Here is a 43,259-nt window from a genome sequence, read left to right as displayed (position 1 = left end):
GACACCGGCGCCGACAACGTCGGCCTCGTCGACCAGGAACTGCTCGCCATGGCCGACGACTCCGCCGAGATCGCCACCGAAGGATCATGGACCGCGACCGCAGACCTCTTCCTCCGCACCCCCGCCACCACCGCACCCGGCGACTACACCGCCCGCATGACCCTCTCCCTCTTCGAGTAGGACCTTCGAATAGGGAGACGCACCAGAACGACCGAACGGGCGTGTACGGAGATCCAGCCGTGCACGCCCGTTCGTGGTGAACGGCAGCCCGCCAGCGCCGCGCAGCGGGGGCGCCGCGGCATCCGCTCGACTCAGCCCTTGTGCACTCCGAGGCGAGGAAGCCTCGGCACCTCGACGGCCGCCCCGGCGTCGGCCGGCACGATCTCGACCTGTGCTGCGGCGACCTCGGTGCCGTGGCTCAGCACGATGAGCGGCAGATCGGCGGGCACGGCGCGCTTCACGACCGCGAGCGCAACCGGGCCGAGTTCGTGATGCATCACCGCCGTGGTGATGCGGCCGACGACCTTGCGCTCGGGCGCCTCACCCGCTGCCGGTTCGGGGCGCACCTTCTCGCCGACGACCTCGTCGCCCGGCGCGGGCAGCACGGTGTCGCTGCCGTCGAGGTGCAGCAGCACGAGCCTGCGCGGCGGCCGACCGAGGTTCAGCACCTTGGCGACCGTCTCCTGCCCCTTGTAGCAGCCCTTGCCGAGGTCGACGGCGCTGCGCAGCCAGTCGAGCTCGTGCGGGATGGTGCGGTCGTCGACCTCGGTCGCGAGCCGCGGGCGCCACGCGGCGACCCGCAGCGCCTCGGCGGCAAGGGAGCCTGCCGCGTCGATGGAGCCGGCACGCACGGCTGCGGCGGCTTCGGCGAGCGCTCTGCGCGGCACGATGCGTTCGATCCAGCGCCATTCGGATGCCGGGTGGCCGGCGTCATGGGCGTACTGGTGGCCGCCGGGGCGCGGGTGCGCCCACGGGTCGACCCAGTCGAGCGCCACGCCGGCCGGGGCGAAGGCGGGGGTCGCGGCGTCGAGCGCCGCCGTCGACATGGCGCCGAGCACCGCGACGTCGCCGCTCGCGTCGACGACCTCGACGCGGAGCATGAAGCGCATGCGGTCGAGGAACGCAGCGATGCTCGCTGCCTCGTCGCCCTCGACGATGAGCCAGGTCGTCTCGCCGTCGTCGATCACGTGTGCGGCGTGCTCGACCCTGCCCGAGGCGTCGAGCAGCAGTGCTTCGGTTCCCTCTCCGGGCTGGAGGCGCGCGAGCGCCTGGCTGGCCATCGAGTGCAGCCACGACAGCCGGTCGGGGCCGGTGATGGTCACGACGCCCCGGTTCGAGAGATCGACGATCGCGTCGCCGCGCTCGAGGTGACGCTGCTCGACGATCGGGTTGCCGTAGTGGCCGGCGACGCCGGTGTCGACGCCCTCGGCCGCAGCCGCGACGGCTCCGGGGAGTGCGAGGAACGGGGATTCCGTCATCAGTCGACCTTCGCGAGTCTGGCCGACGCGTGGGTGCGCAGCTCTTGGCCGAGGGCGGCGATGTCCCACGCCCAGAGCAGGTGTCCGTCGACGAGGCCGTACAGGCGGGTCGCCGCCGAGTAGTCCTTCGCGCCGCTGCCGCGCATGACGGCGTCGGTCGCGAGGTCGATGCGCGGCCCCTTGACCTGGCCGAGGTAGAGCTCGCTGACGCCGCCCGGGTGCACGAGCGACACCTCCACGTCGAAGCCGCCGTCGGCGTTGCGCAGCGTCTCGACCGACTCGGCGTCGGTGAACCGGGGTTCGCCGATCGCCGGCAGCATGCCGGGGCCCTGGTCGCCGTCGCCGAGCTCGCGAGCGAGACGCCAATAGCCCGTCTCGGTGACGAGCGGGGTGGGATCGCCGCCTTCTTCGGCAGGGAACAGCCAGGTGTACGACGTGTAGTTCAGGTGCGGCAGTCCGTCGTGGCTGAAGCTGACGCGCTGGCCGAACTCGTGAGTGACCGAGTCCTCGCCGGCCTTGTAGTCGATGACGCCCGACCCCTCCCAGACGCCGAGGAGCCAGGAGAGCGGCACGAGTTCTGCCGGAAGGTCGACGGGCAGCTCGATCATGAGGTCAGCGCTGGCCCTTGAAGAGCTTGTAGACGACCACTCCGCTGATCCACGCGATCGCGAGGCTCGCGAGACCGAGCAGGCCGATGAAAAGGAGTTCGAGGGCGAGCAGCTCAGACATGCTTCGAGTGTATCCCGCTCACGCGGTCGCGATGGGCGCGAGCACGAGAGCGGCGATCGCGACGATCGCCGCGGCTCCGGTGATGCTCCAGCTCACGCGCAGCACGAACCCCGCGGGGCGTCGCGTCGCGAGCTGCACGATGAGCGCTGCGATGACGGATGCCGCGAGCACGATGCCGAGCGCACCGTAGACGCCGAGGCGCGAGGCGTCACCGAACCAGGCCTCGGTTCCGGAGTAGGCGAGCGTCACGATCACGATCGACCCGATGAGCGCGATCGCCCAGACGATGGCGATCCCGAGCCATCCGCTGCTCGTGTCGGTCTGGTCCAAATCGTCTTCCCCATTCGTGTCGCGGCGCGTGTCTTCGCGTCCCGTAGTATTGACCGCACCTTACTACTGGAGGGTATGCGTGGCGCAGCTGCTGATCTTGTCGCCGGCAGCAAACGATGACGTTCTTCCGGCTCTGTCACTCCTGACTCACCGAACCCGGGTCATTCCCGCTTCGCCTGAGCAGCTGGTCAGAGCGCCGGAATCAGATCTCGTCTTCCTCGATGCTCGCACCAATCTCGCCGGAGCGAAGGCGCTCTCGCAGATCCTCCGCACCACCGGGCTCTCGGTGCCCCTCGTGCTGATCGTCACCGAGGGCGGCCTCACCGCGGTCACGCCCGACTGGGGCATCGACGACGTCGTGCTCGAGCACGCGGGGCCGGCCGAGCTCGACGCTCGCATCCGGCTCGCGATCGGGCGATCGCAGTCGTCGCAGCCGAGCGAACGCATCCAGACCTCGGGCGTCGTGATCGACGAGGCGAGCTACTCGGCGAAGGTGCACGGGCGCACGCTCGACCTCACCTACAAGGAGTTCGAGCTGCTCAGGTTCCTCGCCGCCCACCCGTCGCGCGTCTTCACCCGCGAGCAACTGCTCAGCGAGGTCTGGGGCTACGACTACTTCGGCGGCACCCGCACCGTCGACGTGCACGTGCGGCGACTCCGGGCGAAGCTCGGCGACCTCGACAGCCTCATCGGCACGGTGCGCAACGTCGGCTACCGCTTCAATGTGCACGAAGACGACGAAGACGCCACCGTCACCGCCCGTTGACCCTCACCTCATCTGCCGGTCACGCGCCAGTGGCATGATGTGGTGATGACCGCCGACAGCATCCTCGACGACCGCACGTCGAGCGACTTCGACGACGACTTCGAGCCGTTCGACCTCGAAGGCGCGCCCGAACTCGAATCCGAGCGCTATCTCGACCGCGAACTCAGCTGGCTCGCGTTCAACCAGCGCGTGCTCGAGCTGGCCGAAGACCCGCGGGTGCCCGTGCTCGAACGGGCGAACTTCCTCGCGATCTTCGCATCGAACCTCGACGAGTTCTTCATGGTGCGGGTCGCCGGGCTGAAGCGGCGCATCGTCACGGGCCTCGCCGTACCCACGAACGTCGGCCGCTCGCCGCACGACGTGCTGAGCGACATCTCGGCGAAGGCGCACGAGCTGCAGGAGCGGCACGCCGCCGCCTACCAGCAGCTCGTCAAGCCCACGCTCGCCGAGTCCGGCATCCGCATCATCACCTGGGCCGAACTCGGCGACGTCGAGCGCGATCACCTGCGCGACTACTTCTCGAAGCAGATCTTCCCCGTGCTGATGCCGCTCGCCGTCGACCCCGCCCATCCGTTCCCCTACATCTCGGGCCTGTCGCTCAATCTCTCGGTGCGCGTGCGCAACAGCCGCACCGGCCGGCAGGAGTTCGCCCGCGTCAAGGTGCCGCAGATGCTGCCGCGGTTCGTGCGGGTCGACCCCGGGGAGTCCATCGAAGACGCCAGGTACATCACGCTCGAAGACCTCATCGCCAATCACCTCGGCGACCTCTTCCCCGGCATGGAGATCGTGGAGCACCACGTGTTCCGCGTCACGCGCAACGAAGACGTCGAGATCGAGGAGGACGAGACCGAGAACCTGATCAAGGCTCTCGAGAAGGAACTGCTGCGCCGCAGGTTCGGCCCGCCGATCCGCCTCGAGATCACCGATGACATGGACGAGGTGACCCTCGGACTGCTCGTGCGCGAGCTCGACGTCACGGAGCAGGAGGTCTTCCGGCTCCCCGCCCCGCTCGACCTCGGCGGTCTCTTCGACCTCTCGCGGCTCGACCGGCCCGAACTGCACTACCCGACGCATGTGCCGACCACCGCGCTGCAACTGCAGCCGAGTGACGCGAACCTTCGTGCCGACGTGTTCACGGCGATCTCGCGACAAGACGTACTGCTGCACCACCCCTACGAGTCCTTCGCCACGAGCGTGCAGGCCTTCCTCGAGCAGGCCGCAGCCGACCCCGACGTGCTCGCGATCAAGCAGACCCTCTACCGCACGTCGGGCGACAGCCCGATCGTCGAGGCGCTCATCGACGCGGCCGAGTCGGGCAAGCAGGTGCTCGCCCTCGTCGAGATCAAGGCCCGTTTCGACGAGCAGGCCAACATCTCGTGGGCGCGCAAGCTCGAGAAGGCCGGTGTGCATGTCGTCTACGGCCTCGTCGGACTGAAGACGCACTGCAAGCTCGCGCTCGTGATCCGTCAGGAGAAAGGCGGCCTCCGCCACTACAGCCACATCGGCACGGGCAACTACAACCCGAAGACCAGCCGCATCTACGAGGACCTCGGCCTGCTCACCGCCGACGACCAGGTCGGCAAAGACCTGACGCGCCTCTTCAACGAGCTCTCGGGCTACGCCATCGAGAAGAAGTTCAAACGGCTGCTCGTCGCCCCGTTGCACCTGCGCAAGGGCCTCCTGAAGCTCATCGCGGGCGAGATCGCCAACGCCGAGGCGGGCCGGCCCGCAGGCATCCGCATCAAGATGAACTCGATCGTCGACGAGGCGATCATCGACGCCCTGTACCGCGCGTCGAACGCCGGCGTGCCGGTCGAGGTGTGGGTGCGCGGCATCTGCAGCCTCCGCCCCGGCATCCCCGGTCTCAGTGAGCACATCACGGTGCGATCGATCCTCGGGCGCTACCTCGAGCACTCGCGCATCTTCTCGTTCCTCAACGACGGCGACCCGCAGGTCTACATCGGATCGGCCGACATGATGCACCGCAATCTCGACCGCCGTGTCGAGGCGCTCGTGCGGCTGGCCGATCCGGCTCACCTGGCCGAGATCGACGGGCTCTTCGACCTCGCGATGGCCGAGACCACGAGCTCGTGGTGGCTCGACGGCTCGGGCGAATGGACCCGCCACGCGACCGACGAGGCGGGGCATCCGCTCGACGACATGCAGAATAGGCTCATGCAGCAGATCGGCCAGCGCACCCGCTCAGGGCAGCGCCCGCGATCGGGATCCCGGCGGTGACGACGGCGATCTACGCCGCGGGAGCCGTCTGCTGGCGCCTCATCGACGGCAAGGTGCATGTGCTGGTGATCCACCGCACCGTCTACGGCGACGTCACGATTCCCAAGGGGAAGGTCGACCCGGGCGAATCCCTGCCGCAGACCGCCGTGCGCGAGATCGAGGAGGAGACCGGGCTCGCGGTCGCGCTCGGCGTGCCGCTCGGCGTCTCCCGGTATCCGCTGCCGAGCGGTCGCGAGAAGATCGTGCACTACTGGGCCGCCGAGGTGAGCGATCGGGCCGTGCAGCGCTCGACCTTCAAGCCCAACGCCGAGGTGGCCGCGCTCGAGTGGGTCACCATCAAGCGCGCGCGCACCTACCTGAGCTACGAGCCCGACGTCGAGATACTCGACGCCTTCGCGACACTCCTCGACCAGGGCGTCACCTCGACCTTCGCGCTCGCCGTCGTGCGCCACGGCAAAGCCGTCGGGCGCTCGTCGTGGCCCGGTGACGACGCGGCGCGGCCGCTCACCGAGCGCGGCGTCGAACAGGCCGCAGGCCTCGTCGCGACGCTCGGCGCGTGGGCGCCGAAGCGCATCGTGTCGAGTCCGGCGGTGCGCTGCGTGACGACCGTCACCCCGCTCGCCGCGGCTGCGGGCCTCGAGATCAAGCGCGACGCCGGCATCAGCCAAGACGCCTGGGAGGCCGGCGAAGACGAGGTGCGGAGAGTCGTCGGCAAGCGGGTCCGCGCCGGCAAGAGCGCGATCATCTGCAGCCACGGACCGGTGCTGCCCGAGATCATGCGCGAGGTGGCCCTCGCCACCGGCACACCGCTCGGGTCCTACGTGACGGATGCCGCGGGCCTCGAGACCGGTGCGTTCAGTGTCGTGCACCTCTCGGCCACGAGCCCGGGGTCCGGCATCATCGCGATCGAGACGCACGCGCCTCGCGCCTGAGTCGTCTCCGAGGTTCTCCGCAGCATTCCCAGCAGACCCCCAGTCGAGGGCGCGCAGCCCCGCCGCGACTCGCGGTCCGGCGTAGCCGGCGGCCTGCGAGGCCAGTGCGACAGCGGTCGTTCACCTGCTGTTTACCGTCGTAACGGATGCTCGTAAGGCGCGCTCATTAGCGTCGCAGGCGGGTCGGCACCGGCCCACACCCTGCAATCGAACCCCGGAAGGGAATTCACGTGAACCTCAAGCGTCTCGGCGTGCCCGCCGTCATCGCCGTCACTGCGGCGATCGCGCTCAGCTCCTGTGCCTCGAACGAAGGCGGCGCAGCTCCGTCGGAGTCGGCATCGACGCTCTCGGGCAACCTCGTCGGCGCGGGCGCGTCCTCGCAGGATGCGGCCCAGCAGTCGTGGATCGCCGGTTTCCAGACCGCGAACCCCGATGTCACCGTCGACTACGACCCCTCCGGTTCGGGCGCAGGTCGCGAGACCTTCCTCGAGGGCGCCAGCAACTTCGCCGGCTCCGACCGTGCGTTCAAGGACGAGGAGCTCGCCGCCGGCGGCTTCAAGAAGTGCGCCGCCGACTCCACCATCGTCGAGCTGCCGCTCTACATCTCGCCGATCGCCGTGATCTTCAACGTCGAGGGCGTCGACTCGCTCGACCTCGACGCAGCGACCGTCGCCGGCATCTTCGCCGGAACGATCACCAACTGGAACGACCCGGCGATCGCCGCGACGAACCCCGACGCGACGCTGCCCGACCTCGCCATCACGCCCGTGCACCGCTCGGACGACTCGGGCACCACCGAGAACTTCACCGAGTACCTCGGCGCAGCAGCTGCTGACGTGTGGACCTGGGAAGCCGACGGCGTGTGGCCGCTCGAAGGCGGCGAGGCCGCACAGGGCACCTCCGGACTCGTCGACGCCGTGAGCAACGGCAACGGCACCATCGGCTACGCCGACGCCTCGCGCGCCGGTGACCTCGGCACCGTCTCGATCAAGGTCGGCGACGAGTTCGTGCCGTACTCCCCCGAGGCCGCTGCCGCGATCGTCGACCACTCGCCGTTCGCCGAAGGCCGCGCCGAGGGCGACCTCGCCATCGACATCGATCGCACCTCGGAAGAGGCCGGCGTCTACCCGATCGTGCTCGTGAGCTACCTCATCGCGTGCGGCCAGTACGAGGACCCGGCGAACGTCGACCTCGTCAAGGGCTACCTCTCGTACATCGCGAGCCCCGAGGGCCAGGACACCGCAGCGGCCGACGCCGGTTCGGCTCCGATCTCGGACTCGCTCCGCGAGAAGATCACTGCTGCGATCGACTCGATCAAGTAGTAGGTTCGTGCCCGACCCCGATCGTCCGCGACGGGGTCGGGCACGATCGCGTCTCAAGAACCCGACTCAAGAACTCCGAGGATCGCACCAGATGACGTCCGCACCGGCCCCGATCAAGGCGAAGCTCCGCATCGGCGACCTCGTCTTCTCCCGCTCGGCGGTGTTCGCGGGATCCATGATCCTCGTCACCCTGGCAGCGGTGGCCGTCTTCCTCATCGTCCAGAGCATCCCCGCGGTGGTCGCCACGACCGAAGACGCCTCCATCCTGAAGACGAACTTCTGGGACTACGTCGGTCCGCTCGTCTTCGGCACGGTGTGGGCGGCCGCGCTCGCGCTCCTCGTCGCCCTGCCGATCTCCATCGGCATCGCGCTCTTCATCTCGCACTACGCACCGCGCCGCCTCGCATCGGTGCTCGGCTACGTCGTCGACCTCCTCGCCGCGGTGCCGTCGGTCGTCTTCGGCCTGTGGGGCATCGGCGTCTTCGCCCCGGCGCTCGTCGACGCCTACGCCTGGCTGAACGAGTACCTCGGCTGGATCCCCCTCTTCAGCGGCACCCCCTCGGCCACGGGCCGCACGATCCTGACGGCGGCCCTCGTGCTCGCCGTCATGGTGCTGCCGATCATGACCGCGATCTGCCGCGAGGTGTTCCTGCAGACGCCGGTGCTGCACGAGGAGGCGGCCCTCGCCCTCGGCGCCACCCGCTGGGAGATGATCCGCACCGCGGTGCTGCCCTTCGGCCGCTCGGGCATCATCTCCGCATCGGTGCTCGGCCTCGGCCGTGCGCTCGGCGAGACGATGGCCGTCGCCATGGTGCTCTCCGCCTCGCCGGTGATCACCTTCCAGCTGCTGACCTCCGTCAACCCGAACACGATCGCGGCGAACATCGCCCTCAGCTTCCCCGAGGCGTACGGACTGAACGTCAACGTCCTGATCGCCACCGGCCTCATCCTCTTCGTCGTGACCTTCGCGGTCAACGCCTTCGCGCGCTGGATCGTCAGCCGCCGCAAGGAATTCTCGGGAGCCAACTGATGACCATCCAGACCACTCAGGCTCCCGAGACCGGCGTCGCCATCGCCAACTCGCTGACCGCCGGACGACTCCCGAAGTCGGCGCCGTGGACGATCCTCGTCGCCGCCATCGCTGTGTCCGCCGCGGTGTTCGCCGTCGTCTCGTTCGGTTCCGGCTCGGGCTACAACTGGGGCGGGGCGCTCTTCGTCGGCGCACTCCTCTACATCCCGGCCATCTGGCTGTTCTCGACCCTCGTCGAGGGCCGCCGCCGAGCGATGGACCGCCTCGTGACGGCGCTCGTGACGGGCGCCTTCCTGCTCGCGATGATCCCGCTCGTCTCGCTCGGCATCACGGTCGTGACCCTCGGCGCCGCGCGCTTCGACGCCGACTTCTTCTCGATGTCGATGCGCAACGTCACCGGTGAGGGCGGCGGCATCGTGCACGCGATCGTCGGCACCCTGCTCATGACGGGCGCCGCGGCGGTCATCTCGATCCCGATCGGCCTGATGACCTCGATCTACCTCGTCGAGTACGGGCGCGGCAGGCTCGCCCGCGGCGTCACCTTCCTCGTCGACGTCATGACCGGCATCCCGTCGATCGTCGCCGGCCTCTTCGCCTACTCGCTGTTCGCGATCTTCCTGGGTCCCGGCACCCGCACCGGCATCGCGGGCGCAGTGGCGCTCTCGCTCCTGATGATCCCCGTGGTCGTGCGCTCGAGTGAGGAGATGCTCCGCCTCGTGCCGAACGAACTCCGCGAAGCCGCCTTCGCGCTCGGCGTGCCGAAGTGGCTGACGATCGTCAAGGTCGTGCTGCCCACCTCGATCGCCGGCATCACGACGGGTGTCATGCTCTCGATCGCCCGCGTCATCGGCGAGACGGCGCCGCTCCTCATCGCTGCCGGGTTCACCGCCAGCGTGAACTACAACCTCTTCGACGGTCGCATGCAGTCGCTGCCGGTGTTCGTGTACACGCAGTACGCGAACCAGGGCAACCCGCCGCAGGCCTACCTCGACCGCGCCTGGGCCGCCGCCCTCACCCTCATCCTCATCGTCATGGCGCTGAACCTCATCGCGAGGCTCGTCGCCCGATTCTTCGCGCCGAAGTTCGGCCGCTGACCTCCGCAAGCAAAGGAAACCCGTGTCCAAGCGCATCGAGGTCCGTGACCTCAACGTCTACTACTCGAAGTTCCTCGCCGTCGAGGGCGTCAACCTCGCGATCGAGCCCCGCAGCGTCACCGCCTTCATCGGCCCGTCGGGCTGCGGCAAGTCGACCTTCCTCCGCACGCTGAACCGCATGCACGAGGTCATCCCCGGCGCCCGCGTCGAGGGCGAGGTGCTGATCGACGGCAACAACCTCTACGACCCCGACGTCGACCCGGTGCTCGTGCGCCGTCAGGTGGGCATGGTCTTCCAGCGACCGAACCCGTTCCCGACGATGTCGATCAAGGAGAACGTGCTCGCCGGCGTGAAGCTCAACAACAAGCGCATCTCGAAGTCCGACGCCGAGGAGCTGGTCGAGAAGTCGCTGCGCGGCGCCAACCTGTGGAACGAGGTCAAGGACCGCCTCGACCGCCCCGGGTCCGGCCTCTCAGGCGGCCAGCAGCAGCGTCTCTGCATCGCCCGCGCGATCGCCGTCTCCCCCGAGGTCATCCTCATGGACGAGCCGTGCTCGGCCCTCGACCCCATCTCGACCCTCGCGATCGAGGACCTCATCGAGGACCTGAAGCAGCAGTACACGATCGTGATCGTGACGCACAACATGCAGCAGGCCTCGCGCGTCAGCGACAAGACCGCGTTCTTCAACATCGCGGGCACGGGCAAGCCCGGCAACCTCATCGAGTACGACGACACCACGACGATCTTCTCGAACCCGTCGGTGCAGGCGACCGAGGACTACGTCTCCGGTCGCTTCGGCTAGTCGCGCGGCGAGAGCAGGTAGTCGTTGAACGCGCGCGTCTCGGCGGCGTCGTAGGCGACGGATGCCCCGTCGAGCCGGGTCACTCCCGCGGCGAGGCGCACGCTCGAGACCAGCCAGATCGCATCGGCCGTCGCGAGCTCTGCGGTCGGGATCTCGCGGTACTTCGTGGTGCGCCCCGTCGACTCGAGGTGCTCGAAGAGACTCTGCTGCGTGGTGCCGTGCAGGATCGCCCCTGACGGCGCAGGCGTGGAGTACACCTCGCCGTGACGGAGGATCACGCTCGACGTCGGCCCCTCCATGACGTACCCGTCGGACGAGACGAAGATCGTGTCGTCGGCGCCGCGACGGTGCGCCTCCCGCAGTGCCGCCATGTTCGTGGCGTAGCTCAGCGTCTTCGCCCCGAGCAGCAGCCACGGCGCGCGTTCCGCGGCGTCGTGCGCGTACCCGCGGTCGAGGGTGACGGCGGTGATGCCGCGCTCGCGCACGCCGCTGAAGTCGGCCGCGGGCACGGCATGCAGCCACGCGGTGGGGGCGGGCCCGTGCTCGACGCCTCGGCTCAGCACGAGCTTCAGCGCGAACTCGCCGCGCTGCGGAAGTCGCGCGACCGCCGTGTCGATGGCGGCCTGCCACTGGCCGAGGTTCGGCTCCGGCAGCTCGCAGATGAGCGCGGAGTTGCGGAGGCGGGCGAGGTGCGGCCCGGTCTCCTGTGCGTGGCCGTCGACGACGCCGATGGTCTCGAAGATGCCGTCGCCGCGCTGCGTCGACAGCTCCCCCACGCGCAGTGCCGGGGCCGCAGCATCCACATCGCGCAGGGTGGAGGCGACGTCGATGTCGCGTGCGTCGGCGGGAGCGGGTTCGATGAGGAGCGTGACGGTCTCGGTCATGCTCCGATGCTACGCGGATGCCGCGGGCCGACGCCGCGCCGAGGCATCCGCTCGACGACGCTCGGGCCGGGGCCCGGCGATGCTCCCGGGCATGCAAGAGGCCGGCCGCAGAACGCCTCTCGGCGCGAGGCCGCTCGGAGCGGCGAATATTGGAGCCCGGGGTTACTGCGACCGGCCACGTCAATTCTAAACGACGTCGGGAGGGTGTTCATTCCCTCTCGATGCCGGTCGACCCTCAATCGAGTGCGTCGCGCCGCCAGAGGCGAGCGCAGGAGGTCAGCTCATCGGCGAGCTCCGTGAGGCGGTAGGCCCGCGTCGTGAGCTTCGCGGGGCGGTCGGGATGCACGGCGTCGGTCTCATCGGCGTCGTCGGCGAGGCTCGCCGACCCCACCGCCGCGACGCGTGCGAACGCCGCGGCGCGCTCGAGGGCGACGGCGAAGTCGCCCGTGAACAGCCCGTGCAGGATTCGGTCGGCGAGCTCGACGACCTCGTCGGGTCCGGCCGGGATGGCGGCGCCCGCGACGACCTGGTCGATCGTGTGCGAGACCTCCGCCCCGCGCTGGAAGGCGAGGCTCATGCTGCGCGGGTCCTGACGGATGAGGGCGCGCAGCAGGTACACGCGCCAGAGCGCCCCGGGCAGGCTCTTCGCCGAGGCGCGCGACCAGAGCTCGGCGATCGCGTCGATGCCGTGCTCGTCGGTGTAGGCGACGAGTCTCGCGACGACCTCTGGATCGGGGTCGGCCTGCACCCGCGAGAGCAGCGCAGCGGCCGTGTCGTGGGCGACCCGGCTCAGGTGCGCCGGGTCCTCCGCACCCTGGAAGGCCTCGAACATGCCGGGCGGGAACTTGGTGGGGCGAGAGAATTCGGATGCCATCGCCGCACACATTACCCGCCTTCGCCGAGCGCCGACCTCGTGGCGCTCACGAACGTGTGCCGGCGATCCCGTGCTCGAACGCCCAGATGACGACGTGCACGCGGTCGGCGAGGTCGAGCTTGGCGAGGATCGACCGGACATGGGTCTTCACGGTGTTGCCGGTCAGGTAGAGGCGAGCGGCGACCTGCTCGTTCGAGGCGCCGGTGACGAGCTGCATGAGCACCTCTCGCTCACGCGGCGTCAGGGCGGCGAGCAGCTCGGCGGGATCGGCGGGAGTCGCGGCCTGCGCGACGAACTCGACGAGACTCGCGGTCGCCCGGGGAGCGAGCACGGCGTCGCCTCCGTGGACGGCCCGGATCGCCGCGGCGATCTCGTCGCTCGAGGCATCCTTCGTGAGGAAGCCGCTCGCGCCCGCGCGGATCGCCGCGAAGACGTACTCGTCGAGGTCGTACGTCGTGAGGATGAGCGCCCGCGTCGCCGGGTGCTCCGCGACGAGGCGGCGGGTGGCCTCGATTCCGTCGAGGCGGGGCATCCGGATGTCCATCAGCACCACGTCGAGGCGGTGGGCCCGGGCCAGTGCGAGGAGCTCGCCGCCGTCGGACGCCGTGCCGACGAGTTCGAGGTCGGCGTGCGCCTCCACCATGACGGCGACCGCGGAACGGATGAGCTCCTGATCGTCGGCGATGGCGACGCGGATGCGAGCGGATGCCGCGTGGTCGAGGCCGGTCATCGCGGCATCTCCGAGGGAGGTAGCGGCAACGTCAGTCGAGTGCGCCATCCGCCGCCATCGATCGGGCCGTTCTCGAGGTCGCCGCCGAGCTGCCGCGTCCGTTCCCGCATGCCGCGGATGCCGCGACCCTCGGTCGGGGCGATCGTGGTGGCCTCCGCACGGCCGTCGTCGACGACGGTCACCTCGAGCACGTCGACGCCCCATTGGAGTCGCACGACGCTCCTCGTCGGCGGCTCCGTGTGCTTCAGCGTGTTCGTGAGGGACTCCTGCACGACGCGGTACACCGTGAGGCCGAGGCCCGGGCTGACCGTGCGAGCCGTCCCGGCCTGTTCGAACGTCGCGGCTCGGCCGGGCGCTGCCGCCCGATCGACGAGATCCGGCAGGTCCGCCAGACCCGGACTCGGCTCCATCGGGGCGGCATCGTGCTCGCCGTCGTCCGGTGGCACGGCCAGCACCGAGACGAGGCCGCGCATGTCCGCCATCGCGCTGCGACCGGTCGCCACGACGTGTTCGATCGCCGCACGGGCGCGCACGTCGTCGCGCCCGAGCAGCACGCGCGACGCCTCGGCCTGGGCGACCATGACGGCGAGCGAATGCGACACCACGTCGTGCAGGTCGCGGCCGAGGCGGCGGCGCTCCTCGGCGGCGGCCTCGCGCTCGCGCTGCACGCGGAGCTCGGCGGCCTGCTCGCGGGTGACCTCCCGCGCGGCGCGAGCGCGGCGGAGCTCGAGCCGGGAGCGACCGAGCGCCCATGCGGCTCCGATCGATGCCACGAGGAACCCCGCGAGCGTGACGAGCGCTCCCGGATCGGCGACGATCGCATCGGCTGCGTCGTGGGCGATCGCCACTGCCGTCATCAGCGCGGCTCCCGCGAGCCCCAGGGCGAGCGCCGCGGCGTCGGCCAGGCGTTCACCGCTCGCCGCCGCGGTGAAGACGAAGACGAGGTAGACGAGGCTGCTCGGCAGGAGCACCGCGATGGTGGGGCTGCCCGGCAGGCTCGCCGCGGTCAGCGCCAGCATGATCACCGAGGCGAACACCAGGCCGCCGACCGGCGAGCGACGACGCAGGGCCACGGCCGCGTGCAGCAGCACGAACGAGCCGATGACGAGGGCCCTCCAGCCCGCGTCCACCGGCATCGCTCGGAGCACTTCGACGATCGTGAGCGGCAGCAGTGCCGCGGCTGCGGCGAGCGCCGCCACCAGATCCGCGAGCGTCGGGTTCCGCGCCGATCGGGCCGGGTCGTCTGAAGGGTCCATGTCGACGATCACGCTACCCGCGCCTTCCGACGCACGCCTCACCCGTCGGGGTGAGGCGCACGATCCACCACGCTGGCACGCTGACCGTGGTCGCACCGAGCGGCCGAACACCGATCCAGAGGAGCTGCATCGTGACCACCACCGACCCGGTCGCCCGCGCCAATCCGAGTCGACCGGACGCACCCCGTCGCCGCGCTGCGGAACACGTCCGGCCCCTCGCCCTCACGGCGCTCGTCGCCTCCGCGATCGTCGCCGGACTCTCGATCGTCTGGCTCGTGGAGCCGGCGATCAGCCCGTTCACCCGCCCCGCCGCGCCGAGCCTCGCGACTCTGCTGCTCGACCCGACGGCAGCGGCGATCCTCTCTCTCGCCATCGGCGCAGCGGGCATCGCGCTCGGCACGGTGCTCGCCGCCCGTCGTCGCGGGTCACGACAGCCGTCGATCGCCGCGGGCGCCGGCGCAGCGGCCCTCGCCGTCGCGTTCGCCTTCACGTTCGGCAGCATGTCGGGCATCGCCATCACGGGATACCTCTTCGGCGCCGTCGCGGTGGTCGCCGGCCTCGTCACGATCGCGGTCGCCCTCGTGCGGGCACCGCGGCTCGGCGCGGCACTGCTGGCCGGCCTGCTCCTGCTGGTCGCGGCATCCGTCTGGTGGGCCGGCCTGACGTTCGGCGGACTCGCGGGCTTCGCCGTCGGAGTCGGGGGCGCACTCGCCGCCGGGCTCCCGGGCTTCGCGGTCGTGGGGCTCGGGCTGATCTCCGCACTCGTCTGGGCTGCGACGGCGATCATGGCGCTCCGTTCGGCGGGCACGGGTCGCGTGGCAGCGTGGCTCGTGCGGCACCGCCGGGCCCTCACCGTGCTCGCCGCGATCGGGCCGCTGCCCTACGCCATTGCACGGGCGAGCTGGCTGACGCCATGGCCGCTCTTCGGGCCGAGCGGCGAGCACCTCGAACCGGCGACACTCGCCACCGGTCTCGTGATCGGCGCCGGCGGAGCCGCCGCCAGCCTGCTCACGCTGGGCTTGATCCTGCCGTGGGGCCGGGTCTTCCCGAACTGGATGCCGCGCGTCGGCGGACGGCCCGTGCCGGTCGGCCTGGCCGCCGTGCCCGGCTTCGTCGCAGCCGGCATCCTCTGCATCGCCGCCGTGCCGATGCTGCTGACGACCGTCGGCCCGGTCGACGCGCCGGCCGACGCCCTGCTGGTGAACCTCGTGCTGCCGTTCTGGTTCTGGGGACCGATGCTCGGGCTCGCCGTGGCGGCGTACGTGGAGTGGCGCGCTGTCGACCAGGAGCCGTAGAAGCGGAGGGGTGCCCCCTGTTCTGGGTGGAGTCGCAACCTCGACGCCCACAGAACCGAGGAATACTCTGACACCGGTTGCCGGAGACGGCGCCACCGGGGGAACGCCGTCCGGCATACCCTCGGACCGCTCCATCCCGAGGAGATCGTTCATGCACACCCGTATTCCACTCATCGGCGTCGCCATGGCGGCCGCCGTCACGCTCGCCATCGCGACACCGGCGATCGCCGCGCAACCCAGCGGCACTCCCTCCACACGAGCAGAGGGGCTCGTGAGCCCGCTCGGCCTCGCAATCGACGCGTCCGGCCGGGCCTACGTCTCGCAGAACTTCATCGGCGTGCTCTCGCTCGTCGACAAGAAGGGCCAGTCGACGCCGCTCGTGGCCACTCAGGGCGACGAGGTCAGCGCACCAGCCGTCGACGGCAGCACCGTGTACTACGTGACGACGAACGGCGATCACACGAGTGCGTGGCTGAAGTCGATGTCCAACGGCGTCGAGACCCAGGTCGCCGACCTCGCCGCGTACGAGTCGACCGAGAACCCGGATGCGGTCAACACCTACGGATTCAGCGACCTCAGCGCCGAATGCGAGGCCGAGTTCGTACCGTTCCCGCCGTTCCCGCCGCTCGGCATGCCGAATTATGCGGGCATCGTCGACACGCACGCGTACGGTGCGACCGCGGTCGGCGGTGACGTGTACATCGCCGACGCCGGCGCGAACGCCGTGCTGAAGGTCGACGCAGAGGGCGTCATCTCGACGGTCGCGGTGCTGCCTCCAGCGGCGCCGGTGACCATCACGGCGGAGAACATCGGCGAGGCCCCGTGGCCGGCCTGCGTCTTTGGTCACGGCTACCGCGCCGAACCCGTGCCGACCGACGTCGAGATGGGACCTGACGGACTGCTGTACGTGACGAGCCTGCCCGGCGGCTCGGAGGACCCGGCGCTCGGCCCGCGCGGCGTCGTGTACTCGATCGACCCCGGCACCGGTGAGACGAACCTCGTCGCGACCGGCTTCGGCGGCGCGACCGGCATCGCCGTCGCTCCGAACGGGACGCTCTACGTCGCCGAGCTCTTCGGCGGCCCGATGGGCGCCGGACAGGTCGCAGTCGTGGCCCCGGGAGCGAGCGCGGCGACCTCCGTCATCGAGGTCTCGATGCCGTCGGCGGTCTCGGTTCGTGCCGAGACGCTCTACGTGACGACGGACTCGCTGGGTGATGCCAAGCTGACCGTCGTTCCGCTGAAGGGCGGGGCGCACGCCAAGAAATGATCAGCTGAACGAAGGATGGGTCGCGCTCGAGCGCGGCCCATTCTTCGGTTTCGGCGGAGGCTCGGAAGCCGATCGATCGTCGCCGGCCGCACGCCGCATGAGGGCGGTCCGCCAGTTCTCGCCCATGCGTTCGTAGGTCACCTTCGCATGGCAGTTGCGACACCGCACGTCGCATCTCGCGATCTCCGCCATGACGCGGGCGACGGAATAGCCGTTCTGTACCAACCGCATCACTTCGGCCTGCTTGCCGCTCCCGACGCGATGGTCGAAGTCCAGCACGCGCACGTCTGCCGTTCCGCAATCGACGCACGGGTGCTCAAGGAGATACGCGCCGACCGCCTCGATCGCCACTCTCCGTTGCTCTGCCCTGCGCACCATGACGACGCGAACGTGTGCATCGCGATTCCGCGCATAATATGCACGCGCCTGTGCCCGGTTGCAGTCGCGGCAGACGTTCTGAACACCGTCGGGCGACGCGGACCTGACGTTGAACTCGGACCGCGGCAGGTTTCGCCGGCACATGCAGCATTCCTTCACGTCGGCACGGTAGCCGCACCTCCCGACACGCCACCGAAGCCGCCGTCGGAATCGGCCTGTTAGGCTGTCTCCGCCCCCATAGCTCAGTTGGTTAGAGCAACGGACTTCAACAAAAAATAGGAGCGCCAGCGTCGAAATACGCTGGATGACCGCCGCTATATGCTGGAACACCCTGAGAGCCCGAGGTACTCGCCCGCAAGGGCAGTGACAATCCGAGGGATTGGGCAATCAGCAGGTAACCGCAAGGGAACCTCAGAGACTACACGCGGCGCACCTGACCGGCTCGGCCGAAGGTGAAGATATAGTCCAGACTGCAAGCCGGTGACGGTGGCTAGGGAAACCTAGTGCAGCAGGTTAATCCGTGGGTCCAGGGTTCGAGTCCCTGTGGGGGCACCGATCGGTGCGGCGGCATCGTCACGCGACGATGCCTCGTTCCCAACGACCGGAATGCGAAGCGGCGTCCGGCGCGCCGCATCGAGCCCGTTCCCGGGCACCGCCTCGGCGGGCGCTCGATCTACTCGGTCTGGTCGACGATGGGTGCGTCGGGGGCGTTGGAGCGCACCGACTCGATGCCGTTCTTCGCGGCCGCCTTCGTCGTGTAGGCCTCGGATGCCGCGATCGTCTGACCGTTGCCGGTCTTCAGTCGGAACCTGAACTGCCCGCTCGCATCCTCGTAGAGCTCGAACGTTCCCGCCATGGCGGCTCCTCCCCAGGTGTCCCTTGCGTCCGCATCCTCGCGGGCACGATCTCACGGTAGCCCCGTACCCGGCACCTGCACCAGAGGCAGGCGCGACTTCACCGGGATTGTTTCCCGAGGCGGCATCCGCCCGCCGTTCCATCGGTGAGCGGATGCCGCGGCGCGTGTCAGCCGACGATCGCGCGCAGCCCTGCCATGAGCGCGATGCGCTCGGCCGACGTGCGGGCGAGCGGCGTCACGGCGAGGGTCGTGACACCCGCCTGGGCGAACGCGGCGACCCGCTCGGCGACGTGGCCGGCGGGGCCGATGAGCGAGATCGCGCTCACGAGCTCGTCGGGCACCGCGGCGATCGCCTCGTCCTTTCGGCCCTCGAGGTAGAGGTCCTGGATGCGGGCGGCCTCGGCCTCGAATCCGTAGTTCGAGATGAGCTCGTTGTAGAAGTTCTTGCCGCGGGCGCCCATGCCACCGATGTAGAGCGCGAGCTGCGGCTTCACGAGCGGCAGCACCTGCTCGGGGTGGTCGGTGATCGCGAAGGCGGGGCTCGCGAAGATGTCGAGCGGCGCGAGCTCGGGCGCACGCTTCGCGGTGCCGGCGGCGAGCGCGTCGCCCCAGACGCCGGCGGCGCGCCCGGGGTGGAAGAACATCGGCAGCCAGCCGTCGGCGATCTCGGCGGTCTGCTCGACGGACTTCAGGCCGAGTGAGGCGATCGTGATCGGGATGCGCTCGCGCACGGGGTGGTTGATGAGCTTCAGCGGCTTGCCGAGCCCGGTGCCCTCGCCGGCGGGCAGCGGGATCTTGTAACGGCGCCCGTCGTGCACGACGGGCTCGCGGCGCCAGACCATGCGGCAGATGTCGACGAGTTCGCGCGTGCGGCCGAGCGGCGCGTCGTACGGCACGCCGTGGAATCCCTCGATGACCTGCGGGCCGGATGCCCCGATGCCGAGCTCGAACCGGCCGTCGGAGACGAAGTCGAGGCCGGCCGCGGTCATCGCCGTGAGCGTGGGCGTGCGCGTGTAGAGCTGCAGGATGCCGGAGGCCAGCGTGATGGTCGAGGTGCGCGCCGCGAGGAAGCCGAGCTGGCTCACCGCGTCGAACGAGTAGGCCTCGGGCACCGCGATGAGGTCGACGCCCGCGCGCTCGAGTTCGACGACCTCGTCGGCGACCTCTCGGAAGCCTCCCGCGTAATTCAGGAACATGCCGACGCGCATCCGTCACTCCTCATCGTGTGGTGGGCCCGGCCGTTCGGCCGCGGGCACTCAGACCCTAACCGAGAGGCCACGGCGCAGCGGCATCCGTTGTGGCAGGTCGACTACGTCGGGATGACGACGATCGGTTCGGTCGTGGGTTGCGGTGAACCGCCCGCGGGTTCGACGGTGACGCCGACGGCGACACCCGGGGCGAAGTCGCCCTCGAGCACGCGCCAGGTCTCGCCCTCGGCCACGTCGAACGTGCCGGCCGACTGGGCGCCCGCATCGTCGATGTACCAGAGCTCGTACGTCGATGACTCGCCCACGTCGGGCAGCCCCTCGACGACGACGCCCGAGCGGCCCTGCTCGGCCGACCAGTAGAGCGTGACCGCTCCCCCGCTCTCGATCTCGTGCGTCGACGACTCCACGTCGGGCGCCTCGGCGATCGCCGCCATCTCGCGCTGCGCACCCCAGCCATTGGGCCCGGTCCATGCGACGCCGATGATCGCTCCGCCGATGAGCACGACGGATGCCGCCGCTGCCGCGATGATCACTCCCGGACGCTGGAACCACCGGCGCCGCGCGGCGTGCTCGGCCGGGCCGGGTTCGCCCGGCGCCCGCGGTGCGGCAGGCTCGGGCGCCAGATCGGGGCGAGGCGGCTCGAGTGGCGATTCCACCTGGGCAGGTGACACCGCCGGCGTGGCGGGCGCCGAGGCATCCGGAAGCTGCTGCGGCAGCCCGTCGAGCTGCGCCATGAGCCGGGACTTGAGCGCGGGTGGCGGCTCGACGGGCTCGGGCGCACCGGCGAGCAGCGCCGCCGTCTCGGCGAAGCCGTCGGCCTCATCGCGCAACTCGGCGTCGTCCGCGAGGGCGCGCTCGACGGCCGCGCGCTCGTCGGCCTCGACCGCGTCGAGGGCGTACGCCGCAACGGCATCTCGGAGGGCCTCGAGTGAGTCCGCCTCCGGCTCGTCGGAGCCGGCCCGGTCGCGCTCGTCGCGCGGCCCGTTCGTCTCGCTCATGTCGTCACCCCCAATGCGGTTCGCAGTCTGATCATGCCGTCTCGCAGCCGGGTCTTCACCGTGCCGAGCGGCACGCCGAGGCGATCTGCGATCTCGCTCTGCGTGAGCCCGCCGTAGTACGCCAGCGAAACGCACTCGCGTTGCCGTTCGCTGAGCCCTCCGAGCGCGTCGACCACCCGCTCGTGCTCGACCCGGATCTCGACCGCTTCGGCCACCGTGTCGACGGGGACTTCGAGGTCGCGCACCCCGATGCGAAGGTCGCGGTCGCGCGAGGCCTGGGAGGCCCGGATGCGATCGACCGAGCGGCGATGGGCGAGCGTGAACATCCATGCGAGGGCGCTGCCGCGAGCAGCGTCGAACCGCGGGGCCGCCTGCCAGATCTCGAGATACACGTCCTGCGTCACCTCCTCGGCCTGCGCCGGATCGACGACGAGCCTGCGGACGAGTCCGAAGACCCGCGCCGAGGTCTGGTCGTAGAGCTCGCCGAACGCGTCCCGGTCGCCCGTTCCGACCCTGGTGAGCAGTTCCTCAGCGGTCGGGCCGGGCTCCGGCGCAGTGAGGTCACTGTCGCGGTCGGCCACGCGCCCCAGCATGCCAGATGAGGTGCCGGTCGTCGTGCGGCCCACGACGACCGCTCGGTGCGGTGCGATGACACGGTTCATCCGAACGTGAACGAGTAGGCGTCGACACCGGGGCTCACGGTGACGGTGACGGTGCCGGATGCCGCGGCATCCGTCTTCACGAGTTCGTACGACCTGGGCACGCCGCCGACCGCGATCTCGCGGCGCCCACGGCCGTCGTCGACGACGACCGTGCCGTCGCCGCCGAGCACCATCCGCACCTCGCTCGCGGTGAAGTCGAGCCGCACCCGGGCGCTGCCGCCCCCAGGAGTGATCGACTGCGTGTCGAGCGCCCAGCCGCCGTCGAGCGCGAAGGCGTCGGCGGGAAGGTCTTCGGGGAAGGCGAAGTCGGTCGTCGACCGGCGGTACGGTTCGCCGCCGCCGAAGTTCACCTGCTTCGTCGTGCCGAGGAAGGTCTCGGGCGTCGTGGAACCCGCTTCGGGGGTGTCGTCCGCCTGCTCGGTGACCGGCGGCAGGTCGACCGCGGGGTCGGCGTCCTGCAGCAGTTCCCGGATGAGCCCCTCGGTCGCGGCGTAGTTGCCCTCGCCGAAGGAGATGTGGCGTACGACGCCCTCGGCGTCGATCAGGTAGTGCGCCGGCCAGTAGCGGTTCCGGTAGTTCGTCCACGTCGCGAGCGAGTTGTCGAGGCCGACCGGGTAGTCGATGCCGAAGGCGGAGATGCCCGCCTCGACGTTGCGCGGCTCCTTCTCGAAGGCGTACTCGGGCGAGTGGATGCCGACGACGGCGAGCCCGGCGTCGCGGTACGCCTCGTCCCAGGCCACGACGTGCGGGATCGACCGCTGGCAGTTGATGCACGAGTAGGCCCAGAAATCGATGAGCACGACCTGTCCGCGGAAGTCGGCGAGATCGACGGGTGCTCCGCCATCGGTGTTGAACCACTGCTGGATGCCCGTGATCGATGGCGCCGTGCCGCATGACTCGAGCTCGACGGCGCCGTTCGTGCACTGGTCGAGCTGCGCATTCTCGTCGTTCACGAGCCCGCCGAGATCGAGTGCCCTCGTGACCTCGTCCGAATCGGCGAGCTCCTGCTGGAAGGCGCTCGTGTAGTCGGGCACGAGTCGCTGCAGCAACTGGGGCAGGTTGAAGACGAGCCCCACGGCGAGCGCGATCATCACGACACCACCGGTGATGCGGATGCCGCGCTGATGCGTGCGGAAGGTCTTCACCCGCTCGGCGACGCGGCGCCCCGCGAGGGCGAAGACGAGGAGCGGGAGCGCGGCGCCCACCGCGAACGAGACCGTCAGCACGACCGTCTCGACGCCGATGCGCCCGGTCGAGCCGGCGACCGTGATGGCCGCGAGCACGGGCCCCGCGCAGGGCACGTAGACCGCGCCGAGGGCGAGGCCGAGCGGGAACCCGCCCTGCTCGGTGCCGACGTTCCTCCGCGGGATCCACGAGAAGGGCTTCTCGAGCAGCTGTTCGAAGCGCGGCACGATGAGCCCGACGCCGATCAGCACGAGCACGACGATGCCGGCCCAGCGCAGCACGTCCTGCGGCAGCCCGAGCAGGGCCAGCAACAGGGAGCCGATGAGCGTGAAGACGCTGAAGCTCACCACCAGCCCCGCGATGACCAGGTACGGACGCCAGCGCCCGGCGGTCGGGGCATCCGCTGCGCCGCTCGCGCTCTGCGCACCGCCCGACAGGAAGATGACCGGCAGCACGGGGAGGATGCAGGGCGAGATGCCGGTGATGAGGCCTCCGAGGAGACCGATGAGGGCGAGGGTGATCACGGGGTCCTGCTTTCTCGGGTCGCCGGTGGTTCGGCGCGGACGCCCGATCCGATTGGTCGGGAGCCGACCACGGTGCGGACCGGAGCGGACCAATCCGATCGGCGACCGGCACCGAACCCCTCGCAACGACCCGCTTCCGCGGTCGCCATTCACGAAGGAGTCGACCGATGCGTTCCACGAACCGCAGCACCCGCACCGCCCTCGCGGCGTTCTCGATCACGGCGGTCGCCGTGCTCGGGCTCGCCGGATGCAGCATGGGCGGCAGCGCCGCCGAGAACGACGAACCCGCGATGTCGTCGGAGGAGACCCAGCCCAGCGAGCAGGCGATGGAGGCCGATCCCGCTGCAGACCTCGTCGGACCGGGCTGCGCCGCCTATGCCGACGCCGTGCCCGACGGCCCTGGCTCGGTCGTCGGCATGTCCACCGACCCGGTCGCGGTCGCGGCCTCGAACAACCCGCTGCTGACCACCCTCGTGGCCGCGGTCTCGGGACAGCTGAACCCCGAAGTCGACCTCGTCGACACCTTGAACGGCGACGAGTTCACCGTCTTCGCCCCCGTCGACGAGGCGTTCGCCAAGATCGACGCCGCGACGATCGAATCCCTGAAGACGGACTCGGCGACCCTGTCGAAGATCCTCACCTACCACGTGGTGCCCGGCCAGCTCTCGCCCGATGAGATCGTCGGCACGCAGACCACCGTCGAGGGCGGCACGGTCGAGGTGACCGGGTCCGGCGACGACCTGAAGGTCAACGACGCCGCGGTCGTCTGCGGCGGCGTGCACACCGCGAATGCGACGGTCTACCTCATCGACTCGGTGCTGATGCCGACGATGTAGCACCGCGCACGGACGAACGGCTCCGCCGACCCGACGGCGGGGCCGTTCTCGCGCCTGCTCGCGGGCAGCGCCGCGTTCACCATCTGCGCGCCTTCAGCACTCTCGAAGACGGATGCCTCAGGCTGGAGTCCCCCGGCCTCGAAGGGAGCCCCGTGGTCTGGAGCATCCTGCTCGACATCGCCCTCGTGCTCGTCTTCATCGGCGCGATCGTGAACGGCTGGCGCGCCGGACTCCTGCGCACGGCCGCGGGGCTCGTCGGGCTCGTCGCCGCAGGCATCGCCGCGTACTTCGTGATGCCGTGGATCGCAGCCCTGGTGCCGTGGCCCGAGTGGCGGGCGCCCGCGGCGATCGCGGCGGCCGTGACCCTGCTCTGCCTCGGCGCCTGGCTCGGCGCGGTGGTCGGGCGGCTCCTGAGCCGCGGTGTGCGGGCGGTCAAGCTCGGCGTGCTCGACCGCATCCTGGGCTCCGTGGGCAACCTGCTCGTCACCGCATTCGTCGTCGCGCTCGTCGCCTCGGGCGTCTCGGCGATGGGCGTGCCCATGCTCTCCCCCGCGATCGCCGGGTCGCGCGTGCTGCAGGGCCTCGACGCCGTCACCCCCGCCCCGACCCGCACGCTGCTCGCCGAGATCCGCGCCGCGGCCCTCGGCGATGGCCTCCCCTGGCTGGTCGACGTGCTCGGCGGGCCGACCGAGGCCCCCGCGCTGCCCACGTTCGACGTGGACGATCCCGAACTCGCTGTCGCCGCGGCATCCGTCGTGCGCGTCACCGGCAGCGCCTTCCAGTGCGGATCGACACTCTCGGGCAGCGGCTTCGTCGTCGCGCCCGACCGCATCGTGACGAATGCGCACGTCGTCGCCGGAGTGACCGAGCCGATCGTCGAGGCGCCGGGGCAGCCGGCGGCGCCCGGCCGGGTGGTCTCGTACGACGCCGAGCACGACCTCGCCCTCATCGCCGTCGACGGCCTCGCGACGCCGCCCCTCGCACTGGCGACGCCCTCGCTCGGGCAGGAGGTCGCCGTGGCCGGCTATCCCTTCGGCGGCCCGTTCGACCTGCGCCCGGCGAACGTCATGGCGAGCGGGCCCCTGACCATCCAGACCGACGGCCGCACCTCGACGCGCGACATCGTGACGCTCGCCGCCGACGTCGATCACGGCAACTCCGGCGGTCCGGTGCTCACGGGTGACGGCGAGGTCGCCGCGGTCGTCTTCGCGAAGTCGGAGACGGTCGACAACGTCGGCTTCGCCATCCCGGTCTCGACGCTCGCGCCGCTCGCGGATGCCGCGTCGGGTCTCGACTCGACCGTCGACTCGGGCTCCTGCGTCGTCGGCTAGAGCCTTGGCTCAGCTCAGAGCTCGGCAGACCAGCTACTCCGCCGCGAACCCCTCGAAGCGAATTCCCCATGAGATCTGCCACTCTTCGCCCGGGTCGAGCCAGCGCAGGCCGCGACCGGAGTTGAACGCCTCGGCCGGCGCGGTCATGGGTTCGATCGCGATCGCGACGTCGCCGTCTTCGCCGGGGAACGCCGTCGTGGTGTAGACCTGCACGTACTCGAACGCCGAGTCGGCCCAGATCGAGACCGTGCGGCCGTCGGGGGCGGTGAGCGTGTGCAGCACCTGGCCGTCTTCGCTCGCGATCTCGCCGAAGGCGTCGTCGAGCGAGACGTCGCCGACGCGTCGGCCCTCGCGGAAGTCCCATTCGGTGCCATCGACCGGCACCTCGCCGGTCGGCAGCAACCGGTCGTCGACCTCGATGTGGCTCGCGGCGTCGAGACGCAGCTCGAGGTCGGCCGTCGGCACGCCGCCGATCTTCAGGTAGGGGTGGGTGCCGATCGCGACGGGGGCGGGATCGGCGCCGAGGTTCTCCACGTAGTGAGTGACCCGCAGTCCGTCGGGGACGAGTTCGTAGTGCACGGCCGTGCCGATCAGGAACGGGTATCCGAGTTGCGGGTAGACCGTCGCCGAGAGCGTGACCGAGTCGCGCTCGCGCGCGATCGGCTTGTACTCGGTGTTGCGGAGCAGTCCGTGGATGGCGTTGTTCTTCGCCGGCTCGGAGATCACGAGCTGGTGGTCGACGCCGTCGTGGCTCCAGCGGCCGTCGCGGATGCGGTTCGGCCACGGCACGAGCACGATGCCCGCCGCTGCGGGCGGCGTCTGGTCTTCTGCGAACGGCGGCACGAGGTCGATGCCGTTGATGCTGAGAGTGCGGATGCCTGCGGCGACGGCGGTGATGGTCGCGCGGATGTCGCCGCTCGACGTCGTCGTCTCGAGCACGAACTGCTCGCCCGTGGGAAGGGTCATGGATCCACTCTAGGGTCTCTGGCGAAGTGCACGGCGAGCCCGGCATCGAGGAGTTCGGCGGTGATCGGCGTCGGGGCTGCGGCATCCGTGACGAGCCCGTCGAAGGCGTCGATCGGGGCGATCCTGCCGAGGTGCACCTCGCCGAGCTTCGACGCGTCGGCGACGACGATCGAGCGCGCGGCCGCTCGCATCATGAGGGACTTGACGGACGCCTCGGGCAGGTTGGCATTCGTGACGCCGTGCGCGGCGTCCACCCCGTTGCAGCCGATGAAGGCGAGATCGACGTGCACCTCGTCGAGCATCGAACCGGCGAGCGGATGCACGAGCGAATGCTGCTTCGGACGGAGCGTCCCGCCGGTGACGACGACCGTGAAGCGCGGGATCTCGGCCTCGAGTTCGAGGGCGATCGACAGGCCGTTGGTGAACACCACGAGGTCCTCCAGATCGGTGCGGGCGCGTAGTGCCCGTGCGACCTGCAGGGTCGTGGTGCCGACGTCGAGGATGATGCTCTGGCCGCTGCGCACGAGCGACGCGGCATGTTCGCCGATGAGTCGTTTCGGTTCGACGGATGCCTCGAGCGCCTCTTCGAAGCTCGGTTCGCGTTCGGGGCGCTCGGCGGCGAGCGGCGAGGTGAGCGGCACGGCGCCGCCGTGGACCCTGCGGATGCCGCCCTGGCGCTCGAGTGCGTCGAGGTCGGCACGTGCGGTCACCGTCGTGACGCCGAATGCGCGCGAGAGCTCGGCGACGCGCACGAAACCCCGCTCGGCGACGAGGGCGAGCGCGAGTTCGCGGCGCCGCGGCGCGTCGAGGGGCACGTTCGCGGGCGCGGTGTCGATCGACATACCGGCATCATGCGCGCTCCCGCCCGACTTTGCAATACGAAATGCGTTTGTTTGCGAAACGAAAGACGCGTAGGGTGTGGCGCGTGACCGACTCGAACGACGTCGCCGGCGCGGCATCCGCTGCCCCTGTCGACCCGCGCATCACCGTGACCTCGACCCTGCTGGCCGACGGCCGCGAGCTCATCTACTTCGACGACGCCGACTCGACGCTGCCCGCCGAGCGCGCGATCGACGAACGCGTGCTCGACCCGCGACCGGCGAACGCCGAGATGCGTCAGGACCCGCTGACGGGCGAGTGGATCTCGATCGCCGCCGCCCGCCAGAACCGCGTGTTCCTGCCGCCGGCCGACCTCGACCCGCTCGCGCCGCAGCGCCCCGGCAACCCGTCGGAGATCCCGAGCACCTACGACGTGGCGGTCTTCGAGAACCGCTCGCCGTCGTTCGGCCCCGCGCTCGCGGACCCGAACGCCTCCGACGCCGACGCGCTCGCGGCCCTCCGCCAGGTGGGTCTCGAGCGCACGCAGCCGTCGGTCGGCCGCTGCGAGGTCGTCTGCTTCAGCCCCGAGCACGAGGGCTCGTTCGGCACCCAGACCGTCTCGCGCGCCCGCACCGTCATCGAGGCGTGGGCGCAGCGCACCGCCGCGCTCTCGGCGCTGCCGGGCGTGCAGCAGGTCTTCCCATTCGAGAACCGCGGCGAGGCGATCGGCGTGACCCTCGGCCATCCGCACGGCCAGATCTACTCCTACCCGTATGTGACGCCCCGCACCGAGCGGCTGCTCGACTCGATCGACGCCTACGGGCCGACGCTCTTCGCCGATCTGCTCGAACGCGAGCGCGGCGGTCCGCGCGTCGTGCTCGCCGGCGAGCACTGGACGGCCTTCGTGCCGTTCGCCGCGCGCTGGCCGATCGAGGTGCACCTGCTCCCCCACCGTCACGTGCCCGACCTCGCCGAGACCACCTTGGCCGAACGCGACGAGCTCGCGGGGCTCTACCTGCGGCTGCTCCGCGGCATCGACCGGCTCTACGACACCCCGACCCCCTACATCGCGGCGTGGCACCAGGCGCCGGTGCACGAGCGCCGGAGCGATGTGCGGCTGATGCTGCAGCTCACGAGCCCGCGACGCGGCGCCGACAAGCTGAAGTTCCTCGCCGGCTCCGAGGCGGCGATGGGAGCATGGATCGGCGACGTCACCCCCGAATCCCAGGCGGAGGCGCTGCGCGTCGCGATCGCCTCCGACACCGACTCCGACTCCGACTCCGACTCCGACTCCGAAGGAACCCGAGCATGACCGATGCCACCGCCGCCGCCGCCGCTGAGACCGCCGCGGGCTTCACCGAGCGGTACGGACGCACCCCGGTCGGCGTCTGGTCCGCCCCCGGGCGCGTGAACCTCATCGGCGAGCACACCGACTACAACGACGGATTCGTCTTCCCGTTCGCGATCGACCAGCGCGCGAGCGTCGCCGTCGGCAGACGTGACGACCGCGTCATCCGAGTGTCCTCGACCTTCACGCCCGACGCCGTCCAGGTGCACCTCGACGGGCTCTCGCCTGAGTCGCTCGACGGATGGTCTGCCTATCCGCTCGGCGTCGTCTGGGCGCTCGGGCAGTTCGGTGCCGACCTCGGGACCGTACCCGGCGTCGACCTGCACATCTCGAGCACGGTGCCCGTCGGCGCCGGCCTGTCCTCCTCAGCGGCCATCGAGAGCTCGGTGGCGCTCGCCCTCGACGAGCACTGGGGCCTCGGCCTGGACCGGCCGACGCTCGCAAAGGTCGGCCAGCTCGCCGAGAACCGCGTCGTCGGCGCGCCGACCGGGATCCTCGACCAGTCGGCCTCGCTCCTGTCCCATGCGGACGCAGCCGTCTTCCTCGACTGCCGCAGCCTCGACGCCGAGGTGATCCCGCTCGGCCTCGCGGCCGACGGCCTCTCCATCCTCGTCATCGACACCAACGTGTCGCACGCACACGCCACCGGAGGATACGCGGCGCGGCGGGCGTCCTGCGAGGCCGGTGCGAAGGCACTCGGCGTCGAATCACTGCGGGACGTGCACGTCGACGACCTCGAGCGCGCCGCCACGGAGCTCGACGACGAGACCTTCCGGCGGGTGCGGCACATCGTCACCGAGAACCAGCGAGTGCTCGACACGGTGCGCACCCTGCGCGAGCACGGCGCGGCCTCGATCGGCCCGCTGCTCGACGCCTCGCACGTCTCGATGCGCGACGACTTCGAGATCAGCGTCGCCGAGATCGACCTGGCCGTCAGCACGGCGCAGGCGAACGGTGCGATCGGCGCCCGCATGACCGGCGGCGGCTTCGGTGGTTCCGCGATCGCACTCATGATCGACGGCCTCGTGCCCGTGATCGAACGCGAGGTGCGCCGCGAGTTCGCCGAGCAGGGCTACCGCGAACCGACGATCTTCGTCGTGCGGCCGAGCGAAGGCGCCCGACGCGACTCCTGAGCGGCGTTGACGGCGGCGCACGCGGCGCGAAACCGCGGCCGGGTCAGCCCTGCGGGGCCTCGACGGCGTGCGGCGTGCCGCCCGTGATGCGCACGAGCTCCTGGAACGAGGTCGGGAAGACCGTCTTCGCGTGGCCGGCCGCCGCCCAGACGGCCGGGTAGTCGGCGAGCTGCACGTCGACGACGGTGCGCACCGGCGCGGGATGGCCGAGGGGCGCGACCCCGCCGATCACCTGGCCGGTCGCCTCCTTCACCGTCTCCTTCGAGGCGCGACGGATGACGCCGCCGAGCTGCTGCCCGAGCCACTCCGTGTCGACCCGGTGCGAGCCTGACGTCAGCACCAGGATCGGCTCGTCGTCGATCGTGAAGACGAGCGAGTTCGCGATCTGGCCGACCTCGACGCCGAGCGCCTCCGCAGCGAGCGGTGCGGTCGTGACGGCATCGTCGAACCAGACGATCTCGGGGGTGAGGCCATGCCCGGCGAGGGCATCGGCGACTCGGTCGACGGCGGCGTGCGAGGGCGATGACATGCCGAAGAGCCTAGCGACCGAAGTGACGTGGCTCTCGCGACGCCGGGTGGTTCACCGCTCGTCACCTGCATGCCCTAGTGTGCGAGCGTGGACCAGCCCGCCCTCGCCCGCCGCCTCGGCCTCCGTCAGGCCGTCGCGATCGGCCTCGCCGCGATGATCGGCGCCGGCGTCTTCGCGGTGTTCGCGCCCGCGGCGCAGGCTGCGGGCACGGGGCTCGTGATCGGGCTCGCGATCGCGGCGTTCGTCGCCTTCGCGAACGCGAGTTCGACGGCACAGCTCGCCGCGCGCTACCCGGAGTCGGGCGGCGCGTACCGCTACGGCCGTGAACGGCTCGGTCAGTGGCCCGGGTTCTTCGCCGGTTGGAGCTTCGTCATCGGCAAGACGGCGAGCTGCGCGGCGATGGCCATGACCGTCGCCGCCTACCTCGTGCCCGCCGAGTGGCAGCGACCAGTCGCCATCGCCGCGGTCGTCGCGATCGCCGCGGTCGACCTGCGGGGCATCACCCGCACCGCCCGCGTGGCGACCGTCATCGTGATCGGGGTGCTCGGGGTGCTCGCGCTCGTCGTCGCCGCGGGCGCGACCGCGTCGTTCGGCGGTGCGGCCGACGGAGCATCGAGCGGCTCGTCACCGCTGTTCGGCCCGACGATGCTCGACCACGGCTGGCTCGGAATCCTGCAGTCGGCCGGCCTGCTGTTCTTCGCCTTCGCAGGGTACGCCCGGGTCGCGACGCTCGGCGAGGAGGTCCGCGACCCTGCGCGCACGATCCCCCGCGCGATCGGCATCGCGCTCGGCGTCGCGGTGCTCGTCTACGTCGGTGTCGGCACGGCCTCGCTCGCCGCGCTCGGACCCGACGGGCTCGCGGCATCCGTCGCCCCGCTCGTCGACGTCGTCGAGGCCGCCGGGTGGCAGTGGGCCGCCCCGGTCGTGCGTCTCGGCGCCGCCGTGGCTGCGCTCGGGGCGCTGCTCGCGCTCGTCGCCGGCATCGGCCGCACCGCCCTCGCGATGGCGCGCGACGACGAGCTGCCGAGACCGCTCGCCCGCGTGCATCCCCGGTTCCAGGTGCCGCACGTCGCCGAGATCGCCGTCGCGCTCGTCGTCATCGCGCTGATCGCGACCGTCGACCTGCGCGGCGCCATCGGCTTCTCCTCGTTCGGCGTGCTGCTGTACTACTTCATCGCGAACCTCGCCGCGCTCACGCAACCCCGCGCGGAGCGACGCGTTCCGCGGGCGCTCTCAGCGGCAGGGGCGATCGGATGCCTCGTGCTCGTCGCGACCCTGCCGCCGGTCTCGATCCTCGCCGGAGTGGTCGTGCTCGCCATCGGGGCGGCGTATCGCCTCATCTCACGGGCGGCCCGACGGCGTCGAGCGAGGCTCCCCCGGGCAGACGGGCGCGCGTAGGCTGTCCGCATGTCTGCAGACCCCTCGGCTCGCATCCTGACCATCGCCGGCATCGCCGCACCCGTGCTCGACGAGACGGCGTTCGTGGCCGCCGGCGCCGTGATCGTCGGCGACGTGCACCTGGCCGCCGGCTCGAGCGTCTGGTACAACGCCGTGCTCCGTGCCGAAGCCGAGCCGATCAGCATCGGCGACGGATCGAACCTGCAGGACACGGTCGTCTGCCACGTCGACGCGGGCTACCCGCTGACCGTCGGCCGTGGCGTCTCGGTCGGGCACGGCGCGGTGCTGCACGGGTGCACGATCGAGGATCACAGCCTCGTCGGCATGAACGCGACCGTGCTGAACGGCGCCGTGATCGGTGCAGGCTCGCTCGTCGCCGCGGGCGCCGTCGTGCTCGAGGGCACGGTCGTGCCGCCCGGCTCACTCGTCGCCGGGGTGCCCGCCAAGGTGCGCCGCGAGCTCAGCGACATCGAGCGCGCCGGCATCCAGCGCAACGGAGCCGCCTACCTGATCCACGTGGAGGAGCACTCGGCTCCCGTCGACTGAGGCGGCCGGGCAGGCGGCGGGTGGCAGGCGGCCGGCGGTCGTCAGGCCTCGACGACGCCGCCGCCGAGCGCCACGACGCGTCTGCGGACCCGGCGAGCGCGGCGCAGCAACCACCGCGCGGGCAGCGCAACGGCCATCGAGGCGGCGCCCGCGAACGATCGGTCATGCGGGCCGAGCATGCGCTTGCGTTCGAACGCGCGCCGCACGGCCCCTCCGGTGAGGTTGTGCGCCCGTGGGCGTGCGCCGAGCGGCCCGGCTGCGCGCGCCTCGAGCAGGTTCGCGAGCGCGACGCCCCAGTCGTCGTGTTCGCGGCCATGGAAGTAGTCGTCGGCGAGCCACTCCGCATTCGGGTGCCTGAGCTCCCAGTCGGCGAGCGCGTCGGCCCCGCCGAACAGGCCGCTGCCGTCGAAGACCGTGTTGATGAGCTTCGGCGTCACGCCGAACTCGTCGACGAGCAGCACCGGGAGCCCGAGTGCGACGGCCTCGAGCACCGCGGTCGAACTCACCGTCACGAGACCGGCCGCGCGCGCGAGGTGCACCGCCATCGGCCCGTCCTCGACCACGAGGTTCGGCGGCAGCGTGCCGCCGAGGGCGCGTCGCACCTCGGGGTCGCCCAGGAGTTCGCCGAAGTCGAACGCCTCCGCATGAGTCTGCGCCTCGCCTCGCCGCGCGCGCACCTTGACGACGACCCGCCGTGTCGGATGCCGCCGAGCCGCGGCCGCGAGCCATCCGAGCAGCCGCACGCGATCCTCGCGTGCGGCGGGCACCTTGGCCTGCGCCGCGAAGACGAGGTCGGTGCGCTGCGCGTCGGCCGCGACATCCGTCGCCGCCTCGTCGGGCAGGAACGGGAGCGTCGCGAGCCCGAATCCGACGGCGGCACCGAGCCGATCGGCGTTGGCGCGGAACTCGCGCACCTCGCGGCGGCTGTGCAGCACGATGAGATCGACCTGCTCGCGGTAGACGATCGCCTTCGGCTCGGCGGGTATCGTGAGGCCGGGGAACCCGCTCACGAGCACCGGCCGATCGGGCATGCGTCCCACGATGGGCGCCACGACACGTACGAGCGGGCCCCGCAGGGCGAGCAGCACGACGTCGGGTCGGGTGCGCGCGATCCGCTCGCCCAAGTCGTCGAGCTCGATGGTCGCGACCGACTCGGCGGTGAACCCCGACCCGGCGAGCGCGGCGTGCAGTTGCCGTCGACTCGGCTGCACGGGTGTCTGCAGCACGACGAGCTCGGTGCGCCAGGCGTCGGGGAACCCACGAGCGAAGGCGGCACCCCACTTCACGTAGGAATCGGAGTCGGCCACCACCAGCAGGCGGCCGGTAGGGGCGAGCCCGTTCGGGGCGCTCGACGGACTCGGGCCGCGCGCAGACCCCCCGTCGCTCACAGTGCGGGAACCCGGCGCAGCTTCGCGCGCGGCGCCTCCTCGCCGGGGAACACGCGCTTCACGCCGTCGCCCATCGCCTCGCCGATCACGCGGATGTCGCGCACGAGGTGCTCGAAGCCGGTCGGTTCGAGCGAGGCCGCCTGGTCGGAACCCCACATCGCCCGGTCGAGCGTGATGTGGCGTTCGACGGCCACGGCGCCGAGGGTCACCGCGGCGAGCGAGATCTGCAGCCCGCGCTCGTGGCCGGAGTAGCCGATCGGCACGCCGAGATAACGGCTGCGCAGGGTGCCGATCGTGCGGAGGTTCGCCTCTTCGGGCGGCATCGGATAGCTCGAGGTCGCGTGCAGCATCACGAGGCGGTCGGTACCGAGCACCTCGACCGCCCGGTCGATCTCCTCGAGCGTCGACATGCCCGTCGAGAGGATCACCGGCTTGCCCGTGCGCGCGATGGCCTCGAGCAGCTCCACGTCGGTGACCGATGCCGAGGCGACCTTGTGCGCGACCACGTCGAGCCCCTCAAGGAACTCGACCGACGGCACGTCCCACGGCGACGCGAACCAGTCGATGCCGGCGCGCAGCGCATACGTGGCGATCTCGAGGTACTCCGGCTCGCCGAACTCGACGCGGCGCCGGTAGTCGAGGTAGCTCATGGTGCCCCACGGGGTCTCGCGCGGCACGTCGCGCATGTGCTCCGGGGTGGCGATCTCGGGAGTGCGCTTCTGGAACTTCACGGCCTGCGCGCCCGCCTCGACCGCGACGTCGATGAGGCGCTTGGCGATCTCGACGTCGCCGTTGTGGTTCAGGCCGATCTCGCCGATGACGTAGACCGGGTACTCGCTGCCGACGACCGATCGGCCGATGCGCACAGACATGTTCACTCCCTCATTCAGGATCGCGCGGTGGCGGGATCGGGGTCTTCGTTCGTCGCGGCGGAGTCGCGCGCGGCGAGGATCAGGTCGGCGAGTTCGCGCACGGCGCCGTGGCCGCCCATGCTGGTGAGCACGTGGCGCGCCGCGGCGAGCGCCTCGGCCGCGGCATCCGGTACGGCAATCGGCCAGCCGACGAGTTCGAGGGCGGGCAGGTCGCCCCGGTCGTTGCCGAGGTAGGCGATGCGATCGAGACGGATGCCGCGGCGCTCCGCCCACTCGCGCAGCACCGCCCCCTTCTCCTCCACGCCCTGCGCGCACTCGACCCCGAGCTTCTCGGCGCGGCGCCCGACGACCGGGTTCTGCTCGGCCGACAGGATGAGCACGGGGATGCCGGCCGCACGGAGCCGCGCGATGCCGGCGCCGTCGCTGCGGCTCACGCGCACCGATTCGCGCCCGAGCTGGTCGACCATGACCGTGTCGTCGGTGTGCACCCCGTCGAAGTCGGTCACGAGGGCGTCGACGTCGATGCGCGGGCCGACCGAGTCGTGTGCGCCGCGGGTCGAGCCCGGTCGAGCGGATGCCGCGAGCCCGCGATCCACGTGCGCCGCGAGCGCTCTCGCCCGCTCGAGGTCGGCGAGCTCGTCGATCTCGATGGCGTGGTCGACGTCGACCGGCTGGATGCCGATGCGCCCGAAGAACCGGTGTCCGGCCGAGCGGAACCCCTCGGTGGCGAAGACGTAGAACGCGCCCGTCTCGAGGTACTCCGGCTCGCGCTCCTGCCTCCGGAACCGGCGGGCGGAGTCGTGGTTCACGCCGACCGCGGAGTCCGCGTCGGCGTCATCGCGCCAGAGGAACAGATGGGACGGTGCACCCGAGAAGACGACGTCTCGCTCACCGGAGGCGACGCGGGCGATCGCGGCATCGAGGTCGGCCGGGTCGATGAAGGGCGAGGTGGCCTGGATGAAGACCGTCACGGGATGTTCGTCGCCCGGCCGGCGCTCGTCGCCCTCGACGCCGATGAAGCCTCCGAGCGGGCCCGGCGAGAGCGGCCCGAGCGCGTCGCGCAGCTCGAGTTCATCGAGCGCGTGCAGCAGGGCCGACTCGCTCGACGCCGTGGAGCCCGCGAGCTCGGCGGGCCGGTCGACGACCGAGGCGCCCGCCGCACGGGCGGCATCGGCGATCTCGATGTCGTCGGTCGAGACGACGACCCGGTCGATGCGCTCCGCGGCGAGCGCGGCGTGCACGGCCCGGACGATGAGCGGCACGCCGCCGACGCGGGCGAGGTTCTTGCCAGGCAGCCCGACCGAGCCGCCGCGGGCGGGGATGATCGCGGTCGCCCGTGCGGTGGTGCGTGCGGACGCGCCATCCGCTCGCCCTGCGTCGCTGCCGATCGCGCGGCTGTCGGGCCGTGTCGCCGGCGCGGGCGAGACCGCGGCGCGCGGTGCTTCGACGAGTTCGACCCTGGCCATGGCGCGAAGCTACGCGCGCAAGGCAGCCGCCCGGTGCACACATGGTGAACACCGGGCGACCGGCAGATCGACTAGCGGTGCAGGCGCTGCTCCGCGGCCTTGACGACGTTGGCGAGCAGCATCGCGCGGGTCATCGGGCCCACCCCGCCGGGGTTCGGCGAGAGGTGGCCCGCGACCTCGGCGACGGCCGGGTCGACATCGCCCGTGAGCTTGCCCTTGCCCGTGTCTTCATCCTGCACGCGCGTGATGCCGACGTCGAGCACGGCGGCGCCGGGCTTGATCCAGTCGGCCTGCACGAGGTGCGGCACGCCGACGGCGGCCACGACGATGTCGGCCCGGCGCACTTCGGCCGCGAGGTCTTCCGTGCGCGAGTGCGTGAGCGTGACGGTGGCGTCGAGTCCCTTGCGGGTGAACAGCAGCCCGAGCGGGCGGCCGACGGTGAGGCCACGGCCGATCACGGTGACGTGGCGCCCCCGGATCGGCACGTCGTAGCGACGCAGCATCTCGACGATGCCGGCGGGCGTGCACGGCAGCGGCGACTGCAGCTCCCCCTCGATGCCGAGCACGAGCCGGCCGAGGTTCGTCGGGTGCAGACCGTCGGCGTCCTTGTCGGGGTCGATGAGCTCGAGCATCGCGTTCTCGTCGTGACCCGCCGGCAGCGGGAGCTGCACGATGTAGCCCGTGACCTCATGCGCCGCGTTGAGGTCGCGGATCGCGGCGCGCACGTCGGCCGTGGTGGCCGAGGCGGGCAGGTCGATGCGGATCGACTCGATGCCCACCTCGGCGCAGTCGCGGTGCTTGCCCGCGACGTACGACCGCGAACCCGGGTCGTCGCCCACGAGGAGCGTGCCGAGGCCCGGCACGACGCCATGCGCCTTCAGCAGCTGGATGCGCGAGGCGAGTTCGGACTTGACGGCCGTCGCGGTGGCGACGCCGTCGAGGGTGATCGCGGTCATGGGATTCCCTACTGCGCGAGGCCCGGGTACAGCGGGAACGCCGCCGTGAGGGCTTCGACGCGCGAACGGAGCGACGCGACATCCGCTTCGCCCTGGAGCGCCAGCGCGATGATGTCGGCGACCTCGGTGAACTCGGCGTCGCCGAAGCCGCGGGTCGCGAGCGCGGGCGTGCCGATGCGCAGGCCCGAGGTGACCATCGGCGGGCGCGGGTCGAACGGCACCGAGTTGCGGTTCACCGTGATGAGCGCCGCGTGCAGGAGGTCTTCGGCCTGCTGGCCGTCGATCTTCGAGTTGCGGAGGTCGGCGAGCACGAGGTGCACGTCGGTGCCGCCCGTCAGCACGTCGACGCCCGCTGCACGCGAGTCGTCGGCGGTGAGGCGGGCCGCGAGGATCTGCGCGCCGCGGATGGTGCGCTCCTGACGGTTCTTGAACTCCTCGGATGCCGCGATCTTGAACGCCGTGGCCTTCGCCGCGATCACGTGCATGAGCGGGCCGCCCTGCTGGCCGGGGAAGACGTTGGAGTTGAGCTTCTTCGCGAGCTCCATGTCCCGCGAGACGATGAAGCCCGAGCGGGGGCCGCCGATCGTCTTGTGCACGGTCGAGGAGACGACGTCGGCGTAGGGCACGGGGCTCGGGTGCAGGCCCGCGGCGACGAGGCCGGCGAAGTGCGCCATGTCGACCCAGAGCTTCGCGCCGACCTCGTCGGCGATCGCGCGGAACGCGGCGAAGTCGAGGTGGCGGGGGTAGGCCGACCAGCCGGCGATGATGACCTGCGGCTTGTGCTCGAGGGCCTTGTCGCGCACGACGTTCATGTCGACGAGGAACGTCTCGGGGTCGACGCCGTACGAGACGGCGTTGTAGAGCTTGCCCGAGAAGTTCAGCTTCATGCCGTGCGTGAGGTGGCCGCCGTGCGCGAGCTCGAGGCCGAGGATCGTGTCGCCGGGCGTGGCGATCGCCGAGAGCACGGCCGCGTTCGCGGTCGCACCCGAGTGCGGCTGCACGTTGGCGTACTCGGCGCCGAAGAGCGACTTCGCCCGCTCGATCGCGAGCGACTCGGCGACGTCGACGTACTCGCAGCCGCCGTAGTAGCGGCGACCGGGGTAGCCCTCTGCGTACTTGTTGGTGAGCACACTGCCCTGCGACTGCAGAACGGAGACGGGAACGAAGTTCTCGCTCGCGATCATCTCGAGGTAGTCGCGCTGGCGACCGAGTTCGAGTTCGAGAACTTCAGCGATCTCGGGGTCGACTTCGGAAAGCGGCGCATTGAAAACGGACTCGGCCAAGAGTGGCTCCTTCATGACAAACGGACCTACGTGGGGTGCTGCCTCGCGCGCGCCAGCGCCGAGGTATGCGTACCGGCCCAGGCGTGCGGTCGGTCCGTGCCAGTCGCTCCCCGATGGTATCCATCTCAACGCCAGTCGCGACCCTCGAAGCTTAGCAACGGATGCGCCCCGATGCCGACGGGGCGGCGAGCGGGATCAGCGTCCGGTCAGCCGGGTCACGAAGATCCACCAGACGATCACGCCGACGACGCCCGCGATGCTCGCCCATCGGATGCCGCCGCGCAGGCGCCGCCCACCCGGCGCGATCGTCGGTTCGCCCGGGCGCGGCGGCGCCGCCTGGCCGAGGAATGCAGCGGATGCCTCGGGTGCGACGGATGCCTCTGGCGCGTCGGACGCCTGGTGCGCATCGCCGCCCGACCGCTCGTCGGCGTACCGCTGCGTTCGCGAGACCACCTTCGCCCCGACCAGGTCGGCGGCGCGGAACGCCCGGCGCCACGCTCCGACGTCGGCGGAGTCGATGGGATCGGGGGCGTAGAGGAAGAGCCAGCGGTCGACGAGCTCGACGTCCCACCCCGCGGCCTCGTCGATCAGGAGCGCCATGAGGTCGGGGGTGAAGACGTAGAGGGCGTCGCGCTCGTACGCGCTCGGCGCGTACAGTGTGAAGTGCCGGTCGAAGTCGCCCTCGAGGCTCAGCACCTGGCTCCGTGCGAAGGCCGAGGGCAGGCTGCTGAACACCCGGTCGTTGGCCCGGGCGTCGAGGAGCATGTGCGGCACCGGCCGGTCGAGCGCGACGGCGATGTACCCCCACGACGAGACGCGCTCGTCGTCGCCGCTGCCCGTCGTGTACCGATACGAGCCGAGTTCGGCGAAACGGCCGCTCGTCGACCGCAGGCGGTCGTAGCTCGTGCGGTTCCTCCCGAGGCCGAACACGGTGCCCGGATAGGGCGGATCCGGCGAGGTCACCGCGAAGTCGAACCCGTTCGCCGCGGCGAACCGGTCGAGGCGGTACCAGCGCTGCCAGTCGCTGCCCCGCCGCACCCGTCGCACGATCGCGACGACGACGAGCACGAGCGCGGCGACCACGAACAGCGGGAAGAGGAGCAGGACGACCGGCACGTCGTTGAACGCACCCCCGAACGAGGAGAGGAACAGGCTGACGAACACGGTGCCGATGATCGCGAACACGAAGAACACGACGACCACGACCACCACGCCGAACACCGTGGTGATCGCCTGAACACCCGTCGTCGCGTTCTGCGATCCCGATGCCTTCGTCGCCTGTCGGAACGCCCGCACCGCGGCGGGGTCGACCGGAGCTTCGAGCGCGGTGAAGTCCAACCGGTCGTGCGGCACGGGAAGCACGGTCGTCATTCGCACGAGCGTACTGCCGCTCGCCGCCGTTTCATGCGACGATACGAGTTAGGACTCCTTACTTCCGACTGCACGACTTCCCACGAACGAGGACGCATGCGACGTCGCATCCGCACCACCTCCACCACCGTCGGCCTGATCACCGCCAGCCTGGTCGCCGCGGTGCTCGCGCTCGGCGGCTGCACCGCCACCCAAGAGAACGGAGACGCCGTGACCGGCATCATCCCGGCCCCCGTCCAGTTCGAGCTCACGCACGGCACGCCGTTCACCGTCACCGACGAGACCCGCTTCGTCGCGAGCGGCGATGCCGGCTCGGTGGCGGAGACCTTCGCAGCACAGGCTCGCCTCGCCACCGGGTTCGACCTGCCGGTGGTGAGCGGCGATGCCGAGGCATCCGACATCGCACTCGTCATCGACGCCGACGCCGGAACCGGGGAGGAGGCCTACACGCTCGAGAGCGGCGCCGACGGCCTCCGCATCGCGGCGCCGGCCGCAGCAGGGCTCTTCCGGGGCACGCAGACACTGCGGCAACTGCTGCCCGCCGAGATCGAGCGAGCGGATGCCTCGGCGGCGCCCGCCGGCGGATGGACCGTGCCCGCGGCATCCGTCGCCGACGCGCCGCGCTTCGCCTACCGCGGGTCGATGCTCGACGTCGCGCGCCACTTCTTCCCGGTCGAGGAGGTGCTCGACCACATCGACCGCATCGCCATGCTGAAGCTCAACGTGCTGCACCTGCACCTCACCGACGACCAGGGCTGGCGGCTCGCGATCGACGCCTGGCCCGAGCTCACCGGCATCGGCGCATCGACTTCGACCGGAGGCGAGGGCGGCGGCTTCTACACGAAGGACGACTACCGCCGCATCGTCGAGTACGCCGCCGAGCGGTTCGTCACCGTCGTGCCCGAGATCGACCTGCCTGGACACACGAACGCGGCGCTCAGCGCCTACCCCGAGCTGAACTGCGACGGGGTCGCGCCGAAGCCCTACGAGGGCATCGAGGTCGGCTTCTCGTCGCTCTGCGCATCGCCGGAGCGCGCCGAGGCGACCGACCGGTTCCTCGCCGACGTCATGGGCGAGGTCGCCGAGATGACGCCCGGCCCGTGGCTGCACGTCGGCGGCGACGAGTCGCTCGCCACCTCGGAGGCCGACTACCTCGACCTCGTCCGGCGCATCACCGCCGCCGGCGCCGCGACCGGCAAAACCGTCATCGGGTGGCACGAGATGGGCTCGTCTCGCGAGCTTCCGACCGGCACGGTCGGGCAGTACTGGGACTTCGTCGCTCCGCGCGACGATGCGGCCGAACTCACGACCTCGTTCGTGGAGCAGGGCGGGAGCGTCATCCTCTCCCCCGCAGATGTCGCCTACCTCGACATGAAGTACTCCGACGACCCCGAGGGGCCCGACGGCGGCAAGCTCGGGCAGCTGTGGGCCGACGGCCCGACGACGCTCGAGGAGGCCTACGGCTGGGAGCCGACGTCCATCGTGCCGGGCCTCGCAGCAGCCGACATCCTCGGCGTCGAGGCGCCCGTCTGGACCGAGACCCTCGGCACCTCGGCCGAGCTCGAGTTCATGGTGTTCCCGCGCATCGCGGCGATCGCCGAGATCGCGTGGTCGCCGGCGCCCGCAGGGGGCGCAGCGCGCGACGAGGCATCGTTCCACGCACGGCTCGCCTCGCTCGGCACGCACCTCGACGCCCTCGGGGTCGAGTACCGCAAGGTCGACGGGGTGCCCTGGGTCGAGTAGAACGCGGACGCCACGACCGACTCGCCACGGGATTCCAGGCGTCCCCCGGCGCCTTCCGGAGCCTCGCCGTGCGAGCTAGGCTCCTGGCCGGCACGGAGATGCCGTGCGTCGGAGTGGAGGCGGACGATGTCCGGAGTGGTGCATTTCGAGATCCCGGCAGACGACCAGGAGCGGGCGCAGGCGTTCTACCGGGACGCGTTCGAGTGGCGTATCGACGCAGTGCCCGACATGCAGTATTCGACCCTGATCACGACGCCCGTCGACGAAGCGACGCAGCTGCCGCTCGAGCCGGGAGCGATCAACGGCGGCATGTTCGAGCGCACGGCCGAGCTCGCGAAGCCGATCATCACCGTCGATGTCGTCGACATCGACGCAGCACTCGAGCGGATCGTCGACCTCGGCGGCGCAGTCGTGCAGGCGAAGACCGCGATACCGGGCATGGGCTACTTCGGCTACTTCCGCGACACCGAGGGCAACGTGCTCGGGCTGTGGACGACGGCGCCCGACGCGGCCTGAGCGCCCGCGACCGGGCACAGTGAAGCGGATGCCGCGGGGCAGGCGGCACCCGCGACATCCGCTGGTTCTGGTGGTTACTTGACGCTGCCCGCGGTGAGGCCGCCGACGAGGCGCTTCTCGATGATCATGAAGAGGATGACCACCGGCACGATCGCGACGATCGAGACGCCGAACACGTACTGCCACGAGGTCTCGTACTGGCCGACGAACTTCGTGAGCGCCACGGAGAGCGGCTGGTTGCCCGCGGTGGAGAGGATCACGAGCGAGGCCGCGAACTCGTTCCAGCACGCCACGAAGGTGAAGACGATCGCGGTCACGATGCCGGGCCAGACGAGCGGCAGGCTGATCGTGAAGAGCACCCGCAGCCGGCCGGCGCCGTCGATCTGCGCCGCCTCGTCGACCTCCTTCGGGATGCCGGCGAAGAACGAGTGCATGATCCACACGGCGAACGAGAGGTTGAACGCGGCGTTGATGAAGATCATCGCGGCCCACGTGTCGATCATGTCGAACGCGAGGAACTGGCGGAACAGGCCCGAGGTCAGCACCGCCGGCTGCAGCATCTGCGTGACGATCACGAGGAAGAGGAACACCATGCGGAACGGGAACTTGAACCGCGCCGTGTAGTACGCCGCGGGCATCGCGACGAGCAGCACGATCAGCGTCGCGAAGACCGAGATCACGATCGTCGAGATCAGGTTCTGCGGCAGCGGCGTCTCGGGCGTCGACCACATGTTGATGTAGTTCTCCCAGTGCCACTCCGTCGGGAGGTACGTGGGGTCGACCGAGCGGATCTGCGCCTTCGTCTTCACCGAGCCGAAGAACATGATGACGTACGGGAGGACGAAGATCGCGAGCACGATGAAGCCGGCGAGCATGCGCACCAGCACCTTGCCGAGCGGCACCTGGTCCTCGGTGTAACGGCGCTTGCGAGCGGATGCCGCGGGTGGGGCGATCGTCTCGAACGCGGGTGCGGTGACGGCCACGATCAGACCTCCTTCATGGGCTTGACCACGCGCACGTAGACGGCGACGATCACGATGACGATGACGAACGCGACGACCGACAACGCACTGGCGACGTCGACCTTGTGCTGATTCTGGATGTATTTGAAGATCATCGTCATGATCGTGTCGGCGTCGTAGCCGGGTATCGACCCGGTCATCACCTTCAGGATCGGCAGCGAGTTGAAGACGTTGATGATGTTGATGAGCACCGCGACGGCGAGGGCGCTGCGCAGCTGCGGCAGCACGACCCCCCAGTAGGTGCGGATGGGCCCGGCGCCGTCCATCTTGGCCGCCTCGAGCACCTCGCCCGGCACCGTCTGGAGTCCGGCGAGGATCGTGTACGTCGTGAACGGCAGGGACACGAAGATCGCGACGACGATCGACCATGCGAAGGCGGTCGCCGGGTTGCGGGTCCAGCCGTACCCCTCGGGAGTGTCGACGAGGCCGATGTCGACGAGGAACTTGTTGATGATGCCGAAGTACGGCTCGAGGCCGTAGTAGACGACCATCGTCGTCATGACCACGGAGGCCGCCCACGGGATGATCACCGCGAGGCGCACGATGCGCCGCCCGGGGAACGCCTTGTTGAGGATCTGCGCGAGGCCGAGCGAGATGATGACCGTCGCGGCGACGACCACGACGACCCAGACGATCGTGCGGCCGAAGATCGGCCAGAAGTACGGGAAGTTGAAGACCTCGATGTAGTTGTCGAGGCCGACCGAGCCCTTGTCGACGCCGCTCTGGGAGATGTCACGGGTCGAGTTGTAGAACATGACGACGGCCGGGAACAGCACGACGCCGAAGATGAGGATGAGGGCGGGGCCGATCCACGGCAGCGCGTGGAGCAGGTCGCGGCCGCGGGGGCGGGGGCCCGCGGCATCGCCCTTGGTGGGGGTTCCGCGCCCGGGGCGGGGGC

41 protein-coding genes, 1 pseudogene and 1 riboswitch (1 of these 43 only partly in view) are annotated in these 43,259 nt (G+C 70.6%); of the genes and pseudogenes, 18 read left to right on the top strand and 24 right to left on the bottom strand.

Annotation, left to right across the window (positions count from 1 at the left end):
- Positions 1–180: pseudogene (locus BUR99_RS10415) on the top strand (hypothetical protein); the annotation flags it as partial.
- 131 nt (positions 181–311) lie between these two features.
- On the opposite strand, the gene ygfZ reads toward BUR99_RS10415, so the two are convergent.
- From ygfZ to BUR99_RS10400, 3 genes are all read right to left on the bottom strand, one after another.
- Entirely contained in the window at positions 312–1,478 is a 1,167-nt protein-coding gene (gene ygfZ, locus BUR99_RS10410) for a CAF17-like 4Fe-4S cluster assembly/insertion protein YgfZ (protein WP_074260231.1), read from the bottom strand.
- The gene (locus BUR99_RS10405) at positions 1,478–2,086 is read right to left on the bottom strand and encodes a nitrobindin family protein (RefSeq protein WP_074260230.1); all 609 of its coding nucleotides are present in this window, start codon (positions 2,084–2,086) and stop codon (positions 1,478–1,480) included. The genes ygfZ and BUR99_RS10405 overlap by 1 nt, the downstream gene beginning before the upstream one ends.
- A 139-nt stretch (positions 2,087–2,225) precedes the next feature.
- On the bottom strand, positions 2,226–2,537 hold the full coding sequence (locus BUR99_RS10400) for a hypothetical protein (protein WP_074260229.1): 312 nt from the start codon (positions 2,535–2,537) through the stop codon (positions 2,226–2,228).
- Between the two features lie 79 nt (positions 2,538–2,616).
- Between BUR99_RS10400 and BUR99_RS10395 the strand changes: the two genes are divergently transcribed.
- The 7 genes from BUR99_RS10395 (at position 2,617) to pstB (ending at position 10,721) form a co-directional block, all read left to right on the top strand.
- Positions 2,617–3,303 (top strand): response regulator transcription factor, encoded by a 687-nt coding sequence (locus BUR99_RS10395; RefSeq protein WP_074260228.1) that lies wholly within the window; start codon positions 2,617–2,619, stop codon positions 3,301–3,303.
- A gap of 45 nt (positions 3,304–3,348) precedes the next feature.
- Complete coding sequence (locus BUR99_RS10390) at positions 3,349–5,541, top strand: RNA degradosome polyphosphate kinase (protein WP_074260227.1); 2,193 nt, start codon at positions 3,349–3,351, stop codon at positions 5,539–5,541.
- Positions 5,538–6,473: an NUDIX hydrolase gene (locus tag BUR99_RS10385; RefSeq protein WP_074260226.1), complete on the top strand. Its 936-nt coding sequence runs from the start codon at positions 5,538–5,540 to the stop codon at positions 6,471–6,473. Before BUR99_RS10390 ends, BUR99_RS10385 begins: the two co-directional genes overlap by 4 nt.
- 230 nt (positions 6,474–6,703) lie before the next feature.
- Positions 6,704–7,795: a phosphate ABC transporter substrate-binding protein PstS gene (locus BUR99_RS10380; protein WP_074260225.1), complete on the top strand. Its 1,092-nt coding sequence runs from the start codon at positions 6,704–6,706 to the stop codon at positions 7,793–7,795.
- Between the two features lie 91 nt (positions 7,796–7,886).
- A complete protein-coding gene (pstC, locus tag BUR99_RS10375) occupies positions 7,887–8,825 on the top strand; it encodes a phosphate ABC transporter permease subunit PstC (protein WP_074260224.1) in 939 nt (312 codons plus the stop codon).
- Complete coding sequence (pstA, locus tag BUR99_RS10370; RefSeq protein WP_074260223.1) at positions 8,825–9,919, top strand: phosphate ABC transporter permease PstA; 1,095 nt, start codon at positions 8,825–8,827, stop codon at positions 9,917–9,919. Before pstC ends, pstA begins: the two co-directional genes overlap by 1 nt.
- Before the next feature lie 22 nt (positions 9,920–9,941).
- A complete protein-coding gene (pstB, locus tag BUR99_RS10365; protein ID WP_074260222.1) occupies positions 9,942–10,721 on the top strand; it encodes a phosphate ABC transporter ATP-binding protein PstB in 780 nt (259 codons plus the stop codon).
- On the opposite strand, the gene BUR99_RS10360 is transcribed toward pstB, so the two are convergent.
- The 4 genes from BUR99_RS10360 to BUR99_RS10345 form a co-directional block, all read right to left on the bottom strand.
- Entirely contained in the window at positions 10,718–11,605 is an 888-nt protein-coding gene (locus tag BUR99_RS10360) for an aminodeoxychorismate lyase (RefSeq protein WP_074260221.1), read from the bottom strand. The two genes, pstB and BUR99_RS10360, sit on opposite strands and share 4 nt — an antisense overlap.
- Before the next feature lie 235 nt (positions 11,606–11,840).
- Positions 11,841–12,479, bottom strand: a complete 639-nt coding sequence (locus tag BUR99_RS10355) for a DNA-directed RNA polymerase subunit beta (RefSeq protein WP_074260220.1) — start codon at positions 12,477–12,479, stop codon at positions 11,841–11,843.
- Positions 12,480–12,525: 46 nt separating this feature from the next.
- Positions 12,526–13,209, bottom strand: coding sequence for a response regulator transcription factor (locus BUR99_RS10350; protein WP_074260219.1), 684 nt, complete (start codon positions 13,207–13,209; stop codon positions 12,526–12,528).
- Positions 13,206–14,465 (bottom strand): sensor histidine kinase, encoded by a 1,260-nt coding sequence (locus BUR99_RS10345; RefSeq protein WP_143231573.1) that lies wholly within the window; start codon positions 14,463–14,465, stop codon positions 13,206–13,208. Before BUR99_RS10345 ends, BUR99_RS10350 begins: the two co-directional genes overlap by 4 nt.
- Before the next feature lie 131 nt (positions 14,466–14,596).
- On the opposite strand from BUR99_RS10345, the gene BUR99_RS10340 reads away from it, so the two are divergent.
- Complete coding sequence (locus BUR99_RS10340) at positions 14,597–15,760, top strand: hypothetical protein (RefSeq protein WP_074260217.1); 1,164 nt, start codon at positions 14,597–14,599, stop codon at positions 15,758–15,760.
- Between the two features lie 151 nt (positions 15,761–15,911).
- Positions 15,912–17,027 (top strand): ScyD/ScyE family protein, encoded by a 1,116-nt coding sequence (locus BUR99_RS10335; RefSeq protein WP_084183887.1) that lies wholly within the window; start codon positions 15,912–15,914, stop codon positions 17,025–17,027.
- Here the strand turns inward: BUR99_RS10335 and BUR99_RS10330 are convergent, their stop codons facing one another.
- The 6 genes from BUR99_RS10330 to BUR99_RS10305 form a co-directional block, all read right to left on the bottom strand.
- Positions 17,028–17,378 carry a hypothetical protein gene (locus tag BUR99_RS10330; RefSeq protein ID WP_143231572.1) on the bottom strand — a complete coding sequence of 117 codons (351 nt, stop codon included), beginning with the start codon at positions 17,376–17,378 and terminating at the stop codon, positions 17,028–17,030.
- 700 nt (positions 17,379–18,078) lie between these two features.
- Positions 18,079–18,261: a YegP family protein gene (locus tag BUR99_RS10325; protein ID WP_074260215.1), complete on the bottom strand. Its 183-nt coding sequence runs from the start codon at positions 18,259–18,261 to the stop codon at positions 18,079–18,081.
- A 167-nt stretch (positions 18,262–18,428) separates the two neighbouring features.
- A complete protein-coding gene (locus BUR99_RS10320; protein WP_074260214.1) occupies positions 18,429–19,469 on the bottom strand; it encodes an LLM class F420-dependent oxidoreductase in 1,041 nt (346 codons plus the stop codon).
- 101 nt (positions 19,470–19,570) lie between these two features.
- A complete protein-coding gene (locus BUR99_RS10315) occupies positions 19,571–20,467 on the bottom strand; it encodes an anti-sigma factor (RefSeq protein WP_084183886.1) in 897 nt (298 codons plus the stop codon).
- Positions 20,464–21,060, bottom strand: a complete 597-nt coding sequence (gene sigK, locus BUR99_RS10310) for an ECF RNA polymerase sigma factor SigK (protein ID WP_074260349.1) — start codon at positions 21,058–21,060, stop codon at positions 20,464–20,466. Before sigK ends, BUR99_RS10315 begins: the two co-directional genes overlap by 4 nt.
- A gap of 65 nt (positions 21,061–21,125) precedes the next feature.
- A complete protein-coding gene (locus BUR99_RS10305; protein WP_074260213.1) occupies positions 21,126–22,838 on the bottom strand; it encodes a cytochrome c biogenesis protein DipZ in 1,713 nt (570 codons plus the stop codon).
- A gap of 167 nt (positions 22,839–23,005) precedes the next feature.
- Between BUR99_RS10305 and BUR99_RS10300 the strand changes: the two genes are divergently transcribed.
- Entirely contained in the window at positions 23,006–23,674 is a 669-nt protein-coding gene (locus BUR99_RS10300; RefSeq protein WP_074260212.1) for a fasciclin domain-containing protein, read from the top strand.
- Positions 23,675–23,826: 152 nt separating this feature from the next.
- Positions 23,827–25,005: a MarP family serine protease gene (locus BUR99_RS10295; protein WP_074260211.1), complete on the top strand. Its 1,179-nt coding sequence runs from the start codon at positions 23,827–23,829 to the stop codon at positions 25,003–25,005.
- Positions 25,006–25,038: 33 nt separating this feature from the next.
- Here BUR99_RS10295 and BUR99_RS10290 read toward each other — a convergent pair whose 3' ends face one another.
- Both BUR99_RS10290 and BUR99_RS10285 read right to left on the bottom strand, forming a co-directional pair.
- Positions 25,039–25,971 carry an aldose 1-epimerase family protein gene (locus BUR99_RS10290; RefSeq protein ID WP_074260210.1) on the bottom strand — a complete coding sequence of 311 codons (933 nt, stop codon included), beginning with the start codon at positions 25,969–25,971 and terminating at the stop codon, positions 25,039–25,041.
- Complete coding sequence (locus tag BUR99_RS10285; protein ID WP_074260209.1) at positions 25,968–26,813, bottom strand: DeoR/GlpR family DNA-binding transcription regulator; 846 nt, start codon at positions 26,811–26,813, stop codon at positions 25,968–25,970. Before BUR99_RS10285 ends, BUR99_RS10290 begins: the two co-directional genes overlap by 4 nt.
- A gap of 140 nt (positions 26,814–26,953) precedes the next feature.
- On the opposite strand from BUR99_RS10285, the gene galT reads away from it, so the two are divergent.
- Positions 26,954–28,102, top strand: coding sequence for a galactose-1-phosphate uridylyltransferase (gene galT / locus BUR99_RS10280; protein WP_074260348.1), 1,149 nt, complete (start codon positions 26,954–26,956; stop codon positions 28,100–28,102).
- Positions 28,099–29,271, top strand: a complete 1,173-nt coding sequence (gene galK, locus BUR99_RS10275) for a galactokinase (RefSeq protein WP_074260208.1) — start codon at positions 28,099–28,101, stop codon at positions 29,269–29,271. Before galT ends, galK begins: the two co-directional genes overlap by 4 nt.
- Positions 29,272–29,314: 43 nt before the next feature.
- On the opposite strand, the gene BUR99_RS10270 is transcribed toward galK, so the two are convergent.
- Complete coding sequence (locus BUR99_RS10270) at positions 29,315–29,800, bottom strand: YbaK/EbsC family protein (RefSeq protein ID WP_074260207.1); 486 nt, start codon at positions 29,798–29,800, stop codon at positions 29,315–29,317.
- 87 nt (positions 29,801–29,887) lie between these two features.
- On the opposite strand from BUR99_RS10270, the gene BUR99_RS10265 reads away from it, so the two are divergent.
- Entirely contained in the window at positions 29,888–31,198 is a 1,311-nt protein-coding gene (locus tag BUR99_RS10265) for an APC family permease (RefSeq protein ID WP_074260206.1), read from the top strand.
- Between the two features lie 9 nt (positions 31,199–31,207).
- Positions 31,208–31,744, top strand: coding sequence for a gamma carbonic anhydrase family protein (locus BUR99_RS10260; protein ID WP_074260205.1), 537 nt, complete (start codon positions 31,208–31,210; stop codon positions 31,742–31,744).
- Between the two features lie 41 nt (positions 31,745–31,785).
- On the opposite strand, the gene BUR99_RS10255 is transcribed toward BUR99_RS10260, so the two are convergent.
- From BUR99_RS10255 to BUR99_RS10230, 6 genes are all read right to left on the bottom strand, one after another.
- On the bottom strand, positions 31,786–33,051 hold the full coding sequence (locus BUR99_RS10255) for a DUF6716 putative glycosyltransferase (RefSeq protein ID WP_143231570.1): 1,266 nt from the start codon (positions 33,049–33,051) through the stop codon (positions 31,786–31,788).
- A gap of 77 nt (positions 33,052–33,128) precedes the next feature.
- The gene (locus BUR99_RS10250; protein ID WP_074260347.1) at positions 33,129–34,004 is read right to left on the bottom strand and encodes an N-acetylneuraminate synthase family protein; all 876 of its coding nucleotides are present in this window, start codon (positions 34,002–34,004) and stop codon (positions 33,129–33,131) included.
- 14 nt (positions 34,005–34,018) lie between these two features.
- Positions 34,019–35,470, bottom strand: a complete 1,452-nt coding sequence (locus BUR99_RS10245; protein WP_084183884.1) for an acylneuraminate cytidylyltransferase — start codon at positions 35,468–35,470, stop codon at positions 34,019–34,021.
- 71 nt (positions 35,471–35,541) lie between these two features.
- Positions 35,542–36,426 (bottom strand): bifunctional methylenetetrahydrofolate dehydrogenase/methenyltetrahydrofolate cyclohydrolase, encoded by an 885-nt coding sequence (locus BUR99_RS10240; protein ID WP_074260203.1) that lies wholly within the window; start codon positions 36,424–36,426, stop codon positions 35,542–35,544.
- 8 nt (positions 36,427–36,434) lie between these two features.
- Positions 36,435–37,709 (bottom strand): serine hydroxymethyltransferase, encoded by a 1,275-nt coding sequence (glyA, locus tag BUR99_RS10235; RefSeq protein WP_275581110.1) that lies wholly within the window; start codon positions 37,707–37,709, stop codon positions 36,435–36,437.
- Positions 37,710–37,777: 68 nt separating this feature from the next.
- Positions 37,778–37,858: riboswitch (ZMP/ZTP riboswitch) on the bottom strand.
- A 46-nt stretch (positions 37,859–37,904) separates the two neighbouring features.
- Complete coding sequence (locus tag BUR99_RS10230) at positions 37,905–39,080, bottom strand: hypothetical protein (RefSeq protein ID WP_074260201.1); 1,176 nt, start codon at positions 39,078–39,080, stop codon at positions 37,905–37,907.
- Positions 39,081–39,176: 96 nt separating this feature from the next.
- Here BUR99_RS10230 and BUR99_RS10225 point away from each other — a divergent pair, with 96 nt between their 5' ends.
- Together BUR99_RS10225 and BUR99_RS10220 are read left to right on the top strand one after the other, a co-directional pair.
- The gene (locus BUR99_RS10225) at positions 39,177–40,823 is read left to right on the top strand and encodes a beta-N-acetylhexosaminidase (RefSeq protein WP_084183883.1); all 1,647 of its coding nucleotides are present in this window, start codon (positions 39,177–39,179) and stop codon (positions 40,821–40,823) included.
- A 126-nt stretch (positions 40,824–40,949) separates the two neighbouring features.
- Positions 40,950–41,339: a VOC family protein gene (locus BUR99_RS10220; RefSeq protein ID WP_074260200.1), complete on the top strand. Its 390-nt coding sequence runs from the start codon at positions 40,950–40,952 to the stop codon at positions 41,337–41,339.
- A 74-nt stretch (positions 41,340–41,413) separates the two neighbouring features.
- Here the strand turns inward: BUR99_RS10220 and BUR99_RS10215 are convergent, their stop codons facing one another.
- Both BUR99_RS10215 and BUR99_RS10210 read right to left on the bottom strand, forming a co-directional pair.
- Positions 41,414–42,322, bottom strand: a complete 909-nt coding sequence (locus BUR99_RS10215) for a carbohydrate ABC transporter permease (RefSeq protein WP_234980804.1) — start codon at positions 42,320–42,322, stop codon at positions 41,414–41,416.
- Positions 42,323–42,324: 2 nt separating this feature from the next.
- A protein-coding gene (locus BUR99_RS10210) for a carbohydrate ABC transporter permease (RefSeq protein WP_084183882.1) crosses the window boundary here: on the bottom strand, positions 42,325–43,259 show its 3' portion. It continues 52 nt past the right edge of the window; 935 of the gene's 987 nt are visible here — the last part of the coding sequence; its start codon lies beyond the right edge, outside the window; it ends in the stop codon at positions 42,325–42,327.

The organism is Agromyces cerinus subsp. cerinus (genome assembly GCF_900142065.1).
GTDB lineage: Bacteria > Actinomycetota > Actinomycetes > Actinomycetales > Microbacteriaceae > Agromyces > Agromyces cerinus.
Note: the sequence above shows the minus strand (reverse complement) of the source record. Positions and strands in the feature narration are given on the sequence as shown.

Excerpts from the sequence above, each read along its gene's own strand:
- ygfZ (WP_074260231.1), bottom strand. The coding sequence starts at position 1,478 with ATGACGGAATCCCCGTTCCTCGCACTCCCCGGAGCCGTCGCGGCTGCG.
- BUR99_RS10405 (WP_074260230.1), bottom strand. The coding sequence starts at position 2,086 with ATGATCGAGCTGCCCGTCGACCTTCCGGCAGAACTCGTGCCGCTCTCC.
- BUR99_RS10390 (WP_074260227.1), top strand. The coding sequence starts at position 3,349 with ATGACCGCCGACAGCATCCTCGACGACCGCACGTCGAGCGACTTCGAC.
- pstC (WP_074260224.1), top strand. The coding sequence starts at position 7,887 with ATGACGTCCGCACCGGCCCCGATCAAGGCGAAGCTCCGCATCGGCGAC.
- pstA (WP_074260223.1), top strand. The coding sequence starts at position 8,825 with ATGACCATCCAGACCACTCAGGCTCCCGAGACCGGCGTCGCCATCGCC.
- BUR99_RS10360 (WP_074260221.1), bottom strand. The coding sequence starts at position 11,605 with ATGACCGAGACCGTCACGCTCCTCATCGAACCCGCTCCCGCCGACGCA.
- BUR99_RS10355 (WP_074260220.1), bottom strand. The coding sequence starts at position 12,479 with ATGGCATCCGAATTCTCTCGCCCCACCAAGTTCCCGCCCGGCATGTTC.
- BUR99_RS10350 (WP_074260219.1), bottom strand. The coding sequence starts at position 13,209 with ATGACCGGCCTCGACCACGCGGCATCCGCTCGCATCCGCGTCGCCATC.
- BUR99_RS10345 (WP_143231573.1), bottom strand. The coding sequence starts at position 14,465 with ATGGACCCTTCAGACGACCCGGCCCGATCGGCGCGGAACCCGACGCTC.
- BUR99_RS10335 (WP_084183887.1), top strand. The coding sequence starts at position 15,912 with ATGCACACCCGTATTCCACTCATCGGCGTCGCCATGGCGGCCGCCGTC.
- BUR99_RS10325 (WP_074260215.1), bottom strand. The coding sequence starts at position 18,261 with ATGGCGGGAACGTTCGAGCTCTACGAGGATGCGAGCGGGCAGTTCAGG.
- BUR99_RS10320 (WP_074260214.1), bottom strand. The coding sequence starts at position 19,469 with ATGCGCGTCGGCATGTTCCTGAATTACGCGGGAGGCTTCCGAGAGGTC.
- BUR99_RS10315 (WP_084183886.1), bottom strand. The coding sequence starts at position 20,467 with ATGAGCGAGACGAACGGGCCGCGCGACGAGCGCGACCGGGCCGGCTCC.
- sigK (WP_074260349.1), bottom strand. The coding sequence starts at position 21,060 with ATGCTGGGGCGCGTGGCCGACCGCGACAGTGACCTCACTGCGCCGGAG.
- BUR99_RS10300 (WP_074260212.1), top strand. The coding sequence starts at position 23,006 with ATGCGTTCCACGAACCGCAGCACCCGCACCGCCCTCGCGGCGTTCTCG.
- BUR99_RS10290 (WP_074260210.1), bottom strand. The coding sequence starts at position 25,971 with ATGACCCTTCCCACGGGCGAGCAGTTCGTGCTCGAGACGACGACGTCG.
- BUR99_RS10285 (WP_074260209.1), bottom strand. The coding sequence starts at position 26,813 with ATGTCGATCGACACCGCGCCCGCGAACGTGCCCCTCGACGCGCCGCGG.
- galK (WP_074260208.1), top strand. The coding sequence starts at position 28,099 with ATGACCGATGCCACCGCCGCCGCCGCCGCTGAGACCGCCGCGGGCTTC.
- BUR99_RS10270 (WP_074260207.1), bottom strand. The coding sequence starts at position 29,800 with ATGTCATCGCCCTCGCACGCCGCCGTCGACCGAGTCGCCGATGCCCTC.
- BUR99_RS10260 (WP_074260205.1), top strand. The coding sequence starts at position 31,208 with ATGTCTGCAGACCCCTCGGCTCGCATCCTGACCATCGCCGGCATCGCC.
- BUR99_RS10250 (WP_074260347.1), bottom strand. The coding sequence starts at position 34,004 with ATGTCTGTGCGCATCGGCCGATCGGTCGTCGGCAGCGAGTACCCGGTC.
- BUR99_RS10245 (WP_084183884.1), bottom strand. The coding sequence starts at position 35,470 with ATGGCCAGGGTCGAACTCGTCGAAGCACCGCGCGCCGCGGTCTCGCCC.
- BUR99_RS10240 (WP_074260203.1), bottom strand. The coding sequence starts at position 36,426 with ATGACCGCGATCACCCTCGACGGCGTCGCCACCGCGACGGCCGTCAAG.
- BUR99_RS10230 (WP_074260201.1), bottom strand. The coding sequence starts at position 39,080 with ATGACGACCGTGCTTCCCGTGCCGCACGACCGGTTGGACTTCACCGCG.
- BUR99_RS10225 (WP_084183883.1), top strand. The coding sequence starts at position 39,177 with ATGCGACGTCGCATCCGCACCACCTCCACCACCGTCGGCCTGATCACC.
- BUR99_RS10220 (WP_074260200.1), top strand. The coding sequence starts at position 40,950 with ATGTCCGGAGTGGTGCATTTCGAGATCCCGGCAGACGACCAGGAGCGG.